The sequence below is a fragment of the Paenibacillus sp. MDMC362 genome (assembly GCF_003269305.1).
In the GTDB taxonomy this organism is placed as follows: domain Bacteria; phylum Bacillota; class Bacilli; order Paenibacillales; family Paenibacillaceae; genus Paenibacillus_AQ.
The window spans coordinates 173,015-230,685 of record NZ_QLYT01000014.1 but is presented as its reverse complement, the minus strand read 5'-3'; the positions used below and the strand labels follow the sequence as shown (position 1 = coordinate 230,685).

Genomic DNA, 57,671 nt, shown 5'->3' with positions numbered 1-57,671 from the left:
AGCAGGATGTCATTGAGAAAGAGATCGCCGCGGAGGCCGCGGTGCTTGAGGAACGACGCCGGATGGCAAGGGATTTGCATGATACGGTCAGTCAGCAGTTGTTCGCGATTCATATGTCGGCTTCTTCGCTTCCGGCGGTTCTGAAGAGAAATCCGGAGCACGGCGATAAAGTGCTCTGTCAGTTGATTGAGATGTCTCATGTGGCACAGAAGCAGATGCGGGCGCTGATTGCACAGCTTCGGCCTGTTGAACTGGAAGGAAGAACCCTGGAGGAGGCACTCGAACGGTGGTTTCCGGATTACTGTCGCCAAAATGGCCTGAAGGGCATGAAGGATGTGGAGCTCTACGGCGGGGTATCCGATGCGATTGAGCACCAGCTGTTCCTGATTATCCAGGAGGCCGTAGCCAACATTGTGAAACATGCCGGAGCAAGCCTTGTCAGCATGTCGCTTCGTGAGGATCAGAAACGCGTTATTTTAAGCATCAGCGACGACGGGATTGGGTTTGACGAGGTGGCAGGCAAGCAGGGCTCATATGGGCTGTCCACGATGCGTGAACGGGCCGAAAAGCTTGGAGGACAGGTCGATATCATAAGCAAAAAGGGTGCAGGAACGACAGTTCGCGTAAATATTCCGCTATTTGAGGCAGAGGGCAATCAGGGACCGGATGCGGAAGAGAGCAAGGAACAGGAAGAGCTGGCTGAGCCAGTGGAGTAGAGAGGGGACAACATCATTATGGGTACGATTCGGATATTGCTGGCGGATGATCATGATATGGTTCGTATGGGATTGAAAACGTATTTGTCGCTGGATCCGGGATTTGAAGTGATCGGAGAGGCAGCTAACGGCCAAGAGGTCGTTGATATGTTAAGAAATGGAGATGAGGCAGACCGGCCCGATCTCATTCTTATGGATCTGATGATGCCGGTCATGAACGGGGCAGAGACCACGCGTGCGGTCATGTCCGAATTCCCGGATCAGAAGATTGTGATTCTGACCAGCTTCCTTGAGGATGAGCTTGTGGTTGAGTGCATTGAGGCGGGGGCCGTCAGTTATGTACTGAAAACCGTTTCGGCTGACGAACTCATCTACGCTCTTCAGGGAGCGTTCAGGGGCATGCCGGTCATGACCAAAGACGTGTCGGAAGCACTCACCCGCGGGATCCGCCGACATATGGTGAACGGCGATGATTCCGGGCTTACCGAGCGCGAGAAAGAAGTGCTGCTGCTCATTGCCGAGGGCAAGAGCAACAAAGAAATCGGCGAAGAGCTGCATATCAGCATTAAAACGGTTAAAACTCACGTCAGCAATCTGCTGATGAAGTGTGAGCTGGAAGACCGCACGCAATTGGCGATTTATGCCCATCGTAAGGGATGGGTCAAAATATAGCGACTCCATACGGATCAGATTCCCATGACGCCGTACGGCTTTCTTTTTATCTGCCTTTTAATTGTTTTTAAGGTACTATTAAGGTTTATAGTACACAATAAGAACAGTTAATTAATTAAACCACTTGGAAGCAAGTGATTTTAAATAGGAGGTAGACCTATGGACGACCAAAGAAAGCGCTACGGGTATCCGGATGATGAGGGAATGAACAATGAGTCGAATAACAATGAAGAACCGAGACGTGAGGAAGCATCCACGAAGAATTCGTCTTATTACTACTCTTACGGACCGTTTCAGTCCATACCCAATGAACGCGATGATCAGCAGACAGAGCGACCATATCCGAGCCGGGAATCGCAGGAAGTGGAGGTTACCGCTCCGCAGCCGGTTAAACCGATTCCATCCTCCGGTTTCTCGCAGTCACATTCCTCCGGAAGCCAAGGGGGCGGCGGGTCTATGGATTCGATGAAAAGAAACAAAGAATGGAATTACAGCCAGAAGCCGAAAAATTCCGTGAAGACGGTGCTGTTGTCCTTTTTGGCTGGTGTCCTTGTCATTTCGAGCCTGATGTTTGCCGCGGACCGCACGAACCTGTTTACGCCGGATGCGGCGTATTCATCGGAGCCAGCCCAAGAAACTTCGGCTAACGTCGAGGATAACGTTGGAGATAACGGCGGAGCTACTACCGCATCAGCAATGATTCCATCAGGTCAAGGGGATGTATCGGCAGTGGTGGACCAAGCAAGTCCAGCCGTCGTGCTGATCGAGACGCTTGTAAACAGCAGCAATCGTCAAAACACGAATCCGAACATGAATGATCCGTTCTGGTACTTCTTTGGCGGCGGACAATCGAGCCAAGGAGGAAATGGCGGAAACGGTGGAAGCAGCAACAACGGAGGTCAGGAATCCCAGCTTCAGCCTTCAGGCATCGGCTCAGGTTTCATCTTTGAGAAGTCGGGATACATTTTGACGAATGAGCATGTGATCCATGGCGCAGATGTGATCCAAGTGACGGTTCAGGGTACCAAAAAGCCTTATGAAGCGAAGCTGCTCGGTTCCAGCTATGAGCTCGATTTAGCCGTTCTGAAAATCGAAGGGGCCGATTTTCCATCGGTGCAGCTAGGCGACTCCAACTCGCTGAAGGTCGGTGAATGGCTTGTTGCCATCGGTAACCCGCATGGTTTTGAGCATACGGTAACCGCAGGCGTACTTAGCTCGAAGGAACGCGAGATCGATATTCAAGGAACCAATGGTGAGGATGATCGTAATTATGAGCATCTTCTGCAAACCGATGCTTCGATTAATCCGGGTAACTCCGGCGGACCGCTTCTCAATCTGAAGGGTGAGGTTATCGGGATGAACGTTGCCGTCAGCGCGGAAGCGCAAGGGATCGGATTTGCGATTCCGTCCAGCACGATCAAGGAAGTTGTGGAATACCTGAAGAACAATGAGGAAGTTCCGAAAGAGCCGGTTCCGTTTATCGGGGCGAATCTGGGAACGGTCACTCCGCAAATTGCTCAATCCCTGGGCACCGACGTAACGGAAGGCTCTTATGTTGACAGCGTCGTATTCCGTTCGCCGGCTTATGAAGCGGACCTGCGTCAATATGACATCATTGTAGGCGTGGATGGAACGAAATATCCGACCTCGAAGGATCTGAGTGAATTCATACAATCGAAGAAGGTTGGAGAAAAAATTACGCTGAATGTGGTTCGTAACGGCAAGAAGATTGACCTGCCGCTGACGATCGGCGATAAGAACCAATTCGATTTAACCCAACAGCAGCAACAACCGTAACCCTGGATATGTGTGACAACAAGCGGAAGGGACCGTTCCCTTCCGCTTGTCTTGTCCTTGAGACGACCGATATAATGGGATTGTAACGTCGTACTAAATTTAACGCTAGAAGATAGAGGAGATGCCGCTATGCGATCCCGGATATTAATTGTAGATGATGATGAGAAGATTATTTCGATGCTGCGCAGGGGACTTGCGTTTGAGGGCTATGACGTCCTGACCGCATCCAACGGAGCGGAAGGTTTGAAAGTAATTTTGAGTGAGGACCCGGACGTTGTCGTTCTGGATGTCATGATGCCTCAGGTCGATGGATTTGAAGCGCTGCGCAGACTCCGGGAAGGCGGAAGCACGACACCGGTGCTGATGCTGACGGCGAAGGATGAGGTGGAGAATCGGGTCAAGGGACTCGATACCGGAGCGGATGATTACTTAGTCAAACCCTTCGCGCTGGAGGAGCTGCTTGCCCGCGTACGGGCCTTGCTGCGCCGCAAAACCGGGGATGATAGCTCTAACCACCGACTGACCTTCGAGGATCTTGTGATGGATACGGATGCAAGGGAAGTCATTCGCAGCGGGCAAAGACTGGAGCTCACCGCCAAGGAATTTGAGCTGCTGCATCTGTTTATGCAAAATCCGAAGCGGGTGCTGTCCCGCGATTTGATCATGGATAAAATATGGGGCTATGACTACAGCGGGGAGTCCAACGTGCTGGAGGTTTACATCGCCATGCTCCGGCAAAAGACCGAGGAACATGGAGGTAAACGGCTGATCCAGACGATCCGCGGAGCCGGCTATATTTTAAGAGGAGATAACTAGCATGTCCATTCGGTTAAGACTGACAGCATGGTATACCGGCATTTTATTCGTGACACTGCTGATTTTCAGCTCGGCGGTGTATGGCTTTGTCCATTTGTATACGTATGAGGAGTTAAAACAGCGGATTGTTCAGGAAGTCAACAAAATTGGTGTGACGTCTGATGCAGTATCGTTACTGCCTGACCGTTCTTCCACTATTAATATGGAAGCAGCTGACTTATACGTACAGCTATATACGTTCTATAATGGAGCTGTTTGGAGATCGGGAAATATGGAATTTAGCGGCTTGAGGTTTGAGAACCCAACTGTAGAAAGAGCCTTAAAAACTAGGAAAAACGAGTTTAAGCGGTTTACGGTTAAGGGTAATTCATTCCTTATATTCGAGGCACCCGTATTTGAAGAAAGGACGGGTAAACTTTACGGATGGCTCCAAGTCGGAGCAAACACGCGAACCATTGAACAAACCTTGGACCGACTCCAATCCATCCTCATCATGGGATCCGCAGCAACCCTAGTCATTGCTTCAACTTTAGGTTTGTTCCTCGCCCGGAAATCCATGAAACCGATCGGTAAGGTCACGGAGGCGGCGGAGCAGATCCAGAAGGGAACGGACCTCAGCGTACGAATCGAATACGATGGGCCAGAGGACGAGATCGGTCAGTTAATCGGTACGTTTAACGGGATGCTTGAGAGGACGGAGGGTTTTTACAAAGAGCTTGAAGATGCCTATGCGGCACAGCGCCGGTTTGTATCGGATGCTTCCCATGAACTCCGAACGCCGCTGACCACCATCCGGGGGAATGTGGATCTCCTCCAGAAGATGTGGACGGAAGCTCCCGGCGAGAGAGCGAATATAGACGAAGAAACCATCAAGCAAATTTCGGTCGAAGCGGTAGGAGATATATCCGATGAAGCGAAGCGGATGAGCCGGCTGGTGAACGATATGTTATCTCTGGCGCGAGCCGATACCGGCCAGACCTTTGAACTGAATCCGGTTCCTCTGCAGCCTTTGGTTGAAGAGGTCGCACGGCGCGCTCATTTCCTTGATAAAACCGCTGAGTGGCATGTCGGAGAGCTGTCTGTCCTGAACGGCGTTTATGTCGAAGGAAATAAGGACTACTTGCAGCAGATGCTGTTCATCTTTATCGAGAATGCGTTCAAGTATACGCCGGAGGGTGAAGTCAGCCTGGATGTCGTCCTGTACAAGGGTCAGGTCGGGCTGCGAATTTCGGATACGGGGATCGGCATGGATAAGGATGAGGTTCCGTTTATATTCGAGCGTTTCTATCGCGCGGATCAGTCCAGAGGCATCACGAGCGGGACCGGTCTTGGCTTATCCATCGCCAAATGGATTATTGATGAGCACAAGGGCTCTGTCGAGGTTGTTACCCGAAGAGGGGAAGGCAGCACCTTTATCGTCTGGCTGCCCGTCGTCTTTGCTCCTCCGCTGGAATAGGTTATAATAGACTGGATACTTTATGTATGACAACGGAAAGCAGGTGAGGATCATCGAAGTCTTGAAAATATCACCGAGAGGTTACTGTTACGGTGTCGTTGACGCTATGGTCTTGGCACGTCAGGCGGCCCAGAATCTGGATCTTCCTCGGCCTATTTATATATTGGGCATGATTGTGCATAACAGTCATGTCACGCAATCCTTTGAGGATGAAGGCATCATTACCCTGGACGGTCCGAACCGGATGGAAATCCTGAGCCAGGTGGAGAGCGGCACCGTCATATTTACCGCACACGGGGTCTCTCCCGAAGTACGCAAGCTTGCGCGAGATAAAGGTTTAACCACGCTCGACGCAACATGTCCGGATGTTACGAAAACCCATGATTTGATCCGGGAGAAGGCAGCGGACGGGTATGAGATCATTTATATCGGGAAGAAGGGACATCCCGAACCGGAAGGCGCGATCGGGATTGCACCGGATCACGTGCATCTGATCGAGAAGGAAGAAGAGATCGAACAGCTTCAGGTCAAATCGTCCCGAATCATCATTACGAACCAGACGACGATGAGTCAATGGGACATCAAGCATATCATGAAGAGTCTGCTCGATAAATTTCCGGGGGCGGAGATTCATAATGAAATCTGCCTTGCAACACAAGTTCGGCAGGAGGCTGTAGCCGAGCAAGCGGGCCAGGCGGATTTGGTCATCGTGGTCGGCGATCCGCGCAGCAATAACTCAAACCGTCTTGCACAGGTATCCGAAGAGATAGCCGGCGTACCGGCTCACCGCATTGGCGATGTGACGGAGCTTAAACGCGAATGGCTTGAAGGCGTAGGCAAAGTGGCTGTGACATCAGGGGCATCAACACCGACTCCGATTACCAAGGAAGTCATCGCCTATTTGGAACAGTATGAACATGATCAGCCGGAAACCTGGGAGATCAAGCGTACGGTGAATATGAATAAATTGCTTCCGCCTGTACGGGTGAAAAGCAAGTCATAAGAATTTTAATACAACGGTTGCGATCAATCGCACCGTTGTATTTTTGTTGATATAGGTGTGTCCTTATAATATTTATACATAGATTGATAGGCTCCCCTTGCGGTGAATGGTGGAACAACAGTTCATGTGAAATGAACTTGACACTATGGACCTGAGGGGATTTTCTATGTCCCAGATCAGAGATCGGAAAGGTGATAGTTAGACATCTGGCCGGTTAAGGATCATTTTTTAAACTATCATAATCCCGAAAATATCCCATAAGGTGTAAGCGTTTTAATTTTCAATTGAATAATATCATTTTTCGTTGAATAGGCAAATGTTTATATGAGATCATTTATTCTACAATGTTAGACATCAGGTAAACTTCATGGCATAGAACACACGGGGGGTTGAAGATGGCACAAATATCCGTAGAACAGGAACCTGTTCCAAAACGGAAAAAGGACAGCTTATTCATTCGCTTTGCTAAACAATGGGATATTCAATTAATGGTGCTTCCTGCACTGGCTCTTGTATTTGTGTTTAGCTACATACCGATGTACGGTATTTTAATGGCTTTCCAGGATTTCAACATTTTTAAGGGGATGGGCGAGAGCCCCTGGGCGGGATTCAAGCATTTCGAAATGTTTTTTGAATCACCGGAATTTATGACGGTCATGAGAAACACGATTATCATCAGTTTGCTCAAGTTTCTAATCGGTTTCCCAGCGCCGATTCTGCTGGCGCTCATGCTGAATGAGGTTCGGCATATGTTCTTCAAGAGACTGGTGCAAACCGTCAGTTATCTGCCGCACTTTCTGTCTTGGGTTATCGTTTCGGGTTTTGCGATTTCGCTCTTGTCAACGGATAACGGCAGTGTGAACATTTTGCTTCAGAAGCTCAATTTAATCGAAGAGCCGATTAACTTCCTGTCGCTGCCGGAATATTTCTGGGGGATTCTCGTCACGACAGGGGTATGGAAAGAGATCGGATTCTCCTCCATCGTTTACTTGGCAGCCGTTGCCGGGGTTGACCCGCACATGTATGAAGCGGCTGACATGGATGGCGCAAGTAAATTCAGGCAGATCTTTACGATCACGCTTCCATCGATTATGCCGGTCGTCGTTATTTTCATGATTCTTGCCATTGGTAACTTGCTGACGGCAGGCTTCGAAGATATCTTGCTCTTGGCTAAGAACCCGGTATTGCGAGAGGTATCCGATGTTATCGACACATATGTCTATCGAATAGGTATCGAAAACTCCCGATTCTCATATGCAACGGCCGTAGGCTTGTTTAAAGCGGTGATCAGCGTCATGCTTCTGACGATTGCCAACTTGATTGCACGCAAATCAGGGAACAGCTTATGGTAAGAGATCATGTTGAGGAAGGGAGCGGGTAACTGTGGTACGTCTAGCATTTGGTGACAAAGTGATGATGGTCATCATTTATATCTTCTTGGCATTCTTGGCCTTTGTAACGTTTTATCCGTTTTGGAACGGACTTGTCATTTCATTTAACTCTGGTTCAGATACGGCAATGGGAGGCGTTACCTTCTGGCCACGTGATTTTACGCTGGAGAATTACGGAATCGTGTTTCAGGATAACCGGCTGCTGAATGGATTCAAGATTTCGGTGCTTCGTACCGTGATTGGAACCATTTCCTCCATACTAGTAACCTCCATCTTCGCTTACGGGATGACCAAGAGGGAACTCATTGGCCGTAAATATTACATGATTATGTGTATCGTTACGATGTATTTCGGCGGCGGCTTGATTCCGACTTTCATGCTCGTTCGCGGTTTGGGCTTGATGGATTCTTTCTGGGTGTTCATTATTCCCGGTTTGGTAAGTGTATGGAATATGATCATCTTCCGGACGTTCTTCAACGGGCTTCCGAGCGGTCTTGAAGAATCCGCCAAAATCGACGGCTGCGGCAACTGGGGCATTTTCTTTAAGATCATCCTTCCGCTGTCCGGTCCGGTCATCGCAACATTATCGTTGTTTACAGCGGTCTCCCACTGGAATGAATGGTTCTTGCCGAGTATTTACATCAATAACGAGAATTTGCTCCCCATTCAGACCATGCTTCGCCAAATATTGAACTCCAATATTATGTCTGAACAGATGAGCAACCTTGATTCGGCTTCGCAGGCGGTTCTCTCCCGGATGCAGAGCGTAACATCCAAGTCGTTGTCCATGGCAACCATGATGGTGGCAACGCTTCCGATTATTATGGTGTATCCATTCGTACAGAAACACTTCGTTAAAGGTGTTCTGGTAGGCTCCCTGAAAGAGTAGGGGAAACAATAGGTGTTGTTTGAAGCGATAAGCTTTAGACATAAATATCAAGTGTAAAAGCGAAAGGGGAAATTAGAGAATGAGGTTGAGAAAGAAATCGCTGACCACGTCCATGACGGCTTTGCTTGCGGCAGCGCTGATGCTTTCTGCATGCGGCGGTGGCGGCGGAACCAAGACTGCTAACCCTGAACCTGCAGGCGAAGGCGGAACCAGCACGCCTCCAACGGAGGCATCCGACAAGTTTGTGCTTGGCGAAACGCCGCTTGAGTTCAGTTTCTACGGCCATTATAACGAGTACACGATGCCGCCATGGGGACAAGACGAATCTTCGAAATGGATTAAAGAGAATAAGAAAGTAACCGTAAACGCGATCCATTCGCAAGGTAACGCACAGCAAAAATTCAATACCATGATCGCATCGACGGAGCTTCCGGATGTGATGTGGATGGACCGTGGTCCGGACGTAGAGAAGTTGCGTCAAGCCGATATGCTTGTACCTTTCGATGAGTATCTTGATAAATATCCTAACCTGAAAAAGTGGATGGGCGACGAAGGTCTGAACATGCTCCGCTCTCCGGACGGCAAGCTGTATCAGTTCCCGAACTGGTACACGAACCAACCGAACGGCAATGCAGGTTATGTTGTGAACAAGAAGATCTACAAAGAGCTTGGCGAGCCTAAACTGGAAACGACCGATGATTTGTATGAATACTTAAAAGCAGTTAAAGCGAAATACGGCGATCAAGTGGTTCCTTATGAGCCGCACGTACAAGGTCAAGGTATTGAAGTGCTGTACTCTGCATTTGCAGAAAATGCGCTGACACGTTGGATCAGCATCCGCGGCGTACCTAACGGCGATAAGCTGACTTCGATCTTCACGGATCCGATCTTCCGCGAATCGATGCAATATTCTGCAAAACTGTTCCGCGAGAAATTAATTTCTCAGGATGCCATGACGCAAACGGCTGACCAAGTAAAAGAAAAAGTGAACACCGGACGCGTTGCGGTATACGCAGCTTCAAGCCCGACGGAAAATGCGATGAACGCGCATGCTGAATTGGCAGCAAAAGATCCGGATGGCGGCTACTTCATGATCTGGCCGATTCACAAGGAAGGTCTGGACAAGAACAAGATCTTCCCTGGTACTTATACGCAATTGGGTTGGAACGTCAGCGTAATTACGAAATCCGCAAAAGATCCTGAAGCGATCTTCGCATTCTTGGATTGGTACACAGGTCCTGAAGGTCAAAGCGTTCTCATGTGGGGGCCTCCAGGAGGATATTGGGACGGATTTGAAGAGGATGGCGTGACACCGAAGTTTACCGAGAAGTATGTAACGGATGCTGCCGGTCTTGGCAAGCTGCAAGCGATCACAACGAATCTTCACTGGAACGGTAATACCGTGTTTGTTGATACAGCAAAAGCGAAATACGAAAGCACATTACCAGAAGAGCAGCGTAACTGGTCCACTCGCTGGCAGTATGAAGTAACTTGGAAAACGCAAGCCAATGCTACGGAATACATTAACCTCGATCCGGCTCCGGACAGCGAGGAAGGAATTATCCGTCAACGTGTAGAAGATATCTTTACGGAATCGAGAGCGAAAGCCCTGTATGCGAAGGATGATGCCGAAGTATTGGCAATCCTCGATAAGGCTGAAGCCGATGCCCAATCTGCAGGATACGATAAACTTCTTGCATTCAAAACAACGAAATGGCAAGAAAACGTTGCAAAAATGAAAGGCCAATAAGATAAGAATCTTTGCTTAAACCAAGAAGGGTATGCTGCTCATGCAGTATACCCTTATCGGAATTTGTGGGGGAGATGATACCCGTGTATAAAGTGCTGCTGGCAGACGACGAAATACTGGACCTAGAGGGCATGAAGAGCTTTATTCCATGGGAAGGTCTCGGAATGAAAGTGATCGATTCGGTCAATAATGGCTTTTCTGCCTGTGAGGTGCTCGAAAGGGAGAAGATCGACATCCTTGTTACCGATGTTCGCATGCCGAATATGACCGGGCTTGAGCTTGCTCAGCGGGCACTGGAATTGCAGGAGGAGCTCCGGATTATCTTCGTAAGCGGTTACCAGGACTTTGGTTACGTGAAGCAGGCGATTGCTTTGAACGCATGCAGTTACGTATTGAAACCGATGGAGGATCAGGAACTGATCGATGCATTAACGAAGGTGAGGCTTGAACTGGATCGCCTTCATGAACGCAAGGAGACGGAGGAAGCTTATCAGCAGATGATCCCCATCCTCAAAAATCAGTACCTCTTGCAAATCCTTCAGAGGCCCTATGACGGAGCCATCTTGGATATTATTAAGCGGGAGTACCGGCTGACGGAGCTTCATTGGCCGGTCTGCGTCATTTTATTGGAGCTTGATAATGTAAGCACCTGGCGAAGCAGCTCGCTCGATACCGAGGAAAAGCTCAGTGCCATGGAGGAGTATTTCTCGAAACTTCATAAACTGCTCGAACAGAACGGCTTTGAATATATATGCAAGGTAACGGATCAGCGGACGGCCGTACTGCTTAACGGGGGCAGGGGCAAAGAGGAGATTCAAGCCTTGCTAGAGGAATTAAAGCGGGAATATAACTATTCCATGACGGTCGGGGAAGGCAGGGCTGTCCACCAGCTGGAGGAGCTTCACACATCGTACACGGAGGCTTTGGCCGCGCTGGACTATAAGATGTTCCGGGGCAAGGGCAAATGGATTTTGTACAGCGAGGTCCCCACCGAGGACCGGGAAGACGTAAAAAGCCTCGATATCCGTCTGGATGCCTTATTTACGGCCATGACGGATTATGATATCGTTCGTATCTATGACGAACTGGAAGCGATTCAACTGCTTGCATCCAGCATCAGATCCAAGTTCACCATACGCAATTTGGCGGTATATATCATGGTGAAGCTGGAAGGACATCTGCAGACGATGAACGAGGAGTTATACCGTATGGCAGGGCTGGAGCTCAAAAATCTGGACATTCTGCTTCATTTCGAAACGATGGATGATATTTTCTCATGGCTTCGCATGAAGGCAATGGAGATTTCGGAAATGCTCAAGAACCGCAAATCAACCAAAAATGGCAGGCTGGTCGAAGAGATTATAGAGAACATTCAGGCGCGCATGCACGAGAATATTACGCTGCGGGATATGGCGAACCGGTTTTCTTTTTCACCGAATTATCTCGGGGTGCTCTTCAAGGAAGAAACCGGGCACAACTTTAGTGATTATGTGATCAAGCTTCGCATGGAGCGCGCCAGGGATCTGCTCAAGACGACCAAGCTCAAAATATACGAAATTGCGTCACAGACAGGGTATCAGTACCTGCCTTATTTCAGCAGGCAGTTTAAGGAAATGTATGGAATGACACCTCTGGAATACCGGCGAAAGCACTCATAATTGGCAAAAATCAGATTAGATGTGGGGTCATACGGGTTATGGCGGGGAAATTCGAGCGAATACGGGTTAAGATACCTTTCGGATACAAATTAATGATTTCGTACTGCGTGTTTATCATTATACCGGTGCTGCTTGTCGGCCAGATTGCGAATCAGGTCTTCGTGAAGTCCACTCGCGAGCAGACGTATAACAATATTCAAGGCACGCTGCATCAGATGAGCGAGAACATATCGTATAAGATGGAAGACATGATCCGGATATCGGACATGCTTTATTTTGATACGACCTTTAACAGCCGCCTGCGTTTTACTGAAAGCGCTTGGATAAGCTACGACACCACGATTAACGTACTGATTCCGAAGCTGGAGACTGCCGTAAGCACGGCGAATCGAAGGATCTGGTTATCGATCTACCTGCGCAATGACGACCTTAGGGAGATTTATGACAGTTATACGTATTCAGATCCGCTGGACTCCAACAAACGTCTGTTTGATATTTATCAATATGACAGGCTAGAGGAACGGTCTTGGTATAAATTGTATCCAAAGGAAGAGAATTATGGCGTAACTCTGCAGTGGAAACAGATTGAGGACGATGTGAGGAACGGACGCATTTCTTTGCTGCGGCGGTTGGTGGATATCAGTTCGACCATTAAACCGCATGAGATCGGATTCATGCGGATTAACGTCAGTATGACAGACCTGTTCGAAAGCATGGATTACAACAAGATCGGTGACGGAACGGCTTTATACTTAGCGGATTCTCAAGGGCGGGTGGTGCTGTCTTCGGGCGGTAAACAGACAACCGTCTTCAAAGAGAAAGAGCTTCGCAAGAACGGGGATCTGCTTATTCGGAAGCCAATTCCCCAGCTGGGTTGGGATTTGATTGCGGTTGTCCCTGCTCAAATCGTGGAGAAAGATACGGTAAAGATTCGTAATTTAACTTATCTGATCTGTCTGATATGTATCGCTATTTTCTTTGTGGTCAGCATTGTGGTCTCCAGATATTTCAGCCGCCGGGTATCCAAAATCGTATCGGTGCTGGACTCATTCCAGGAAGGAGAATTCCACAAGCGGGTGTCCTTTAAGGGAAATGATGAATTTACGCATATTTCTTCTGCTCTGAATGATATGGGCAGCAATATCGGAAAGCTGATTAATGAGGTGTATTTGGCCGACTTACAGAAAAAAGAAGCGGAACTGGAATCGCTGCATGCGCAGATTAATCCGCATTTCCTATATAACACCCTATCCTCCATCAGCCGTCTGGCGCGGTTTGGGATGCTGGATAAACTGCAGCGCATGGTGATGGACTTAGCGAAGTTTTATCGCCTGTCTCTTAATGATGGCCGGAATATCATATCCGTGAAGAATGAATTGGAACAGGCCCAGGCATATGTCGATATTCAAAAGATTAAATACGACCAACGAATGCAGGTTACTTATGATTTTGAGCCGGAAGTGGTCCGGTATGAAACCGTGAAATTGATCTTGCAGCCGTTTATCGAGAATGTGCTGGAGCATGCCTGGACCGGGGATTATGTACATGTTCGAATTACGGCCAGAGTGCTGGAAGATGTTCTGGAATTTAAAATTATCGATAATGGCGTCGGGTTCCCGCCCGGCAGAGTTCTGGACAATACAGGCGGGCAGGATCTAACCAATGCCGGATACGGCATTCGGAATGTGGATCAACGAATCAAACTTCACTATGGCAGCGAATACGGGGTTACGTTATTCAGCCGTGCCGGTATTGGGACAACGGCAAGAATTGTGATACCCCTCGTAAAGCGAACGGTAGCGGAAGGACGCAGCAAAACATGGATGTAACAGGTGGTCTTTATCTCCCGATCGTCCGGGCTGGAATAATGGGCTTGACGAGGGGAGATATTTTCTGTATATTTACTTTATCGATTAAAAGCATAAAAGCTTAAAAGCGAACAAGCACGAAAGCGACTATCAAACAATAAAATGGAATATATTCAGAAAGAAGGTTTTATTATGATCGTTATTACGTCCAATCAAATATCAGAGGAACAAGTTCAGCATATTGTAAGCGAGATTGAGAAGGAAGGACTCCAGGCTCATGTATCCAAGGGGGCGGATCGTACCGTAATCGGGCTGATCGGCAGCGTAAACCCGAAGCTTGCGGAGCATCTTCGCCAAATGAAGGGCGTAGAGAATGTCGTTAAAATCTCCAAGTCCTACAAGCTTGCGAGTCGTGATTTCCATCCGGATGAAACCGTTATCGATATTAAAGGCACCAAGATTGGCGGCGGCAATCTGGTCGTTATGGGTGGTCCATGCGCCGTGGAATCGGCGCAGCAGATTGACGAGATTGCACAGCTGGTTAAGGCGGCAGGCGGACAAGTGCTTAGAGGTGGCGCGTTTAAGCCTCGAACGGGTCCGTACAGCTTCCAGGGCGTTGGCGTCGAGGGTTTGATCATGATGGCGGAAGCCGGGCAAAAACACGGCCTGTTGACGATTACGGAGGTTATGACGCCAGAATACGTAGATATTTGTGCGGAGTACGCCGATATCCTGCAAGTGGGCACCCGCAATATGCAAAATTTCGATCTGCTTCGGAAACTGGGCACCTGTGGCAAGCCGATTCTGCTGAAAAGAGGTTTCAGTGCAACCTATGATGAATTCCTGAATGCAGCGGAATACATTCTTGCCGGCGGCAATCCGAATGTCATGCTCTGTGAGCGCGGAATCCGAACATTCGAAACTTACACCCGCAATACGCTGGATTTATCTGCCATTCCTGTTTTACAAGGGTTGAGTCATCTTCCGGTCATCTCTGATCCGAGTCATGGAACGGGAAGACGCGAGCTTGTGGAACCGATGTCCAAGGCATCCGTGGCGGCGGGGGCAGACGGCCTTATTATTGAGATGCATACAGATCCGGATAATTCCATGACAGGTGACGGGGTTCAGTCCCTGTTCCCGGATCAATTCGCTGCACTGCTAAAAGACTTGGAACAGCTGGCCCCATTGGTAGGCAAAAGCTTTGCGACTGCCAAAGCGCCTGCTTCTGAATTTGCGCGCGTATAGCATTTGATTAGGGATGTTGCAATCACGGGGATCGCGTTAAGAACCTAGTCAAGGTTCACCATTTCCTTAAATTTAATTGAGAAGACACCTGCATTAGGCTAGCAGGTGTCTTTTTTCTGAGTTTACATTAACTGGTTTATCATGTCATATAAGTTAACATTGTTTTCAAAAATACCTTACATAGGTATTGACGTCAGGTTATCTCCCGGCATATAATGACGAAAAGAAATCGAAAGATTATGAACATTGTTAAGCTGTTTAAGTCTTAATGTTCGGAAATTGGGAGGAAGAGACATGTCGGTAGAGAAAGTATTGCAAACCATTAAAGAGAATAATATTGAGTGGGTCGATTTTCGTTTTGTAGACTTGTCGGGACGGGTTCATCATATTAGCTTGCCGGCTTCAGAAGTAGACGAAGAAACATTCGTGAACGGGGTAGCGTTTGATGGATCTTCTATTCCAGGATTCCGCGGCATTGAAGAATCGGATATGGTTATGATGCCTGATCCTGAGTCTTGCTATATCGATCCATTTACAGCACATCCTACGCTTAACATTATGAGCAACATCTACACTCCGGAAGGGGATGCTTACGAGCGTGACCCGCGCGGTATCGCAGCTCGTGCCGAGCAATACCTTCAAGAGGCCGGTATCGGAACAGCGGCATTCTTTGCACCGGAATCCGAGTTCTTCCTGTTTGATGAAGTTCGCTATGAAAGCTCCATGAACAGCTCCAGCTATTTCGTAGACTCCGAGGAAGCGCATTGGAATACGAACCGTAAGGAAGAAGGCGGCAACCTTGGCTTCAAAGTTGGCGTTAAGGGCGGATATGTTCCTGTAGCGCCAGTGGATACGCAGCAAGATATCCGCAGCGAAATGTGTCGATTGCTTGATGAAGCAGGACTTCGCGTTGAGCGTCACCACCATGAAGTAGCAACTGCCGGCCAAGCGGAAATCAACTTCCGTTTCGATACATTGAAGAAAACAGCTGACAATTTGTTGATCTATAAATATATCGTGCATAACACAGCGCGCCAATATGGCAAAACCGCTACGTTCATGCCGAAGCCATTGTTCGGGGATAACGGAAGCGGCATGCACGTTCACCAATCCATTTTCGATGGCGACACCCCGTTGTTCTACGAGAAAGGCGCTTATGCGAACCTGAGCGAAACAGCCATCCACTATATCGGCGGTATTTTGTACCATGCGCCTGCATTGATCGCTCTGACGAATCCGAGCACCAACTCCTTCAAACGTCTGGTACCAGGCTATGAAGCACCGGTTAACCTCGTATTCTCGAAGGGCAACCGTTCTGCCGCAGTGCGGATTCCGGTTGCGGCCGTAACGCCTAAAGGCTGCCGCATCGAGTTCCGTACACCGGATTCCACGGCGAACCCTTACCTTGCATTCTCCGCTATGCTGATGGCTGGCTTGGACGGTATCAAGCGCAAAATCGATCCAACCGCACTCGGATATGGACCATTCGATAAAAACATCTATGAATTGTCTGACGCCGAGAAGAAAGAAATTCGCAGCGTACCGGGTTCCCTGGATGAAGCTTTGGATGCACTTCAAGCAGACTATGAATTCTTGACAGAAGGCGGCGTATTTACGCAAGAATTCCTCGAGAACTTCATCGAGTTCAAGCGTGCCGAAGCCAAGGCGGTTAATATCCGCGTTCATCCGCACGAGTACTCCCTGTACTACGATCTGTAATAAACAACGTTGAAAAGCCCGGGGCATGATGCCCTGGGCTTTTTTTGTACATATAAGTCTGGCTAGGTTTAGGTTTTTTGACTCTCAAAAATACCCGTAGTTACGCGTATTGCTTCCGCAAGATTCACGGACGATGAGCTCAGGCTCGACGACGAAGGAGCTCACGGGCGATTGCTTATGGATAAGGTCGTAGAGCATGAGCGCTGCCAGGCGGCCGATTTTTTCTTTATTTTGCCGAATCGTCGTTAGTTTGGGAGTTGTATATTTGCACGCTTCAATATCGTCGCAACCGATGATCGATACATCGTCAGGGACATTCAGGCCGTGTTCCTGAAGCGCTTGGATGGCTCCAATCGCAATCTGGTCGGAGGCTGCAAAGATCGCGCGGGGGAGAGAACCCGCTTGAATCAGCCGTGTCATGGCTTTATATCCGCTTGCCTCATGAAAATCTTCACCGTTCAGGAACCATTCCGCACGGGCCGGAAGCCCGAAGCTTTCCATGGCGTTACGATAACCGGCCTCACGCATGTTGGAGATTTCAGACTCCTTGCTGCCTCCGATGAACGCCAAGTCTCTGAGGCCTTGAAGATAGAAATGCTCCACGACCTTCGAGGACATTTTGTAATTATCGGACATGATATGCCCCGACATTTCGCCGAACAGTTCTATATCGACCCCGATACACGGAATGTCGCTCTCATCAAGCTCCTTAATGGAGGGCTCGATTTCCTCGCCGGATATAATGACACAGCCATCCACCTGATAATGACGGCATCGTCCGAGGTAGTCGGCGTCATCCCCCTGGAATTTCTCATTCGAAAAAAACAGCAGATCGTAACCGAGCACCCCCATTTGCTTCTTGAAGGAATTGAGAACTTCAACAAAAAAAGGATGGGTAAAATCGACATTCAGCTTTCCCGCAAATATGATGCCGATTAAATTGGATTTTTTGGTTGCTAATGTTTTCGCGGAGTTCGAAGGGGTGTATCCCGTCTCTTTCATAATTTCCAACACCCGTGCTTTGGTTTCCTCGGACACATCACTGTAGTTGTTGATAATCTTGGAGACGGTGGATACGGATACCCCGGCCATTTTAGCGATTGTTTTAATGTTTAACGCCATGCGAAACGCTCCTTATTCTGTTTATGATGTCACTTCATAATTTTCGTAAGTTTTCGTTAATCATGATTGCCAATGATCTGTATGTGTAAGGTTAAGGAGAGAAAAAGCCGTTCTATACGTGCTTTCTGCTCGAAACCTGTGGTATAAGAACAAGATTTTATATGATCCGATGGAGTGATAACGGAAAATATATCGATAGAGCCTACCATCGTGATAAGTATTTACCAATTCGGTTGCAACGTATACAGCAGCATATCCGAAACTGTTTCGTAAATTAGTGTATCTGCTTTAACTAGGTAAGTCAATGAAGAGAATAGCCGTAATGCGTGTTATAGAAAGGAATTATGCTGACATAGGTTCAATAATGAAATATTGCTACAAAGAGAAAAAAAGCTTTGACAAACAAAAAATTATGAGTAATAATAGGCCTTGCGAAACCGCTTTCGGTATATTTCGCTAAATTACGAAAATTTATGATTATTGTTTCGTAGCATCAAGATTGTACTGGGCGAGAATAAGCGAAAATGATGAATCCGGTTTCATAATGAATTGCACTTTAATTTCAGGGGGTAAAGAAATGATTAAGAAATTATCAGCAATACTTTTGGCGGGTGCTCTGACTTTCTCGCTAGCGGCTTGCGGAAGCAGCGATTCGGCCGATAAAGGTACATCTGCGAAAGGTGATAAAAAGGTCATCAAAATTTTACACTGGAAACAAGATAACATCAATAAAGCGGTTGAAGAGATCAATAAGAAATTTGAAGAGAAATATCCCGAGTATAAGATCGAGTATACCACTACGGGTCCTGATGACGAATACAAACAGGCGCAGAGAGCGAGAATTACCGCTAATGACGTCGACGTTTTGGCTGATTTATCGGGTATGAGACTCTCCCCGCAAGAATGGACACCGGGTGCGAAAGTGCCTGATTGGCAGCAGTGGATCGATACAGGCTTGATCGCCGATTTGTCCGACCAAGCCTTCATTAAGAATTATAACGCTAACGATATCGAAAAAGCCGGAACTTATAACGATAAAGTGTATGCTATCCCAACGGGCAAGGTTGCGATGTCCGGCCTGTTCTACAATAAGGAAATCTTCGAGCAGAATGGATTGAGCGTACCGAAAACATGGTCGGAGTTCATCAAGCTGAACGATGATCTGAAAGCCAAAGGCATTACCCCGATTGTTGTTGCAGGTAAAGACGTATGGCCATTGAAACTTCCTGTTTTCGCCCTGCAAGCTAAAATTCTGGGCGGCGGAGATCAGCAGAAATGGATTGAAGGCGTTTGGAAAGGCGAAACGGCTTACAACGATGAAGAGGCAATCGAAGTATTGGAAAAAATGAAGACGCTTCAAGACAATTACATGATTGACGGATTCATGGGGATTGATTACGCAACGGCGCCTTCCTATTTTGCCACAGGAAAAGCAGCGATGCTGGCTGATGGCTCTTGGGATGCTCCAACCGTCGCAGCAGCAAATCCGGAGCTGAAATTCGGTTACTTCCCGCTTCCGGCTACGGAAGATGCAGCCAAGAATTCCTCCTTTGTCGGCAAGTATGACGTAACCTGGTATGCAGCGGAGAAAGGACCGAACAAAGAAGGAGCTCTAAAATGGCTTGAGTTCTTCTCCGAGCCGGAAAATTACACCACCTTCGTGAAAGCTGCCGGCTTCATTCCGACACAGGATAACATTCAGACGGAGAGCGACTTTATTGACAATGAACTGACTCCATATCTCGGAGAGTTCGAATTGGCATACGAAATCATGATGATTAACCGTCAAAATATCGGCGAGCATCTGGCTGCGGAAGGCGTTCATACGGAATTCCTGGCACCGGGCGGCCCATACAAAACAGCAAAAGAGCTGGCTGACATTCAACAAAAAGAATGGGAAGCTGCCGCTCCAAAATAAAGCTTCTTCTATTATAAAGAGACCTATATAGAATGAACCATACTGTAGTCGGGGTCTGTGCAGCAGGCCCCGATATGTATTGAAATGGGATTTGCGAGGTGAGAGAGATGTATCCATTTGGAAAAGGATTTAACCGATTCATACCCTTATTGCTGCTGCTGATACCGATGGCGCTTTACATCGTGTTTTATTTTGGACCATCGATCCTGACGGTCATCTATTCCTTTACCGATGTCAAGAACCTCCCGGGCAGCACGTACCAATTTGTCGGGCTGGATAATTATAAGGAATTATTTTTCTCAGGGAACTCAGGAGAGCGGTGGCGTTCCATCGTAAACACCCTGATCTTTATGTTCGTTGTTACGATCGTGCAGAACGGGGTCGCTCTGTTTATCGCCGTCATTATTAACCAGCGCCTGAAAGGCGATTACTTCTATCGTGCCGTGTTCTTCCTGCCGGTGGTTCTTGGCGTAGCTGTCGTTGCCCTGATCTGGGGGATGATGTTCGATCCGTTAAACGGACCGGTCAATCGTCTCTACGACGCGCTCTTCGGCTATCAGGACATGTTCTTCGGTAGCTTTACTCATGCGTTCGGCTATATTATCTTCGTCCAGATTTGGATGTACATGGGCTATTCCATGCTGATCTTTCTGGCCGGTCTCCAATCGGTCCCGAAAGATTTATACGAGGCGGGGCATATTGACGGCACCAACAAGTGGCAGTCCTTCCGTCATATTACCTTCCCCTTGATCGCACCGTCCTTCACGGTGAACATGCTCTTATCCATCATTGGCGCCATGTCGACCTTTGATATCATTTTGGCGACAACAGACGGCCGCTTCAATACAAGGACGATGGCGTATGACGTGTACAAAGAAACGTTCAGGGGAAGTTTGGAAATGGGCCTTCCTTCAGCGTTATCCGTTGTTCAGTTCCTGATTATTCTCCTCTTTGTTGTGGTGGCGGTCAGACAGACGCGTAAGAGAGAGGTGGAGTATTGATGCGAAATTCCAAAGCCACGCAAATTCTTTCTTACGCCGTCGTAGGTGTGCTGCTGATTCTGTATGTCGTTCCGCTGCTGCTCGTATTCAATGTATCGCTCAAATCCTTTAACGAGTATCTGCTAAACCCGATCGGGATCGTTCAGAACATGGAATGGAGCAATTATACGCAAGCATGGTCTGAAGGCAATTTCGCCGGTTATTTCGCGAACAGCTTGATATATACGGTAGCGGCGACGCTGCTGACCATCATCGTGTCGTTGTTTGCGGCGTTTCCGGTAGCGCGCGGATATGTGATGTGGAGCGGATTCATTTATATGTTCTTTTTACTGTCCCAGTTTCTTCCGAATCCGATGGTGGCCCAGTATAAACTCATGCTGTCCTTCAAGGAGAGCGTATCGTTCTTCGGGTATGATACCAAGCTCGGTTATATCCTGCTGAAAACGACGGGAACGGGCGTTGTGTTCATGATGTTTGTCGGCTACATCAAGTCGATTAGCCGCGATTTGGATGAGGCGGCAGGCATGGATGGTTCCGGTTATATCCGTTACCTGTTCCAGATCATTCTGCCGCTGATGAAGCCGGTTATCGCAACGGGCGTCATTCTGACCGCGATCGGAATCTGGAATGATTTTGTCGGCCCGATCATGTATCTCCCGAGTCCGTCCAATTATCCCATTACGTTCGGCCTGAAGGAATTCAGGGGGCAATACGGGAATAACTGGCCGCTGCTGGCATGCGGAATTACGATCGTAGCCGCGCCGTTGATCATTCTGTACACGTTCATACAGAAATATCTGGTGGACGGGGCGCTGGCGGGAGCCGTCAAATCCTAAGGTATAGAGGGGAAAAAATCGCGATATGAAATCAACAGGATGGAAGTTTGAGGGGAACGAGGGTGTCTTTAAGTTAAGTCATCCCGAACGTCATAACTATTTATATTTTCCTTTAGTGAATGAGGCCGGCATGATGTCGGCCGTCACGCCGAATCTTCACGGTGAAATAACCAGCAGTCATAATACGTTTTTCATGTCGCCCGTTTCGGTGGAGGATCTGCACAATTCCAAGTCCGCGCGTAACTTTTGGGTGCATGTTGACGGGCATGGCGCGTGGTCCGTAACCGGCAATTCAGCCAAGCAGAATGCAAGCCGGTTCATGAACGATGAAGAAGAAAGCCAGTTGGAAGCCGGCTTTTTATGGCATAAGCTGACGCGGATTAATGGAGAGGCCGGACTGCAAGCGGAAGTAACGAGTTTCGTTCCGGTAACGGATGACCAGGTCGAATTAATGAAAGTGAAGGTGACCAACGTAGGCGAGCAGACGCTTAAACTAACCCCTACTGCGGCAATCCCGCTGTATGGCCGTTCGGCAGACGACCTGCGGGACCATCGCCACGTGACATCCCTTCTTCACCGGATCTTTGTCCATCGTAAAGGGATTGAAGTGCAGCCTGCCCTCTCATTTGACGAGCGGGGTCACCGTATCAATCACGTATCCTACAGTGTGCTGGGTGCGGAAGCGGACGGTGCGGAACCGATCGGTTATTTTCCGGTGCTTGAAGAATTTATTGGGGAAGGCGGCGCGCTCGATTGGCCTGAGGCGGTCATTGCCAACAAGCAAGGGGCCGCGCAAGCAGGAGACTCCTTAGAGGGGTACGAGGCCATTGGAGGCCTGCGGTTTGCGGGGGTTCAACTGCAGCCTGGTGAATCGAAGGCTTATGTAATGGCGATGGCCATTTCGGAAGGCCGCGCCGAGATTGGAAGACTTGCCGAAGCGTATTTATCGGAGAGATGTTTTGATGAGCTGCTTGCGCAGAACGAAGCCTATTGGAATGATAAACTGAATACCGTATCCTTCCAGACCGGTGATCAGCAGCAGGACCTGTGGATGAAATGGGTAACCTTGCAGCCGATATTGAGGCGTCTATATGGAAATTCATTCCTTCCTTATCATGACTATGGCCGTGGGGGACGTGGATGGCGTGACCTATGGCAGGACTGCCTGGCATTGATGATCATGGAACCGTCCGAGGTACGGTATCTGCTGCTTAATAATTACGCGGGCGTACGGATTGACGGAAGCAATGCAACGATTATCGGAACGAAGCCCGGTGAGTTCATCGCTGACCGGAACAACATACCGCGCGTGTGGATGGATCACGGCGCTTGGCCATTCATGACGACGCTGCTTTATATGGATCAGAGCGGGGATTTGAATTTCCTGAAGCAGCCGCAGACCTATTTCCGCGATGTATTCGTGAAACGCTGCCAGGAGAAGGACATCGGATGGCTGCCTGAGCACAGGGATCAACTCTTAACCGTGGACGGTAAGGTATATGAAGGTACGATACTGGAGCATATGCTGCTGCAGAATCTGGTTCCGTTCTTTAATGTAGGGGAGCACAATAACATCAAGCTTGAGGGGGCAGATTGGAATGATGGTCTTGACCTTGCCCCGGATCGAGGCGAGAGTGTAGCCTTTACTGCGTTCTATGCAAGCAATTTGATGCAGCTTGGCGATCTGCTGCTGGCATGGCGGGACAGCGAAGGCGTGGAGTTCATTGAAATAGCAGAGGAAATGGCCGTGCTGCTCGATTCGCTAACGGCTCCCGTCTCATACGACGATGTGCAGGAGAAGCTGGGGCTGCTTGATCAGTATTATGAGTCTGTTAAAGTCTCCGTGACCGGAAACAAACGAAAGTTTAGCGTGGCGGATGTTGTGCAGGACTTGAAACGGAAAGCCGACTGGATCATCCAGCATTTGCGCAGCAAAGAATGGATGACGAGCCAAGAAGGATATTCGTGGTTTAACGGTTACTACAATAATGATGGGGAGCGCGTGGAAGGCGATCATCCCCTTGGCGTCCGGATGACGCTCACTGGTCAGGTCTTTGCTATTATGGGCGGAATTGCGGACGATGAACAGGTAGGGCAAATTACGAAGGCGGTTGATCGGTATTTAAAAGATCCGAGCATCGGCTATCGCCTGAATTCGAACTTTGGCGAGATTCAGCAAAATCTCGGGAGGGCTTTCGGGTTCGCTTTCGGCCATAAAGAGAATGGAGCTATGTTCAGCCATATGAGCGTCATGTACGCTAACGCTCTCTATCAGAGAGGTTTTGTCCGAGAGGGATACGAGGTATTGCAATCGATTTACGATTTAAGCAATGACTTTGAACGCAGCCGCATGTATCCGGGTATTCCTGAGTACATCAACGAGAAGGGGAGAGGGATGTATCCCTATCTTACCGGGTCGGCAAGCTGGCTTTTGCTGACCATGCTGACCGAGGTTTTTGGAGTAAAAGGAAATTGGGGACATCTTCTCCTAGAGCCGAAGCTCAGGCCTTCGCAGTTCGGAGCCGACGGAACTGCCGTTGTACATACGCGGTTTGCGGGTAAGGTGCTTCAGATTGTATACAGCAATCCGAAGTGTCTGGATTACGGAAGCTATACGATTCAATCGGTTACGCTGAACGGCGAGAAGATTCAGCTGCGCAGTCAGAAGCAGGAGTCTGCCGAATTGGATCGCAGCTTGCTGTCCGCGTTATCCGATGACGAGTGTCAACGGATTCTTGTCGAGCTTGCCTGACACGCGAGCATACAATATTTCGGAAGCCCTGGCAGGCAATTCGGCCGGGGCTTCTTCATCATGAATGGGGCGATTGTTTTGGGACATCAATTAGCAAATGGACAATTGGAAGTTGATATTGCGGAAATCGGCCGTTATCAAGGCACGCGTTTTGACCGGACCGGTTTCATTACTCAGGTCAAATTAACCAAGAGCGGCCACACATTCTGTGTACACGAGTTTGCGGAGGGTTATAACGCTCAGGGCGGGTCCGGATTGTGCAACGAGTTTGGACTGCATGAGGGGATGGGGTATGCAGAGGCCGAAGTAGGAGGGTGGTTTCCTAAATTAGGGGTGGGGCTTCTTAAACGGGTCAGCGAGGACCCGTATCACTTTCAGTATACGTATCCGGTGGAACCGTTCGATGTGGATTTCACTTCGGATGATATGAGCATTTCCTATACGATTCTTCCTAAGAACGTCAAGGGGTATGCGGCAAAACTCGTTAAGAAAATCTCGATTCAGGACACGGCCTTAACGATAGATTATGAGCTCTGCAATGAAGGAAGCCAGAGGATCGATACGGAAGAGTACATTCATAATTTCATAGGGATTAACGAGGAGCTGGTAGGACCAGAGTATAAGCTGAAGCTGCCGGTCCCTGTCCGTTTTACGGAGGTCGAATCGGATTATACCTCCGGCCTGCTGGCCGTTCAGGATTGCGGGATAGGCTGGAACGCCAGACCGATCAAGCCTTTTTACGGAAGAATACAAGGCTTTAACGGCAGCGATTATTCCTATTCATGGGAGCTAACGCACACTGCCAGCAGGGCGGGGGTAAGGGAGATCAGTGATTTTCCGGTTGCGTACATGGCTCTGTGGGGGATGGGCCATGTCATCTCGCCGGAAGTGTTTATTCAACTGAGCCTGGCTCCCGGAGAAAAGAGAACCTGGAGCAGAAAGTATCAATTCTTCTGTTGGTAGCCGGACAATTTAATGTGAATAATTACACTTGAAGGTCTATGGGATTGTTGCTATGATTAGCGTTAATTAGCATTCATAGTAAAGAAAGGGTGGAGAGTCTTTTGAGCAAGAGAGCATACAATTTTAACGCAGGACCTGCTGCATTGCCGCTTGAAGTGTTGGAGCGCGCCCAGGCCGAATTCGTCAATTACGGGGATACCGGCATGTCGATTATGGAAATGTCGCATCGCGGTGCTGTGTATGAAGCCGTTCATAACGAAGCGCAGGAGCGCCTGCTGTCCCTGCTGGGGAACCCATCCGGTTATAAGGTGTTGTTCATCCAGGGCGGTGCAAGCACGCAATTTGCGATGATTCCGATGAACTTCCTGGGACAAGGTCAGGTTGCGAACTATGTCATGACGGGAAGCTGGTCTGACAAGGCGATTAAAGAAGCCAAGCTGATCGGCGAAACTCATGTGGCGGCCTCTTCCGAGGAGAGCAAGTATATGGCTCTACCTAGCCTTGAGAGCATCCAGCTGTCGGAACGTGCAGCTTATCTCCATCTTACGTCCAATGAAACGATTGAAGGCACGCAGTTTAAGGATTTCCCGGATACCGGCTCGGTGCCGCTTATCTGTGATATGTCGAGCGATATTCTCAGCCGTCCGTTCGATTTGAACCAATTCGCCATGGTTTATGCGGGTGCCCAGAAGAACTTGGGGCCGTCCGGCGTTGCGGTTGTGATCGTTAGAGAGGATATGATTACAGATTCTCCTAAACATCTGCCGACTATGCTCCGTTACAATACGTATTTGAAAAATAACTCGCTGTACAATACGCCGCCGTCATTCGGCATCTATATGATCAACGAAGTGTTGAAGTGGATTGAGGAGAAGGGCGGCCTGCAAGGCGTTCAAGAGATGAACCGCAAGAAAGCCGCACTCATCTACGATGCCATCGATCACAGCGACGGCTTCTATCGCGGCTGCGTGAATGCAGAGGCGCGTTCCGATATGAACATTACCTTCCGTCTTGCCTCCGAGGAGCTGGAGAAGGAATTCGTGAAGGCTTCGGAGCAAGCAGGCTTTGTCGGCCTGAAGGGTCATCGCAGCGTCGGCGGTTTACGGGCTTCGGTCTATAACGCCGTTCCGCACGAGAGCGTTCAGGCGCTCGTAGAATTCATGCATCAGTTTAAGAACAGTCATAGCTGATATCATATAAGATAACACCATGATAACCTTCCGCCGTTCGGCGGGAGGTTATTTCTGGATATCCCGGGAAATCGGAAAGGAATCGGTTATAATAAAAATAAAACAGAAGAAAAGGTGGACTTATCAACATGGCATTACACATCGTACTAGTCGAACCGGAAATTCCAGCCAATACGGGCAATATCGCCAGAACATGCGCCGCAACCGGCACGCATCTGCACCTGGTCCGTCCGCTCGGCTTTAATACAGATGACAAAACCTTGAAACGGGCCGGGCTGGATTATTGGTATGCCGTACATATCGAATATCATGATTCGTTTGAGGAACTGCAGGCACTCTATCCGGAAGGACGCTATTTCTACGCCACGACGAAGGCAACCAAGCGTTATATGGACATTGATTATCAAGACGGGGATTTTTTGGTGTTTGGCAAAGAAACCAAGGGATTGCCGCCGGAGCTGCTAGCCGCGAATAGCGAGCATTGTATTCGCATGCCGATGACCGATAAGGTGCGTTCTTTGAATTTATCCAACTCTGCAGCGATTATGGTATATGAAGCACTGCGTCAATTGGATTTCCCGGGTATGGAATAAGTTTTGCAAAACTTTGAGTTTATTGTGGAATATCATCCAGTATACCTAGTTGATATTGAAAAAAACTAAGAAATTCTTAATTTCCAGCAGGATTCGACAACTTTTTATCGAACTATTATACTAGGCCCTTGTTATCAGTTCTGAACTGTGGTGTCAGAAATCACTTGTTGAAAATGAAAGAGGTGTACAATCGTTATGAAACCTGCTGGTGTTGTTCGTAAAGTGGATCAGCTGGGAAGAATCGTTCTGCCTAAGTCTCTACGCAAGAGATATCAAATGAACGAGGGGGATCCCGTAGAAATTCTTGTACAGGGGGACCATATCATATTGGAGCGCTATCGTCCGAAATGCGTCTTCTGTGGTTCTATGGACGGAGTAAGCGAGTTTAAAGAGCGCTATATCTGTTCACAATGCATGTCCGAAATGCAACAGCTTCCGAAACATGCCTAGGACCCTAAATGAATCACCTTTTGCGCATCGCTAATGAGCGGTGCCTTTTTTGTCCTCCAAAAAAATAAAACTCCCCCGGTATACGAGGGAGACGCCTTACAGGCCTTTGGTTTTATCATCATTGTATGCCGCGGTCCAAATGCCAACCATGTAAAGGGCGAATACGAGCATGACGATCCAAAATGTTAATGAGAACGACATTCTTGCCACCTCCTGCTAAGCTAACCTTATTATAACCACCTTGAGCCAAAAAATAAACGAGAATATGAGGGCCGATTCTATCATTTGAAAAATAAGAAGTGCGTAGGTACCGGACGCAGACTTCCGTCCGATGGTTTGTTCACGACGCGGCCGTTTAGGATTAGGGATGCGGACCCGCCGCCATCCAGATTATACGCATCGATCACGCCCAGCTTTTTAAGTTTGTTTTGCAGCTCTTGCAGCGTGGCGCCCGATTTGCCCTTCTCATCATATCCTTCGGTAACCAGGATGAGCAGCTGATCGTCCTTGTAGTTGCCGATGACGGTACGCGGTGCCCGGCCGGGGGTCGTTCTCCATTTCTCGGGAATTGTCGTTTTGCTGCCGTTTTGGAGCAGCACGGGGACAAAGGTAGCGCCGAACATGGGATCGAGCCGGTCAAGCTCGCTCTGGCTGTAGAACTTGCCACCGATCAGTTTGCCGGATTTGCTCATGCCGACAAAGGCAAGATCCTTAAAGCTCGGTTGAAACCCCGAGACGTATTTGCCATCATAATAGGTCGTGCTCAGTGGATGTCTGCCCCCGTTCCCGTCAGCGTATCCACCGGCATTAATTCCCGCGACCGCACCATGCCGGCTTACGGCGCGCATGGTGGTTTCGACGGACCCGGGTCTGCCGCTTTCGCTGCCAAGCGACATCTTCATCGCGGAAGGATCCTTCAGTTTGACCTTCATCGCATAGCCGTGATAGGTGCCCGGATTGATCTTGTACAACTCGATTCGAATCCGGTCACTGTTGACCGTTTCAATAGGGACACCCAATTTGGTGGTGATCCGTCGATTATAGATTTGCTCCGGGCGCGCGGCTTGCGATTCCGCTGTTTGCAGAATGGTTCCCACTGTGGCGGTCGTCTGCCGATAGAGCTTGGCCGTTTTTTCAATGGAGGAGATCGTCTGTTCCGCAGAGACGGCGGCTTGGTCCAATTCCTGTTTGATCACGGCTGATTGTGCCGATATGCTGCCGGGTGGTATGTACTCGGCGGTGTCGTGCGACAGACGCGGCGGTTCCGTGATTAACCACATACACAGCAGCATTCCGATAAAAGGTGCAATGGCCAGCATAAACGTACGGTTTAACTGCTTGGGACGGATATACTTCAGTTTTCTCACTTCAGCAGCTCCATCTTGCGTTCCAGCTCTTTCAGCTGCTTCTCAACTTGGCTTAGTTGACTGTACAGCTTGTTGCTGTTGTCCGTTTTGCCGCTAGCCTGATCCTTGGTAAAGGTCAGCAGCTCATTAAACGACTGAACCTTGCTCTGCATTTCGTCCATTTCCTGAACCAGCTCGTTAAACCTTTGGTCGTACTCTGCTTTGAATGACGCCATTTCCTGGCGCGTATCCTGCTGCAGCTGCACCACAACTTGCTCCTTCAAGTGATTGCTATATAGGTAGGCTGCGGTGGTACCCAGCCCGATGAGAACAATCCAAAATACCCAGAACCATTTGGTGGATGGCCCCTTTTGCTGCACTTCCTCACGGGATTTATAGGGGGTATTGTGTTCCTGCTCCAACATTGGCATTTCATCACCCCTCAAAAACTATCATTTTTTCCAAATTTCATTCTAACATGTCAGAATTACTTTCGCAAAGACGAACCAATAGCACTTGTTTTTATGAAAAATAGATTGCCTAGAAAGATAGAGTGGGATACAATCTGTATAGATTTGATTATCAAATAGGATACATATAAGACATTCGCCATGCATACCGTCAAAGGCCCTGCGCCTATAGGATTAATTAACCTAATTTCTATACGTATAATTGCTCTAATTGCGTCTATCCATATCTGCAAACAACGAAGATTCGAAATACCGGATACGTAAGGAATTGACGGCGCTTACTTAATAGAGATACTAGAGATTCAAGTTTGTTGATACAGGAGGTCTATTAGAAAATGAATCAGGTTTGGCGGGTAGTTATCGTTGGCAGTCAACCTACAAGCATGCTGGGAACAAAATTGATTTTGGAAGAGCAGCAGGATCTGCTCGTTGAGGGAATGACATCCTCGGATTCAGAAGGGCTTCGAATGGTCGGGGATTTGCTTCCTGACTTGGTACTATTGGATTATCATTTGTCGGAACATACCTCGGAAGCCGTATTGGAGCAGATGAAGCAGCTGTCCCCGAAGACCCATGTCGTCATTATGACCGACAATGATGGCCTGCCTTTGCTGCAATCCTTGATCAGCCGCGGGGCAAGCGGCCTATTGTCCAAGCAGGCATCCACATTTCAGCTCATACATATGATTACCGGACTCCGGGAAGGCGTTGCCTCGCTGCCGCTCGACTGGGTAAGGCAAGGCATCTGGCCGTTAACGGCCTCTGCAATGAACGAGGGCGGACTCCAGCTCTCCGAGACGGAGGCTTTTATAATGGAACGGATTGTCCAGGGCATTACATACGACAAAATCGCCATGGAAATTCAGGTGAGCCGCCGCTCGATTGACAATTACCTTCGTAAAATCTATGTGAAACTCGGGGTATCCACCCGTGCACAGGCGATCGAGAAGTATGCGCTGTATACCCGTCAAGGCAGGCAAATATATGCCTAAGGCAGGATTAAGGTATAATATATACATATCAGGAATACCTTTTAGAGGTTGTTAAGAGGCTCCTGAATACAAAACCGAGGTTTTGATAACGGTTAGAGGAGGGACTTCCATGCAGTATTCCTTTGCTTCCCGTGCACAGACCCTTTTGTCATCCCCGCTGCGCGATATCAGGGAACTTGCGAAGCGGGATTCTTTTATTTCCTTGGCAGAAGAGCTGCCGGCCGAAGAGTTATTTCCTTTGCATTCACTGGCAGAAGCGGCGACCTCGGTGCTCTCCGAGGACCCGCTCGCCTTGCAGTACGGTGAGGCCGAAGGCTATGGACCGCTGCGCGAGTGGCTGAGCGAGGACTTTTCCCGCCGTAAAGGCTTGAGCGTCCAGCCGCAGCATATTCTGCTGACCACGGGCACGCAGCAGGCCATCGATTTGCTGGTCAGGGTGTATGTGGACCCGGGCGATCCGGTGCTGGTGGAGAACCCAACCTCACCGGGACTGCTTCAGGTGCTGCGTCTCCAAGGTGCCGTCATCGTGCCTGTGGAGGGAGATCAAGACGGGATGCTGCCGGAGCACCTGGAGGCCATGATCCGGCAGCATAAGCCGAAGCTGCTTATGGCTGCGCCCAATTTTACCAATCCGACAGGCGTGATGTGGAGCTTGGAGCGGCGTCAGCAGGTGCTGGAGCTGTGTGTCTCGCATGGCCTTCTTATCGTGGAGGATGATTCTTACGGCGATCTTTATTTTGCGGATGCCAAGAATCCGAAGCCTCGAATTCCTTCCATCTTCTCACTTGAAGAACCGCAGGGAGGACATGTTCTGTATGTGGGCTCCTTCAGTAAGACGGTAGCGCCGGCGCTGCGTACGGGATGGGCTGCCGGGAACCGCCGCTTGATTGAGATGATGACGGCCGTGAAGCAGATGGCCGACTGGCAATCCAGCATGCTGAACCAGCGGATGCTGCACCATCTGCTGGAATCGAAGCATTTCAAGCTGGAGGACCATATCGGCATGCTTAATCGGGAATACGCAACGAGGCTTAAGCTGATGGTGGAGCTGCTGAAACGCAGCGCGTGGAAGGATTCGAAGTATGCGGTGCCTCCCGGGGGGATGTTTCTCTGGGTACAGCTGCCTCCGGGCTTGAATGGGGATGCGCTCTTAAGAGCCGCTCTATTAAAAGGGGCCGCTTTCCTGCCAGGCTCGATGTGCTCGGCGGCAGATCGTACCCGTGAGTGTATCCGGCTGAATTTTACGCATCCGGGGCGGGATGAGCTGCTGCTCGGCATGAATCTCATCAGCGAAGCCGTGATGGATTTTACAGCCCGGAATTAGACATGGAAGGTTTCTTTATGCGAATCGTGTATAACATAGCAAAGCTGCTGATTGAGCCTGATTTCAGGTTCGGAATAGAATCAGCAGCTTTTTTTCATGGACGAATATATACTTGTTCAAGGGTCTGCATCCGGAGTTTATGATTTCAATACGGGAGCATAATCTGCCAGAGCCTGTAGACCGGCCGGTGTCAGCACGTAGCGTCCGCGGCTTACCCGACGGAACCAGCCGTAGTAATTGCGCTGCAGAATGTCAGCCGCCGATCCTACGCCGCTCCGATCCCGCACGGCCGCGGGAGAAATACCGGGCAGCACCGCCGGGGCACGTCCTTTTTGAAGCTCATGCTCCTCCTGCAGTTCGCGCGAGCTTCGCTGCTCTACTTCCGCCGCATTCATGGCAGCAGCAACGCGCAGCGTCTTCTCGCGGTAAGCGGTAACCAGCTTCGCTCTCGTCACTCCGCCGGTGTTGTAATCGCCGCTGCGCTCCCGAAATTCATACAATAGGCGCTCTTTGCGCCTGATGGCGGTCCGTCCCTTCTGTACGGCTATCTCCGGCTCACAGAGCACCTCGACGAAGGGCGCTTTGGTTTTGTAGAAGGTGACCGTAATGAGTCCTAGTCCCAAACGTCCGCAGAGCCCCGTCAGCTCCGCCCAGCGCTGATTGACGGCTCCTTTCTTCGCCCGGCTCTTCTCGACGGCAAGGTAAACGTACGGAGTCAGCTTTAACCGCTCGATGCCCTGAAGCAGAAGGGCCAGATTGAAGGTTTTTTTCAGCTCCACGATCAGCGGTTCATCGGCGCCCTCTTTCATGCCGACAAGGTCGCAATTGCGTACTTCGCCCTTCACTTCATAACCGTTTAGTTCAAAAAAGGCCTTCAGGGGAGCGTACAGCTCGGCTTCATGCTTTATCGCCATGATGACTCTCCTTTATTCGAAAGATGCTTTAATGTCAAGTTAATGTAATTTCAGTATAGCATGGGCACGGCTCGCATGGCGTACCCGAGTGTAGAATGGACCGGTGGTTAGATAAAATTGCATGCGCATGACTTCGAAAATAAGGTCAACTATTCCAAGCAAGTCGCATAGGTATGTAATACACTTTTTCGAAAATGGAATGTTTTCTAATGACGCTGTGGAATGGAAGCCAATCCCCATAAACAGACTCATAGGAGGTAGCGAAATGGATATTTTCGAACGCATAGCATCGTATCGGGCAGAAGGCGACCGTTTGGCGTGGAGCGGCACATTCAGGGAATACATTGAAATACTTAAGAAGGATCCCTCTCCAGCCATGACGGCACATGCCCGTGTATATGACATGATCGAATCCTACGGTTACGAAGAGAGCGGGGGCCAGAAAAAATATAAGTTTTTTGAACAGGAAATCTTCGGTCTCGACCGAGCTGTTGAGAAACTCGTTGAGGAATATTTCCATTCCGCGGCCCGCAGGCTGGATGTGCGCAAACGCATACTGCTGCTTATGGGGCCTGTCAGCGGCGGGAAATCCACGCTGGTCACGCTGCTGAAGCGTGGCCTGGAGAAGCATTCCCGTACCGATCGGGGAGCCGTATATGCGATCGCCGGCTGCCCGATGCAGGAAGAGCCCCTGCATCTGATTCCGCTGGAGCTCAGACCGGAAATCGAGAAGGAGCTTGGCGTCCGAATCGAGGGCAACTTGTGCCCGGCCTGCCAGCTTCGCCTCAAGACCGAATACGGCGGAGATATCGAACAGGTGGAAGTCGAGCGGGTATTAATCTCCGAGGAGAACCGCGTCGGCATCGGTACATTCAGTCCGTCCGATCCCAAGTCGCAGGACATTGCCGATTTAACCGGCAGCATCGATTTCTCCACGATCACGGAATACGGCTCGGAATCGGATCCGCGGGCCTATCGTTTTGACGGCGAGTTAAACAAGGCGAACCGCGGTTTGATGGAATTCCAGGAGATGCTGAAATGCGACGAAAAATTTCTGTGGAATTTGCTCTCCCTGACCCAGGAGGGGAACTTTAAAGCCGGCCGGTTTGCGCTGATTAGCGCGGATGAGCTGATCGTGGCTCACACTAACGAATCCGAGTACAAAGCATTTATCGCCAATAAGAAAAACGAGGCGCTGCAATCCCGGATGATTGTTATGCCGATTCCGTATAACCTACGAGTCAGCGACGAGGAGAAAATCTACTCGAAGCTGATCGGCCAAAGCGATATGAAGCATATCCACATTGCGCCGCACGCGCTTCGTTCTGCCGCGATATTCTCCGTCTTGACGCGTTTGAAGGAAACGAAGAAGCAGGGCATGGATCTGATCAAGAAGATGCGCATGTACGACGGGGTGGAAGTCGAAGGGTATAAAGAAGCGGACCTGAAAGAGATGCAGAATGAATATCTGGAAGAAGGCATGTCCGGGATTGATCCGCGGTATGTCATTAACCGGATATCCAGTGCTTTGATTAAGCAGGATCTTCAGTGCATTAACGCGCTGGATATGCTGCGGGCGATTAAGGATGGGCTGGATCAGCATGCCTCGATTGCCAAGGAGGAGCGGGAGCGCTATCTGAATTTTATTGCCGCCGCACGCAAGGAGTATGATGATCTGGCGAAGAAGGAAGTCCAGAAGGCTTTTGTGTATTCCTTCGAGGAGTCTGCCAAGACGCTGTTTGAGAACTATTTGGATAATATCGAAGCTTTCTGCAACTGGACCAAAATCCGCGATCCGTTAACCGATGAGGAGATGGATCCGGACGAAAGACTGATGCGTTCGATCGAGGAGCAGATCGGCGTATCGGAAAACGCAAAGAAGGCTTTCCGGGAAGAGATCATGATTCGCATCTCGGCTTATTCCCGAAAGGGCAAAAAGTTCGAATATCACAATCATGAGCGCCTGCGCGAGGCGATTGAGAAGAAGCTGTTCACCGACCTGAAGGATATCGTCAAGATTACAACCTCGACGAAAACGCCGGATGCCGTGCAGTTAAAACGGATCAACGAGGTTAGCTCCAGACTGATCGACGAGCATGGGTATTGCCCGGTATGCGCGAACGAGCTGCTGCGTTATGTGGGCAGTCTGTTGAACCGGTAATATCGGATAGAAAAATGGGATGCCATGAGAAGCCACCTGTGAAGTTAGGGTGGTTTCTCATGCTTTTGGGATGAATTGGCCCGGTTGTGCAGTGCAAATATACATACAATTGGGACTTTAGCATTATGTTTGTATGGTAAATATAGTCTATAATGGACCCTAAGTACTTGAACCTGTGATATGGATCACGCTATTTAGGAGTGGAGTTATCGAAATGATTGATGTTTCCCCGAAAAGACGCCAACAGTTGGAGTATATCGGATTGGATGAACAAGGGCTGGATCTGCTGGCCAATCATCGCGACGTGTTTGCGAAGGTGGTTGAGGAGGTCGTTAACCGATTTTACGCGCAGATCGGGACGCAGCCGCACTTGATGCAGATTATCGAGCGTACCTCGACCGTGGAACGGCTTAAGGAGACCCAGCGGGTATATTGGATGTCCCTTGCGGCAGGAAGAGTGGATGATGCCTATATTTCCGAACGGATTAAGATCGGACAAGTTCACTCCAGAATCGGCCTGAAAACCGATTATTACCTTGGAAGTTACATGGTTTACCTGGATATCGCCACTGATTTACTGAAGCAAATCGTACCGGATCAGTGGATCCAAGTGGTGCATGCGCTGAGCAAGATGTTTAATTTGGACTCTCAGCTCGTTCTGGAAGCTTACGAAATGAAAGAGAAAGAGAAAATCAACAATTTGGTCTCGGATCAACAAAGAATGTTGGAAGCGATTACAAATGCGATTCAAGAATTGACGGCCATGATCGTGGAGCTGGATCAAAGCGCGGCGTTAATGGCAGACAATGCCATCAAAACAGCGGAAGCACAGGATAAAGCGCATACGCTGACTTCCGAGCTGGGCGAAGAAATTCTGCATATTGAGCAGATGGGAAGTTTGATCAGGGAAATCTCGGACCAGAGCCACTTGCTCGGTCTGAATGCGGCGATTGAGGCTGCTCATGCCGGAGAGTTAGGCAGAGGCTTCGAGGTGGTTGCCGGGGAAGTCCGAAAGCTGGCCACCCATTCCAAGAAGGCGATGGATGAGATTCAGGACAAGGTCAGCGGCATTATCCGCAAGCTGGGGCTTGTGGAAAAGGAATCAGAAAAAACATCCTTGAACGCACGGAATCAAGCTGCAAGCTCGCAGGAATTGGCCGCTTTTGTAAAAATGATGGAAAAGCTTGCCGATGATCTGGAATCGCTTCAGCATGATTATGATGTTCAGAAGCACGATGTCCAAGAGGGAGCCGTATCCGAGAAGGTAAGCGTATAACCGGGATCACGGCAGCGAACGGATTACTAAACGATCTATTAAATAGCAGCACCCGCGCATGGAGAATCCTCCAGCGCGGGTGCTGCTGCTCTATGGCGCCATCATGTCCTTCAAGCGCTTGCGTTGTTAAATAAATCGCCGATGGAGCTTCTTGCCGTCGTAGGAGAACAGGATCGGTTTGCCCTCGATCATGCTGTGCAGATGCACGGGTTTGCCCCAGAGCCGGTAAACATAGGGGATGGTGCGTTCCATATACTTCAAGTCAAGCTCAATACCCTCGTACAGATGCTTGATCATCAGCTCACCGGAGCGAAGATGATCGCCATCGGTTACCACGAGAAACGGCGAGCCGCCGTTTACGCGGGAGACGACCAGCTGGTCGCGGATATTTTCCCACGCCTTGTCGGTGATTTTCCACTCCGGCCCTTTTTTCTCGAAGACATAGAGGTCCAGATCCTCCACGAGTTCCTTCGTTAAATAATTGCGCAGGAAGGAAATATCGGAGTCGTATTCGCGTACATCAAACATCTTCTCCCGGTCCCAGCGGCGTTCTATATCCTCGAAGATTTTCAGACCCAGGTAGTAGGGGTTCAGGCTGTGGCGCGACGGCTGCACGACCGAGGCGTTGAGCTTGGCGAATTCCACCGTTTCCTCGCTGGTCAGGTCCATCTCCCGCAGAATGCGCTGATGCCAGTACGAAGCCCAGCCCTCGTTCATGATTTTGGTTTCCATCTGCGGCCAGAAGTACAGCATCTCCTCGCGCAGCATACTCATAATGTCCCGCTGCCAATCCTCCAGAATGTCGGAGTGCTCCTGAATGAACCACATGATGTCTTTCTCCGGCTCGGGCGGGAAGCGTTTGGGTGCTGCCGGTGATTTATGGGCTTTGTCTTCGCCGTCTTCATCCATATCCCACAGATCATCGTACCGGCCGGGAGGCTTCTGCCGCTTGGCTTCCTCCTTACGCTCCAGCACCCGCCGTGCATTGTACCGCTGCTTATCGAGTTTATCCGGCCTTACGATATGCGGGTCGACATGCTCTTGAATCGCCAGTACAGCGTCGATAAACTGCTCCACTGCCTCCGTGCCGTGCTCAATCTCATAACGGGAGATGCGTTCGGCAGTAGCCGACATGCTCTCAACCATATTACGGTTGGAGACGGAGAAACGGGCGTTGTTTTTAAAGAAATCGCAGTGTGCAAGGACATGGGCCACAATGAGTTTATTTTGAATCAGGGAGTTGCCGTCCAGAAGAAACGCATAACATGGATTGGAGTTGATCACGAGCTCGTAGATTTTGCTAAGGCCGAAGTCGTACTGCATTTTCATTTTATTGAAGGTTTTTCCGAAGCTCCAGTGGCTGAACCGGGTAGGCATGCCGTATGCGCCGAAGGTATATATGATGTCTGCCGGGCAGATCTCATATCGCATAGGGTAAAAATCAAGGCCAAAGCCTGTAGCGATCTCGGTAATCTCCGCAATGGAACGTTCCAGTTCCGCGATCTCGTCTTGGTGCACGAGAATCCCCCCTTCGTCATTAAAAACATGGTTCTTATCATTTATATGGAATCTTGCTGCAGATATGCGGGCTGACGAGGGGATGCCGGGAATATGTACGGGCTTCTGCGAAAAAAGAGTCCCGTCTCGTTCCACAGACGTAGCGAGCTGCCAGACCATGTAACGATGCCCCTCGGAAAGCTTTGCGTTATAATGGGATTAATCCAGCGGTTTGGAAGGCTTCTCCATTTATTAACCGATGGATAATAAGATTGAGGTCAGGGAGGCAAATGAATGATCGAATTTCCTAAACCCGATGTGGAGCAATTTTTTCAAACTTATGGCATTCGTACCTTTGGAATCAGCGCAGACGAGTCACGGCTCGTGTTCAGCAGCAGCCTGAACGGAAAGTTCAATTTATGGGCCATGGAGTTAAAAGGGGAGACGTCCTACCCTTATCCGCTTACATACAATGACCAGATCGCAAGCTTTATCAAGCTGGACCCGGAAGGGCGACATATCTTAACAGCATTTGACCGTGACGGGAATGAGAACTATCAGTTTCATGCGCTGCGCTGGAACGGCGGCGAGCCGATGCCTTTGTTCGAAGGGGCCGATGCGGATGACAAACATTATTTCGTGCATCTGTCGGAGGATGGCAAGCGATTGTATTACGTCACATCGAAGGGGAATCCGTCCTTCCTGAATTCGCGCGTATATCATCTGGACACCAAGGAGGATCATTTGCTGCATGAAGGCGAGGTGACGTCGACCGAAATGTGTGCCGTGAGCCCCGACGAGAAAACCATCGCGTATACGAAAATGTATGCCAACACCTACTATGTCAGTTACGTGAAGCGTGAAGGCGGCGAGCCGCTCTGCTTGACGCCTTCCCCTGATCAGGTTCACATCTCAGGCGATGTGCTGTTTGCCAGCAATGACCAGGTCATTTTCGCAACGGATTACGAATCGGAATTTTCATATGTAGCCACTTACGACATTCCTCAGCAGAAGTTTGAACCGCTGTGCCGCATCGACAGGGAGAGCATCCAGCTCTTACGCTACCATAAGGATTCGCGGACTCTCTATATCGTCACGGAAAAAGGGGTGGAGGATCGACTGTATGCCTATTCGCTCGACAGCGGTGCGTTAACCGCCATTCCTCTTCCATCGGATATCGTGGAGCAGTTGAACGTGACAAAGTCCGGCAATCTGTACCTGCTTGCCCGCGGCGCCGTGAAGCCGCTTAACATTTACCGTTACGCCGGCGGCGCATGGAGTTTGATCACGAAGAACGTTCTGACAGGATTAACCGACGAGGACATGGTGACGCCGGAGGTTGTGACGTATCCCTCTTTTGACGGCACGGAGATCGAAGCGCTCCTGTTCCGAGCCAAAGACCGTGTGGCGAACGGTTATACGGTTTTTTGGCCGCATGGCGGCCCGCAAGCCTCGGAACGCAAGCAGTTCCGTTCCATGTTCCAGTATATTCTGGCCAAAGGGTATCACATCTTCTGTCCGAACTTCCGGGGAAGCACGGGTTACGGCAGCTCCTTCGTGAAATTGGTGGAGCAGGATTGGGGCGAGGGACCGCGCAAGGACTGCTTGGCAGGCATGGATTGGCTGTTTGAGCAAGGCATTTCGAGCCGTGAGAAGCTCTTCGTGATGGGCGGAAGCTACGGCGGTTATATGACTCTGCTGCTGGCAGGACGTAATCCGGAGTATTTCAAAGCGGCCATTGATATCGTCGGGGTCAGCAACCTGTTTACTTTCTACAACTCGGTACCCGAGCACTGGAAGCCGATTATGGAGCGCTGGATAGGCGATCCGGAACGGGATAAAGAACGCTTTATCAAAGATTCGCCGATTACGTACCTGGATGATATGGTGAACCCGATGCTGATCATCCAAGGGGCTAACGATCCGCGTGTCGTCAAAGAGGAATCTGACCAAATCGTCGAAGCCTTGAGGGCGAAAGGCCGTGACGTGGAGTATCTCGTGTTCGATGACGAGGGGCATGGCATTACGAAGAAGGCCAACGAAAAAATCGCTTATGCGCGGATGGTCGAATTCCTGAAGCGCAATCAGTAAGAGGCCGTTTGAAAAAAGAGGCGTACCCGAGGTCCATTCGGACTCTGAGGTGCGCCTCTTCCCTTTTAGTTATCTATAGTCTCGCTCGGATTCCAGAGCTTGATTCCATCGTCCTCCAGGATGCCCAAGGTCACATCCGAAATGTTCGGATCCTGGGTCAGCAGGGCGTTGATTCTCATTTTGGAATGGCCGGCCTCGGCCAGGGTCATCCCTTTCTTCAGTTCAATGTAGGCCTCCACATGATAGTTGCGGCCTTCCTGCAGGATGCGAAGACGATTGATGTCGCGGACATCCGGATCGCCGAGAATGATCTGGGAGATCTTCTCTTCCACTTCATTCGGAGCGGCGACCCCGATTAAGCCGACCATATTGTCATATCCGACCTTAAAGGCAACGCCCACCATCAGACAGCCGATCAGGATCGTGGCGATTCCGTCCAGGATGAGGAAATTGAAGAAATGCGCGAACACAATGGCGATCAGCGCGAAGAGGGCGCCAAGCGTAGCCACGATGTCTTCATAGAACACAAGCCGTGTAGGCGGGGCAGCGCGGCCGGCATTTTTGAATGCGGCGGGCAGCAGGGCAAATCCGGATGCTTGAACACGGGTTTCCTTCATAATCTCTTTCATGGCTTTCATCAGGATGGAGCCATCAATGATAACGGCAATGACCAGCACAATGAAATTAAGCCAGAAATTCGTGGCTTCTTCCGGATGCTTTAACAGCTTGAAGCCTTTCAGTATCGTTTCGTAGGCCATGATGGTGACCACGATCACTGCGACCATGCAGACCAGATTAATGACCCTGCCGAATCCGGTGGGGAACTTCTTGGTCGGCTTCCGCTCGGCCAGCACGCTGCCTACGAATACAAACCCTTGGTTTACGGCATCGGCCACCGAGTGCATGGCGGATGCAAACATCGTACCGCTGCCGCTAACGGACGCCGCAATGCCCTTGATTATGGCCAATCCCGTGTTGCCCAGCGCCGCAATGGCGGATGAGGTGTTTCCTTTCTTAATAAGCTGCCATGTGTTCTTCAATCCAAACCCTCCGTCTATTTTGTCGATTTCGATTTAAATCCGAAGTATATATTATCATATCATGCCAAATTAAGGGTATCCCCTATCCTCACGTGAAACATGATGTCATACATATTACTTAACATGTTTTTTGTTACATTAATCATTATTTACTCATATCTTCATTTCTTACCCAATACATTAAGAATATAGTGGAAAATAAAGGGATGTATGTAGTGAACACAGTTGGTAAGTGGTCTTTAGCAGGATGTGGAGAATCGAGTTACCGCTTGATGACAAAGCGTAAACTGCCTTGCAGCAAAGTGAAAAAACATAAGGAGGAAATGTTATGAAAGCGTTAACAAGTCCAGAGGCAGCGAAAAGCAAGGCGAATGAGGATTGGGGCCTGATTATATGCTCCAGGTGTGATGAAATGGTGGACACGATTCCAACCGACGGAGTGAAGATCATTTATGGATATTGCGGAAAAGGGGAATGCAAAGGCACAGACCCTCAAAATTAATCGATGATCGTTAGAGGAATGTAAACAAAGCATGCTTTTTTGGGAGGAAACTTCCAGAAAGCATGCTTTTTTAATGGATTTATAAGCTTTTTTAATGGGTATTAAAAAAATGATTGATACCTAATTATGCATTTTTTAGACGAAAATATGTTGCATATATATTATATATGACGTATTATATCGGCAAGTAGAGGAAATGCACGCAGGAGGGATCACTATCGAACTGACGACAAGGCAGCAGGATATCGTCGATATCGTAAAAAAACATGCACCCATTACAGGAGATCAGATTGCGGAGATGCTGAATGTCAGCCGAGCCACCCTTCGTACCGATTTATCCAAACTGGTGGTTCTGGATTATATTGATGCCAAGCCAAAGGTGGGGTACTTTCTGGGAAAGCGGGGAACGCGCGACCGGGAGGAGAAGTTCCGCCTTCTCAAAATGAAGGTAGGCGATCTGCACGGTGTTCCGGTTATAGTGCGTGAGACCACGACGATTCATGAAGCCGTTGTATCCTTGTTTCTGGAGAACGTGGGGAATCTGATCGTTACCGATGCCGATGGTCATCTGGCCGGGATTGTCTCCCGCAAGGATCTGCTAAAGGTAACGCTTGGCAACCCGACGGCATCCTCCATGCCGGTAAGCCTGATCATGACCCGCCGGGCTAACGTGACAACCGTGCAGCCGGAAGATACGGTGCTGGATGCCGCCCGGAAAATCATCAACCATCAAATTGATAGCCTGCCGGTTGTCGTTCCGTCCACTACGGGGAATCCGGGGGAACACTGGAAGGTTGTCGGTCGGATCACAAAAACGAATATTATCAAAATGCTGCTCGACATGGTAGCCGAGGAATAATGGGAGGAATCGGATGAATCAGGCATTAACTCATTTCATAGCAATCTGTTCGGACTCCATCGGGGAGACGGCTGAAGCGGTCGTGCAAGCTACCCTGCGTCAATTCGAGCTTCCGAATACAGAGATTAAACGTTATATGAACGTTCGCGACGAGGATGAATTGACCGAATTGATGGAGGAGGTGGCGCGGCGCGGAGGCTTTGTTGCCTACACGCTTGTGCAGCCGGAGCTTCGCGAGGTCATACGGGAGGAAGCCGTGCGGCTCAATATTCGTACGGTGGATATTATGGGGCCGATGATGCAGGCCTTTGCCGATACGTTCAACGACTATCCCAAACGGCTGCCGGGGCTGCTCCATCGCCTGGACGACAGCTATTTCCGGAGGGTCGACGCGATGGAATTCGCTGTCCAATATGACGATGGCAAGGACGTCAGCGCTATTTTGAAGGCAGACATCATATTGCTGGGCGTATCTCGAATCTCCAAGACGCCGCTATCGATGTTCCTCGCTCATAAAGGCTACAAAACGGTCAATTTCCCGATCGTTCCGGAGATGTCGCCGCCGTCGCAGCTCCAAGAAGTCTCGAACGGGACGATTATCGGGCTTACGATCGAGCCGGAGCATCTTCTCAAAATCCGCAGCGAGCGCTTAAAGGTCATGGGATTGCCGCATCAGGTGCAGTATGCAGCCCTTGAGCGGATACAAGAGGAACTGGATTATGCCCTGTCGCTGTATGCGGAGCTTGGATGCCCCGTCATTGATGTTACCGATAAGGCGATAGAGGAATCCGCAGGACTGATTATGAATTATCTGAAATAAGGTGCGTCGGTAAGGAAAAAGCTGAAGGAGGGATTCATTCATGGAGAGTTCATTAGCATTGGAGCTTGTAAGAGTGACGGAGGAAGCGGCGCTGCAATCCGCCCGGTGGACAGGAAGAGGGGACAAGAACAGTGCTGATGAAGCCGCGACGGTTGCCATGCGCAAGCATTTTGATTCCGCAGCGATGGATGGTGTCGTTGTCATAGGGGAAGGCGAGATGGATGAAGCGCCCATGCTGTATATTGGAGAGCGCGTAGGGAACCGCAAAGGTCCGAAGATGGACGTGGCGGTGGATCCGCTCGAAGGAACGGAAACGGTGGCCAGCGGGCTGAACAACGCGTTATCCGTTATCGCGGCAGCTCCCCGAGGTACCCTTCTGCATGCGCCCGATATCTATATGCATAAGCTCGCGGTTGGACCCGAGCTTGCGGGCAAGCTGAGTTTGAATGATCCGATTGAGGTCACCCTTCGAAAAGCATCGGAGATCTTATCCAAGCCGTTGTCGGAGATGACGGTCTCCATTCTCGATCGCGAGCGACACAGCGCGATGATCAAGGCTTTGCGAGAGTCCGGGGTAAGAATCAAGCTGCTGAGCCATGGGGATGTCATGGGAGCGATCGAGACCTGCACGGACAGTGAGGTCGATCTCTATGTGGGCTCAGGAGGAGCTCCGGAAGGCGTTCTCGCTGCCGCTGCTTTGAAATGCCTGGGCGGAGAAATCCAGGGACGGCTCATACCCGAGACACCGGAGGATTTCATCAGATGCCAGGACATGGGGTTGAAGCATCCCGAGCAGCTGCTGACAATGGAGGATATGGTAGGCCGCGAAGGCGTATTATTCGTGGCTACGGGCGTGACGGCTGGCGATTTCCTGCGCGGCGTGAAGTTTATGCCGGGTCAGCGGGCCGAAACGCATTCCGTCATGATGTACTCCGGCACTAGAACCGTCCGTTATATCCGAAGCGTTCATCATCTGTTTCAAAGCAGTGAGACTTTAGCTGCGGCTGCATCGTCTTAATGCATACGCAGGGTATCCATAATATAAAGGCACTCCAAAGGTTAGCGAACCTTCGGAGTGCCTTTATGCGTTGTTAACGGTTTGGCGCTGTCGGATGCTTAACCGTGTCTCTTCCGTCCGAGCATCAGCCAAGCTCCGCCAAGCACAAGCAGCACGGCGATGACCGGCTGCACGACAGACAGGTAATTCAGTACGGGTCCGATTGAGAATACCACGAAGAACAGCAGCGATAATACGGTCAGAATGTTAATCGGGATGAGCAGCCACTTGTTACGCGATCCGAACCAGTAGAACTCGAACAGTCCTGCCGCAACGGCCAGGATAAAGCCGGGCCACATGGAACCCCACGAGTCAAACAAGGAAGCGATTTGGCTGACAATTCCGGCTGTGAGCAGAATGCCGCCGGGTATCAACAGCCCAATACCCTGTCGCCCAACCAGCGAGAAGTACATCCAGTGGAAAAACAGGCCTAACGGGATCACGAACAGGGTAGGCCAGAATGTGGCGAAGATGGAACCGGCGCCTACTGTCCCGCCTTGGTTTAAGAGCAAGTATGCGCCGAGCAGGATGAGCAGCGGTGCCAAGATTGTACGTTTCGTCATACAAACTTCGTTCCTTTCCTTTTGTAGATTGATTAATCCAAGAATACCATGCAATGGATGGGGATGTCCTCGGTCCTACGGGGAATGTTTCACCTAGACTTTAGTCTAGGATGGCGTGTTTTGCCAATAAGAAGCCCGTTTTATAAGGTCACAAGCGCCCGGCTGGCAAGCCAGAATAAAGAAAAGACAGTCTGCAGCATAGCGTTTCATAGCAGGACTGTCTTTTCCGATTGAAGGATATTATGAAGGCTTCTTGGTATACATGAGTCCGACGGTTTGAGGACCGCAGTGGCTGCATATAACGCAGCCCGCCGTAGAAATGCTAACCTGCCGTGCGCCTGTTTTCTCCTGCAGTTGCTTCTGTAGGAAGCGGGCTTCCTCCTCGGCCATGGTATGTACAACAACGATCAGATCATTGTCCATCCTATCCACTTGAGCCAGCGCATTCTGGATCATCTGATCCAGAGCCTTCTCTTTTTTGCCGCGTACCTTGTAAGCGGGGATCATGCCGCCGTCCACGACTTTGATAACCGGGCGGATTTTCAGCAGGCTGCCGATGATGTTTTGCATGCCGGAACAGCGTCCGCCTTTATGCAAGTAATCCAGCGTATCGACAACGAATTCGCACTCCACTTCATTTACGGTGCGGCTTAACAGCTCCACAATTTGCGGTATGGTTGATCCTTCATTGGCTGCGTGAACAGCCTTCATGACAAGCAGGCCGATACCGGAGGATAGATTGCGCGAATCAAACACGGTAACCCGGCCCTCGGGCAGCTCACCTGCAGCGATCAACGCATTTTGATAGGTGGAAGAAAGCTCTGATGAAATGCTAAGGAACAGGATATCCTCGCCTTGCTCAATGGATGGCGTGAAGGCCGCGATAAAGTCGGACGGAGAGGGTGCCGCTGTTTTGGGCAGGCTGCCGATCTGATCGACTTTGGCGTATAACTGTTCCGGCGTGATGTCGACTCCGTCGCGCAAGGATTGTTCTCCAAAAACGACGTAGAGCGGAACGATGCCGATATTATATTCTTCTATCCATGAAGGTGGTAAGTCGCAAGTACTGTCAGCAAAAATTCTAATTTTACCAGACATGAACATCTCCCTTTATCAACTAATTGAATCTTGTACTACTAGAATACCTTGTTTGATTAGAAAAGGGAATGCTCTTGTCGTTTTGGGTCGAGAGCTGTGAGCATACTCCAAAAAAGGCGGTGATAGTGCAACATATTCCATAAGTTTTCCGTTAATTCTAATGGAGGTGGTTTTATGGCTAAGCGTAAGCATTTGAGCAAAATGATCGCATTAACGACCGCTGCCATGCTGCTGATGGCAATCACGGCATGCGGAGGTGAAAACCCAACTTCTCAGCCGCCGGCTAATCCGAATCCCATAGTGGATGATGTGAAGGAACCGGCTGAACCCGTCGAAGAGCCGAAGATCGAGATCAAGCAGGGAACCGGTACCTATGTAGGTCAAATCGATAACAATTCCATTGAAATTGAAACAGCAGACGGTCCTACCGCGTTCCGGCTGGACGAAGGTATGGACCAAGTCATATCCAAACTACAGGGAGACGAGTCCGTCTCGTATGAGTATTGGGAGCAGCCCATTGAGGGTGGAGAAGAATTGAAACAGCTGATCCTCACCAAGCTGACGGTGGAAGAGGAAGGCGGAGGCAAAGGTTCGGAGAACGCGCAGCTGCCTGCAACCAAAGATTTTGAGCTTGAGCTGGAGGGCATGAAAGAGACCAAAACAGCTAAACTGGCCGAGGGCGACGGCTACGCGCTGTATATTTTTGATATCTTTTCCTTTGATGCAAAGACAAACATGCTAACCATGAATGTGGATCAAGATTATTATGTCGAGATTACGAAGCTGCCTTCGGATTATAACGGGGATGAACTCAGGCTGGAAGCGAAGAAAGAGCTTGCCGAGGCCGGTAAGGTTCGCGAAGCTGGCGACAATGAGAAGCAGAAGGGCATGGAGGATGCATCCGTATATATGATAAGCGAAGGTGAGAGCCTGACCAAGATGTACATTGTGGATGAGATTGACGGACAGGGTTATATCTTCCGCGTCAATAACCCCCACCGCGAACCCTCCGAAGGATTTGCTACGCATGCTTTTACGTCTTTGAACTCGATTATGAATCGATGATCCTCGCAAAAACAGCCTCTGCTGATTGGCCATAAGGCTAAGCAGCGAGGCTGTTTTGTTATTCATATCGGATGAATGCATTCATTGTTGCTTGGACGTCTCCAAATATTGCTTAATAAAGCGCAGTGCATTAGCGTCACGTTCCGTGCCTTCACGAATGCCCGCAAACATTTCCTTCTTAAGGACAGGCAGTTGTTCGCCAAGCGGGCTGCCCATAATATCCACGGCATACACATGCTCCGAACCGTCTTCCTCATTTTTTCCCTTTACCAGCATCTCCGGCGTGAGCAGTTCCTTCAGCTCGCCTTCAACCTCCGCTTCGAGGGGGCGCACCATCCCTTGATTGCCAACCCAATCAAAGGCGGTCTGATCCATAATGTACAGGTCCGGGCGCTCTGTGGACAGTACAAGCAGTGCCTTTTGCAGCATGGCTGCATCCTGCGGATTGTTGGAATCCAGAGGCGGTACATAGTTAATGTTAACGGTTACGCGTTTCCAATCGGGGAATTGCGCCAGAATCGCATCCTCGATTGGTTTGAGGTCCTGTCCACCATCCTGATTCATATAAGATCCGAGGAACATGACTTCCAGATCAACCGGGGGCAGATTGGCCAACCGTTCTTTCTCGGCCTGATGGTTGAAAATACTGATCACGATATAAATGAGGACGCCGACTAGAGCGATACCGCCGAGCACATGGAATTTATAATAACGGAAGAAATGATCGGTTTTCTCCGCTGTCCCGGCAAACCTTTTAAATTTGCCGTACCGTTTCCGATTCATCTCTTCCAAAGCTTTACGGTTCTCTTCTTCAAGGATGAATTTATAGGCTTTGGTGATGTCGGCAAACTCGGCTTCGATCTCCTCCGCCCGGTCCGGCTCCCGCCTTTGATGTGAGCGGGTTTGGCGCATGAGCAGCGTGTACCGGTCGTCTAGCTGTTCCTTGGTTGCATCCTCCGGCAGACCCATTCGCTCATAGGCTTCTTTCAATTGGTCCATTCATGTCACCTCTTCTATACTGTGAGAGTTTCCTATTTACCAGTATATAGCGTAGAGGCGGCAGGTTACAAACGTTTATGTGATGTTTCGACGCTTGCCGGCTTGATAAAGGGTAAACTGTCATGAACAAGCAAGGAGGGGCGAATGGTAATTAAGCAATATGGTAAATGATGTATAGTTTTCCTGAATGGTTATGAACGATTTTGAAAGTTTTAGATTGTTTTTTAGACCGGTTATGGTATAGTATAGGCTTTGAGGGGGAATTCACATTATGCTGACGGAAGAAAGATACCGAATCATATTAGAGCGCTTGCAAGAACGTGGCGTCGTGAAGCTGCAGGAATTGGTTGAACTCCTTGAAGCTTCGGAATCAACGGTACGGCGTGATTTGATCGACCTTGAAGAACGTCAATTATTAAAGCGCATTCATGGCGGAGCTGCGTTGCCAAGCCCTAAGATACAGGAACCCGGAATTGAGGAAAAAACGTTCAAAAACATTCAACAGAAAAAGGTTGTCGCCCGTTTAGCAGCAGAACAGGTGGAGGATGGAGAAAGCATTTACCTCGATGCGGGAACCACCACGCTGGCGATGATACCGTTCATCGAAGCGAAGGACGTCACGGTCGTAACGAACGGTTTATCCCATATCGAAGCGCTGGTAAGCAAACGAATCAAGAGCTATCTACTGGGCGGCATGATGAAAATTCATACTAAAGCCGTCATCGGAAGCATTGCGCTTCAAAATATGGACAACTTCCGCTTTGACCGCTGCTTTCTCGGCACGAACGGTGTGGATGTAGAGATGGGCTATACCACGCCCGATCCGGAAGAAGCCTTGATTAAGCGGCGAGCCCACCAGCTCTCCGCCTCCAGTTATGTTCTTGCGGATTCAAGCAAAATAGGTGAGGTTTCTTTCGCCAAATTGCTGGATCTGAACGAAGCGACGCTGATTACGGAGACCTTGCCGGAATCCTGGAAGAAAGCCATTTCACAGAAAACCAAAATAATTGAGGGATCATGATGATATATACGGTAACACTGAACCCTTCTATCGATTACATCGTGGAAGTTGAGCATATCGAGCTTGGCGGTTTGAACAGAATGACCCGGGACATGAAGTTTCCGGGCGGAAAAGGAATTAATGTATCACGGGTGTTGAACCAGCTTGGAGCTGATAATACGGCCATCGGTTTCCTGGGCGGATTCACCGGTCGTTATATAGACGAGATGCTGGGCAAGGAAGGAATCCGCACCGATTTCGTGAATATCGCGGACGATACCCGCATCAACGTCAAACTTAAGCATGGCGACGAGACCGAGATTAACGGCCTGGGTCCTGACATCCGCGAGGAAGAAACGAAAGAACTGCTTCATAAGCTGTCACAGCTTCAAGCAGGGGACATCGTTGTGTTGTCCGGCAGCGTTCCGCCTTCGCTGGGGCCTGACTTTTATGGCCTTCTTATCGAAGCGTGCCGGAAGTGCGGCGCCGAATTCGTGATGGACACCACCGGAGAGGCGCTGATGAAGGCTTTGGCCTGGAAGCCGCTCCTCGTAAAGCCGAATCATCACGAACTGGCCGAACTATTCGGCGTTGTTATCGATTCAAGCGAAAAGCTTGTGGAGTACGGCCGAAGGCTGCTCGAGGAAGGAGCGCAGCATGTTCTTATCTCCATGGCCGGCGAAGGGGCGCTGTTCATCACGCCCGATCGGGTATATCACGCGAGCGTACCGTCAGGTACAGTTCGTAATTCCGTCGGGGCCGGCGATTCGATGATTGCCGGATTCGTCGGTACGCTTGCGATGGGCAAGGATCCGATCGAGGCATTCCGGACAGGGGTCGCCTCGGGTAGCGCGACGGCGTTCTCGGACGATTTGGCTGTGCGGGAAACGATTGATCGGCTTCTTCCGCAGGTTAGGATCACGGAGCGGTAAGCCGCTCTACATCGAATCACGCGGTTATGATGTGGCCGGCTATGGCGTAGCAGTCACCACGAGGATATCAAGGGAGTGTGAACCAGCATGAAAATTACGGATTTAATGATACAAGAAACGATGATCATGGACCTGAAGGCGGTCACGAAGGAGGCCGCCATTGATGAACTGATTGCAAGCCTGGCTGCAAGCGGGCGGATCAACGATCCGGTCTTGTTCAAAGAGATGATTCTGAAGCGTGAAGCCGAATCCAGTACGGGGATCGGGGGCGGCATCGCGATGCCGCACGCGAAGACGAAAGCGGTTAATGAACCGACCGTCGTGTTTGCCAAGAGCCGCGAGGGCGTGGATTTCGAAGCGCTGGACGGAGAGGCGGCGTATGTATTTTTTATGATCGCAGCTCCGGAAGGAGCCGGAAATACCCATCTCCGCACGCTTGCCGCGCTATCGCGGCTGTTGATCGATGCCGAATTTATCGGGCAATTGATGAATACGAAGACGCCCGGGGAAGTAACGGCGTTATTTGATTCGAAACAGGCGGTAGAAGAAGCTGCCAAGGCGGAGAAGGAAGCGGCCAAGAGAAGGGAGGCGGCAAAAAAGGAATCGGGGAAGGCGCAGGAATCCGATGTCACTTCCGAATCTGCCCCCATGAAGGTCCCTGACGGAACCTCGGATGCTTTTGTTGTTGCCGTAACGGCGTGCCCGACCGGTATTGCTCATACGTTTATGGCTGAAGATGCCTTGAAGAAGAAAGCTCAGGAAATGGGCGTCGAGATCCGGGTAGAGACCAATGGCTCGGAGGGTGCGCAGAACGTGTTGACGGAAGAGGAAATCCGCAGGGCGGCAGGCGTCATCATTGCCGCCGACAAAAACGTGGAAATGGCCCGCTTTAACGGGAAGCCCGTGCTCCAGCGACCGGTCAGCGACGGTATCCGCAAATCGGAGGAGCTGATTCGCAAAGCGATGAGCGGCGATGCGCCGATCTACCGGAACGAAGGCGGCGGTGAGTCGCAGGCGAAGGACGCGGAGAAGGGCAGCATAGGCACGAAAGTGTATAAGGACCTGATGAATGGTATTTCGCATATGCTGCCATTCGTCGTGGGGGGCGGTATTCTTCTGGCTATCTCCTTCCTGATCGAGCAGCTTGCAGGTGACAAACATCCCCTCTTCCAGCTGCTGCAGACGATTGGGGGGGGAGACGGCGCCTTCCACTTCCTCATTCCGGTTCTGGCGGGATTCATTGCGCTCAGCATCGGTGATCGTCCGGCATTGATGCCCGGTATGGTCGGAGGGCTAATGGCCCTGAATTCTAATTCGGGATTTCTTGGCGGGCTAGCGGCAGGTTTCTTGGCGGGTTATGTGGTGATCCTGCTGCGCAAAGTCTTTGCCGGTCTGCCCAAAGCGCTTGACGGCTTAAAGCCGATTCTGCTGTACCCGGTTGTCGGCCTCCTTGTCACCGGAACGATCATGTTCTACCTGTTTGATCCGTTCTTCAGCTGGATCAATCTCGGCCTGATTGATATTCTGAACAATCTGGGTACTGGAAACGCGGTGATTCTTGGTCTGATTCTGGGCGGAATGATGTCGATCGACATGGGCGGACCCTTCAATAAAGCGGCTTATGCATTTGCGATCGGCGTCTTTACATCCAGCGGCAATACGAACGGAGCCATGATGGCCGCGGTTATGGCTGGCGGTATGGTTCCTCCGCTTGCCATTGCGCTGGCGACGACGTTTTTCAAGCATAAGTTTACGGAGCAGGAACGAAAGTCCGGCGTGACCAACTACGTGATGGGTCTTTCCTTCATAACGGAGGGCGCGATCCCGTTCGCCGCTGCCGATCCGCTGCGCGTGCTGACATCTTGTATCCTTGGATCGGCGGTTGCCGGCGGGTTGACGCAGCTGTGGAGCATCAACGTCCCTGCTCCTCACGGGGGGATTTTTGTTGCCGCTCTGGCCAACCATGCGCTTCTGTTCTTGCTGGCCGTTCTGATTGGCGCGGTGATATCAGGTCTGCTGCTTGGTCTGTGGAAGAAGCCGCTTGAGCGTAAATAGATTCATACAGATGATACAATACGAGTTTGGGGTGGGCGTTTCTGCTTGCTTCGGACTCGTTTTTTTCATAGTCGGTTGGATCATATCTGCAGATGACCGCATGTTATAATCTAGTCATGATTGAAAATGGAAGGAGAGAATAGAGATGATGGAACAGAACAGCAAGGGTCGAGGCCCCGAGGAGCTTATCGAAGAAATGAACAGGACGTCCACAGCCGAAGGAATGGCTGCGGTATGGTTTCTGGGACAGGAGAGCGTTGTCCTTAAGGGCGGGGAGGTTGTCATCTATATCGATCCTTATATGTCCGATGATCTGGAACGCAAAGCGGGATTCAAGCGCGCATTTCCTGCACCGTTGACCCCGGAGCATATTACGAATGCGAACATGGTACTGATCACTCATGAGCATGACGATCATATGGATCTGGGAACGATTGCGGTCATAGCCAAACAGAATCCGGAGACAGTCTTTGTCGCACCGGCTTGCTGCCATGAAGCAATGAGAGAGGCTGGTGTCGCTCCGGAGCGCTTGTACGCGGCGATGTGCGATGAATGGCAGCAGTTCGAGGGCTTCCGACTGATGGCGATTCCGGCTGCTCATGAAACTTTGGATGAGCATGAACAGTTTGGGCACCGATATGTCGGATATTTGGTGGATATCCAGGGCGTGTTGATTTATCATGCGGGTGATACTGTCGTTTATCCTGGTTTGGTTGAAAGGTTACAAGCGCATGCGATTGATATCGGGATGGTGCCGATTAACGGGGGAGATGCCTTCCGCCGGAAAGACGGAATCGTTGGAAATATGGGCTTTCGGGAGGCGGCGGAGCTTGCCGCAGCATCGGGATTCGACCTGACCATTCCCATGCACTATGATATTTTCCCTTGGAATGGAGAGAAGCCGGGGTATTTTGTGGATTATTGTTATGAGAACTATCCATATATGAAGACCAAGGTGATGGCACGGACCGAGCGTTTGATTTATGTAAAAGATTAATAGCGAAAGGCATACCAAGCGAGTCCGGTGGAATTTTTTTCAAATGCAGGACAGCAAGTCCGCAATTTTTCGAAATGGCAGCATATAAATGAGACATGCCCTTATAAACTGGAGATGGGGAAATGGTGTCATTTCGAAAACATGTCATTATCGTGATCGGCAGTTTTCTGATTGCGATGGGGACCAATTTTTTTCTTGTCCCGCATAAGGTTTTGGATGGTGGAGTTATCGGCATCGCTTTGATAGCTAACTATGTGTTTGATCTACATATCGGATTCGTCATCATTTTGTGCAGCATTCCCATGTTTATCGCAGCCTGGATATTAAATCGCGAAATTTTTTACAATAGCCTGTCAGGCATGCTGATATCTTCATTTATCATCGATTTGCTTTCACCGCTGCAGCCGGGTTTTTTGCGGTTTTTTGCCCCGAATGTCATCCTGAGCGCGCTCCTGGGCGGGGCTTTGATCGGAGCCGGACTTGGATTTATGCTAAGACACAATGCAAGCACGGGCGGAACGGATCTGTTGGCGCACTTCCTGGCTAAATATTTGCCGTTAAATGTAGGCGTCATTATTTTGTTGATGGATGCCGTGATCATTGGTTTCGGAGGTTTCCTGTTGTCGGAAAGCACCTTCATGTATTCTGTTCTGACGATTGTAGCGGGCGGCTTTACGACAGGAATGTTCACTCAGAAGCGTTGGTTCAAAAAGAGACGGATTAAATAAACAGACAAGCCTATCAAGTCGACTCTTGATAGGCTTGTCTGCTTTATGAAAGTACGATATTTGGAGAAATCCTATGCGAAAACCGGATAGCATTTATTATCTTTGCGATTGAGCTTCCTTAAAGGCGTTGATATAAGCGCGTGCCTTTTCTGTAATCAGTTTGAAGTCACCGCTCTTCAATGCGTCCTTGGTCAGATCCGATCCGATCCCGACCGCAAACGCGCCGGCCTTAATCCATTCATGCAGATTGTCCAGATTTACGCCGCCGGTTGGCATGATGTTGGCCTGCGGGAGCGGACCCTTCAGAGATGGGATGACGGATGGAGAGTACAAATTGCCCGGGAAGAGCTTGATGACATCGACGCCAAGCTCAAGCGCGGCAACGATATCATGAACGGTTACGGCGCCCGGCATAACCGGGATACGGTAACGATTGCTGAGCATAATGGTATCGCGGTCAAAGCCCGGCGAGACGACAAACTCGGCACCGGCAAGAATGGTGATTCGAGCTGTTTCAGCATCGAGAACCGTGCCTGCGCCAATGATGGCATAGTTATCCGCTTGCGGATCTTTAGAGGAGTACATTTTGGCCAGCGTCGTAATGGCTTCGGTAGCGAACCGTACGGTCATGGTTACTTCGATAACCTTGATACCGCCTTCAATCGCACGTTTGGCAATCTCGACAACCTCTTCGGGGGAATCTCCGCGAAGGACAGCGACGACACCCGCATGATGAATTTGTTCGATCAGTTTTAGCTTTTTCATGTTACACACTCCTTCTCGTCTATGAATGGATTAGAAAGATGGCTCGTTTAAAAAACAGGAGTTAACGCTCGATATGAGCAGCATTTCCGCGCCGCTGTTGTACCTCTTCCCAGGTCGGAAGTGCTTCCCAATCACCGGGCGCTTGGATCACCAGCGAACCGGTTAAGCCGCCCAGCGAGAGAGCCTCTTCGGGTGTCCAGCCCTTGGCGATACCGGCAAGGAAACCGGCACAGAAGCCGTCGCCTGCTCCCACGGTGTCCACCACTTGATCCACCTGTTCAAAGGGAAGGGAGTAGGTGTGGCTCTTGTGGACAATGACATTGCTCCCGTTGAAACTTTTGATAACGGACATTCCGGGAAGCTGTCGCAGACGATCCAGGATCGCCTGCTCGTCCTCTGTTTCGAACAGCAGCTTGCATTCATCATAGCCCGGAAGAAAATAATCACAGGCTTCCGCAAGCTCCAGCAATACAGGACGAGCTTCCTCGATATTCCATAGCTTGAGCCTGAGATTAGGGTCAAAGCTGATCAGGACGTCATGCGATTTGCATACGGAAATGACATGCCGTATCGTCTCCAGGCAGCTGCTGCTTAGAGCTGCGGTGATGCCTGTAAAATGAAAGATGCGGGCCTTGGCTATGTATTCGGAGTTTACATGGTCCGGCGTCATGTGGCTGGCGGCGGACCCTTTGCGGTAGTAATAGACGGAGGATTGACCGCGAACGTTCTGACGCAGCATAAGACCGGTCGGTGCAGCATCCGTTTGTCTGGCGGCGGAAATGTCGACACCTTCTCCTCGAAGCGTTTTCAAAATTCCGGTTCCGATCGGATCGTTACCGAGCTGACCGAACCATCCGCTGCTGCAGCCAAGCCTGGCCAAGCCGATGGCTAGATTGCTTTCGGCACCGCCGAAGGATTGTGCCATGCTTCCTCCTTGTCCTATACCCCGTGCGCCTTCCGGATATAATAATCCCATTGATTCACCAAACGTGATGACATCGATAGGACGCGTTTCATTTTTCATCGAATCTACCCCCTTGAATTCAGTCGCCGTTATTAACACTTTACCCTGATGGGGAGGATAACTCAATAATAAATAACATTATATAAAGCACCTCCTATCAGGGGAGGATAGGAGGTTTGCATGGGCGTACAAGTGATGGAGCAAACTAAAAACGAAAGTTTAGAAACCTTTATACTGAGGCTCTTCCTGTTCAAGCTGCTGAACTCGCTCGGCCACTTGGTTCACGACTTGTTGTGTTTGTTGTGCTGCCGCCGTGAACAAATCCTTGGCATTTTGATCCTGCGTGGACAGTGCAAATTGCTCAAGGCTGGCCTGAGCGCTTTTTAAGGAGGAGAGACATGTTTTAACATCGGAAGCTACGGTCATTGCTTTTTATCACTCCTTTCATGCGTAATAATGTACGCATTTTGTAGAAGAACATGCACGGAGTTCCCTTTGGGAAATAATGGCGTGATTTCTAAAGGGATATTTGACAATAATCTAAAGTGTGATTATCAAGTCAAGGCATGAAATGAGGAGGCTTTATTGTGGCCGAGTGGTTGGAAATTGTACTTAGAACCTTATGTGCTGTGGTCGTGTTGTTTCTGATGACGAAACTGCTGGGCAAGCGGCAGGTTACACAGCTATCTTTTTTTGAATATTTAACGGGGATTACGATTGGCAGCTTGGCCGCCTACATCTCCTTGGATCTTGATGCGAACTGGTATTTGGGATTAGTGGCGCTGGGCGTATGGGTAGCCTGTTCATTACTTATTGAATTCCTGACAATCAAGAGCAAGAAGGCCAGGGATTTTATCGATTTTAAGTCGACCGTGCTCATCAAAGACGGCAAGATATTAGAAGATAATTTAAAGAAAGAAAAACTGTCTGCCGATGAGTTAATGCAGCAGCTGCGGAAAAAAGACGTGTTTCAGGTCGCTGACGTGGAATTTGCCATTATGGAGTCTAGCGGGGAAATTAATGTTCTGCTGACGCGTGAGAATCTGCCTTTAACTCCTAAAGACCTTGGTGTCCAGGTAGCGCCGGAAAAGCCCGGACAGGTTGTCGTCATGGATGGTGAGGTCATGGATGAACCGCTGCGCGTCGCAGGCTTCAATCAGGGATGGCTGGTGGAAGAACTGGACAAGCAGGGTGCTAAGATCAAGGATGTATTTCTCGCCCAGGTAGACAATTATGGACAACTAATCGTCGATTTGTATGATGATCAGATTCAGGTTCCCCAAAATGAGGAGCGGAAACTGCTCTATGCGAATTTGAAAAAATGTCAGGCGGATTTGGAGTTATTCAGCCTCAGTACAAAGAGTAAGAAGGCGAAAAAAATGTATGAAGAATGCTCCAAACAGATCGAGAAAATTATAGCCGAAGTAAAGCCAATCCTAAATACTTAATTCGGGAGCCCCCGAGTCATAATTCCGTGAAAATCGGAATAGGATATTTTTGTGTATTATAAAAGGAGCCGGTTGCCGCCGACTCCCGCACAGCAGATCATCACCTGCAAGGTGGATATTTGCTTGCAACCAGACGTAAGAAATAGATTCATCTGTACAAGGGACGGGTCTATTTCTTATTATGGAAGGCAAGGATCGAGACGACCAGAGTGGCGAACGATATCATTAAAGCCAAAGCTTCATTCACGCCCATGCCTATCACCTCCTGCTGCCACCCTTGTCAGCTGGTCTACTGTACTATATAATATGCCAATTGCTTACAATAAAAGAACCTTTTTGTAGGAAGCGCTTTCATAAAATGTTGATTTTTTGACGAGTTAAATAAGTATAAACTTCAATTAGGTTGATCAAAGAGGCTAAGAGAGCGGCAAATGCAGCTCTCTTATTTCGTTTTCATCAGGATATCGATACAGTTTTAAGATTCAGCGGGTTTATGATTGGCTTTAGGTTTTTGTTTGCGCTTGGGTCTGCGTTTACGGAACAGGGAGGCGATCCAGTAGAAAATAGGGATAAACTCCATAAGAATAAAGAACATCGCCATCCCGAAAGAATTGAAGTCCTGAAGAAAGAGGATCGGATTTTGCGAATACTGAAATGCAATTACGATAGCCGTTCCTCCAATGATGGCAATCAACGGTCCATCCATTTGCTTCAGATGAAGCAGTTTGGCAAGACATCTTACACTTACATGGATGAGAAAGGCGCTATGGAAAAACATCGAACTGCTCCATAATCCGATGATAAGCGGATCAGAATTGCCGAGAAACCCACTGGCTGCACGCATTAATTCAACAAGCGGATATTGCATCTCCCGCCCTAAATAAGGACCGAAATTCAGTAAAGCTGAGGCCCATTGGAGCAATATGCCTATCGTTACCAATATCCCTGATGCGGCGAGGT

51 protein-coding genes (2 of these 51 running past the window's edge) are annotated in these 57,671 nt (G+C 49.7%); 37 read left to right on the top strand and 14 right to left on the bottom strand.

Annotated elements, in window-relative coordinates:
• The 13 genes from DP091_RS06785 to glnA form a co-directional block, all read left to right on the top strand.
• Positions 1-716, top strand: partial view of a sensor histidine kinase gene (locus tag DP091_RS06785; RefSeq protein WP_113057615.1) — the 3' portion only. Its footprint begins 367 nt before the window's first position; only the last 716 of its 1,083 coding nucleotides appear in the window; its start codon lies off the left edge, out of view; it ends in the stop codon at positions 714-716.
• 18 nt (positions 717-734) lie between these two features.
• Positions 735-1,388 carry a response regulator gene (locus DP091_RS06780; protein ID WP_071217857.1) on the top strand — a complete coding sequence of 218 codons (654 nt, stop codon included), beginning with the start codon at positions 735-737 and terminating at the stop codon, positions 1,386-1,388.
• Positions 1,389-1,547: 159 nt separating this feature from the next.
• A complete protein-coding gene (locus tag DP091_RS06775) occupies positions 1,548-3,185 on the top strand; it encodes a S1C family serine protease (protein WP_113057614.1) in 1,638 nt (545 codons plus the stop codon).
• A gap of 129 nt (positions 3,186-3,314) precedes the next feature.
• Positions 3,315-4,001 carry a response regulator transcription factor gene (locus DP091_RS06770; protein WP_113057613.1) on the top strand — a complete coding sequence of 229 codons (687 nt, stop codon included), beginning with the start codon at positions 3,315-3,317 and terminating at the stop codon, positions 3,999-4,001.
• Position 4,002: 1 nt separating this feature from the next.
• Positions 4,003-5,457 carry a sensor histidine kinase gene (locus DP091_RS06765; protein WP_113057612.1) on the top strand — a complete coding sequence of 485 codons (1,455 nt, stop codon included), beginning with the start codon at positions 4,003-4,005 and terminating at the stop codon, positions 5,455-5,457.
• Positions 5,458-5,509: 52 nt separating this feature from the next.
• Complete coding sequence (locus DP091_RS06760; RefSeq protein ID WP_071218136.1) at positions 5,510-6,460, top strand: 4-hydroxy-3-methylbut-2-enyl diphosphate reductase; 951 nt, start codon at positions 5,510-5,512, stop codon at positions 6,458-6,460.
• 395 nt (positions 6,461-6,855) lie between these two features.
• Positions 6,856-7,812, top strand: coding sequence for an ABC transporter permease (locus tag DP091_RS06755; RefSeq protein WP_113057611.1), 957 nt, complete (start codon positions 6,856-6,858; stop codon positions 7,810-7,812).
• 31 nt (positions 7,813-7,843) lie between these two features.
• Entirely contained in the window at positions 7,844-8,740 is an 897-nt protein-coding gene (locus DP091_RS06750; RefSeq protein WP_090909086.1) for a carbohydrate ABC transporter permease, read from the top strand.
• Positions 8,741-8,819: 79 nt separating this feature from the next.
• On the top strand, positions 8,820-10,490 hold the full coding sequence (locus tag DP091_RS06745; RefSeq protein ID WP_113057610.1) for an extracellular solute-binding protein: 1,671 nt from the start codon (positions 8,820-8,822) through the stop codon (positions 10,488-10,490).
• 83 nt (positions 10,491-10,573) lie between these two features.
• Positions 10,574-12,148 (top strand): helix-turn-helix domain-containing protein, encoded by a 1,575-nt coding sequence (locus tag DP091_RS06740; RefSeq protein ID WP_113057609.1) that lies wholly within the window; start codon positions 10,574-10,576, stop codon positions 12,146-12,148.
• A 38-nt stretch (positions 12,149-12,186) separates the two neighbouring features.
• Positions 12,187-13,977 (top strand): sensor histidine kinase, encoded by a 1,791-nt coding sequence (locus tag DP091_RS06735; RefSeq protein ID WP_113057608.1) that lies wholly within the window; start codon positions 12,187-12,189, stop codon positions 13,975-13,977.
• Positions 13,978-14,148: 171 nt separating this feature from the next.
• Positions 14,149-15,204 (top strand): 3-deoxy-7-phosphoheptulonate synthase, encoded by a 1,056-nt coding sequence (aroF, locus tag DP091_RS06730; RefSeq protein ID WP_113057607.1) that lies wholly within the window; start codon positions 14,149-14,151, stop codon positions 15,202-15,204.
• 294 nt (positions 15,205-15,498) lie between these two features.
• Complete coding sequence (gene glnA / locus DP091_RS06725) at positions 15,499-16,923, top strand: type I glutamate--ammonia ligase (RefSeq protein WP_113057606.1); 1,425 nt, start codon at positions 15,499-15,501, stop codon at positions 16,921-16,923.
• Between the two features lie 84 nt (positions 16,924-17,007).
• Here glnA and DP091_RS06720 read toward each other — a convergent pair whose 3' ends face one another.
• Complete coding sequence (locus tag DP091_RS06720; protein WP_113057605.1) at positions 17,008-18,045, bottom strand: LacI family DNA-binding transcriptional regulator; 1,038 nt, start codon at positions 18,043-18,045, stop codon at positions 17,008-17,010.
• 577 nt (positions 18,046-18,622) lie between these two features.
• Here DP091_RS06720 and DP091_RS06715 point away from each other — a divergent pair.
• The 8 genes from DP091_RS06715 to DP091_RS06680 all read left to right on the top strand — a co-directional run bounded on the left by DP091_RS06715 (position 18,623) and on the right by DP091_RS06680 (position 27,748).
• Entirely contained in the window at positions 18,623-19,963 is a 1,341-nt protein-coding gene (locus DP091_RS06715) for an ABC transporter substrate-binding protein (protein ID WP_113057604.1), read from the top strand.
• Between the two features lie 107 nt (positions 19,964-20,070).
• On the top strand, positions 20,071-20,964 hold the full coding sequence (locus DP091_RS06710; protein ID WP_071217869.1) for a carbohydrate ABC transporter permease: 894 nt from the start codon (positions 20,071-20,073) through the stop codon (positions 20,962-20,964).
• On the top strand, positions 20,964-21,800 hold the full coding sequence (locus DP091_RS06705) for a carbohydrate ABC transporter permease (protein WP_113057603.1): 837 nt from the start codon (positions 20,964-20,966) through the stop codon (positions 21,798-21,800). The genes DP091_RS06710 and DP091_RS06705 overlap by 1 nt, the downstream gene beginning before the upstream one ends.
• 25 nt (positions 21,801-21,825) lie before the next feature.
• Positions 21,826-24,552, top strand: coding sequence for a GH36-type glycosyl hydrolase domain-containing protein (locus tag DP091_RS06700; RefSeq protein WP_113057602.1), 2,727 nt, complete (start codon positions 21,826-21,828; stop codon positions 24,550-24,552).
• A 78-nt stretch (positions 24,553-24,630) separates the two neighbouring features.
• On the top strand, positions 24,631-25,515 hold the full coding sequence (locus DP091_RS06695) for a hypothetical protein (RefSeq protein WP_113057646.1): 885 nt from the start codon (positions 24,631-24,633) through the stop codon (positions 25,513-25,515).
• Between the two features lie 101 nt (positions 25,516-25,616).
• A complete protein-coding gene (serC, locus tag DP091_RS06690) occupies positions 25,617-26,705 on the top strand; it encodes a 3-phosphoserine/phosphohydroxythreonine transaminase (RefSeq protein ID WP_113057601.1) in 1,089 nt (362 codons plus the stop codon).
• A 128-nt stretch (positions 26,706-26,833) separates the two neighbouring features.
• Complete coding sequence (trmL, locus tag DP091_RS06685) at positions 26,834-27,298, top strand: tRNA (uridine(34)/cytosine(34)/5-carboxymethylaminomethyluridine(34)-2'-O)-methyltransferase TrmL (RefSeq protein WP_113057600.1); 465 nt, start codon at positions 26,834-26,836, stop codon at positions 27,296-27,298.
• Between the two features lie 195 nt (positions 27,299-27,493).
• Positions 27,494-27,748 carry an AbrB/MazE/SpoVT family DNA-binding domain-containing protein gene (locus DP091_RS06680; protein WP_009595823.1) on the top strand — a complete coding sequence of 85 codons (255 nt, stop codon included), beginning with the start codon at positions 27,494-27,496 and terminating at the stop codon, positions 27,746-27,748.
• A 281-nt stretch (positions 27,749-28,029) separates the two neighbouring features.
• On the opposite strand, the gene DP091_RS06675 is transcribed toward DP091_RS06680, so the two are convergent.
• Positions 28,030-29,115: a phosphodiester glycosidase family protein gene (locus DP091_RS06675; RefSeq protein WP_113057599.1), complete on the bottom strand. Its 1,086-nt coding sequence runs from the start codon at positions 29,113-29,115 to the stop codon at positions 28,030-28,032.
• Positions 29,112-29,519 (bottom strand): hypothetical protein, encoded by a 408-nt coding sequence (locus tag DP091_RS06670; RefSeq protein ID WP_071218139.1) that lies wholly within the window; start codon positions 29,517-29,519, stop codon positions 29,112-29,114. The genes DP091_RS06675 and DP091_RS06670 overlap by 4 nt, the downstream gene beginning before the upstream one ends.
• 380 nt (positions 29,520-29,899) lie before the next feature.
• Between DP091_RS06670 and DP091_RS06665 the strand changes: the two genes are divergently transcribed.
• Positions 29,900-30,556, top strand: coding sequence for a DNA-binding response regulator (locus DP091_RS06665; protein ID WP_076324451.1), 657 nt, complete (start codon positions 29,900-29,902; stop codon positions 30,554-30,556).
• A 109-nt stretch (positions 30,557-30,665) separates the two neighbouring features.
• Positions 30,666-31,880: an aminotransferase-like domain-containing protein gene (locus DP091_RS06660; protein ID WP_113057598.1), complete on the top strand. Its 1,215-nt coding sequence runs from the start codon at positions 30,666-30,668 to the stop codon at positions 31,878-31,880.
• 137 nt (positions 31,881-32,017) lie between these two features.
• Here DP091_RS06660 and DP091_RS06655 read toward each other — a convergent pair whose 3' ends face one another.
• Positions 32,018-32,794, bottom strand: coding sequence for a DUF2161 family putative PD-(D/E)XK-type phosphodiesterase (locus DP091_RS06655; protein WP_113057597.1), 777 nt, complete (start codon positions 32,792-32,794; stop codon positions 32,018-32,020).
• Between the two features lie 265 nt (positions 32,795-33,059).
• Here DP091_RS06655 and DP091_RS06650 point away from each other — a divergent pair, with 265 nt between their 5' ends.
• Both DP091_RS06650 and DP091_RS06645 read left to right on the top strand, forming a co-directional pair.
• A complete protein-coding gene (locus DP091_RS06650) occupies positions 33,060-34,955 on the top strand; it encodes a PrkA family serine protein kinase (protein ID WP_113057596.1) in 1,896 nt (631 codons plus the stop codon).
• Positions 34,956-35,169: 214 nt separating this feature from the next.
• Complete coding sequence (locus DP091_RS06645; RefSeq protein ID WP_113057595.1) at positions 35,170-36,231, top strand: globin-coupled sensor protein; 1,062 nt, start codon at positions 35,170-35,172, stop codon at positions 36,229-36,231.
• Between the two features lie 126 nt (positions 36,232-36,357).
• Here the strand turns inward: DP091_RS06645 and DP091_RS06640 are convergent, their stop codons facing one another.
• The gene (locus DP091_RS06640) at positions 36,358-37,749 is read right to left on the bottom strand and encodes a SpoVR family protein (RefSeq protein WP_113057594.1); all 1,392 of its coding nucleotides are present in this window, start codon (positions 37,747-37,749) and stop codon (positions 36,358-36,360) included.
• A gap of 273 nt (positions 37,750-38,022) precedes the next feature.
• Here DP091_RS06640 and DP091_RS06635 point away from each other — a divergent pair, with 273 nt between their 5' ends.
• On the top strand, positions 38,023-39,819 hold the full coding sequence (locus DP091_RS06635) for a S9 family peptidase (protein WP_113057593.1): 1,797 nt from the start codon (positions 38,023-38,025) through the stop codon (positions 39,817-39,819).
• Positions 39,820-39,884: 65 nt separating this feature from the next.
• Here the strand turns inward: DP091_RS06635 and DP091_RS06630 are convergent, their stop codons facing one another.
• Positions 39,885-40,859, bottom strand: a complete 975-nt coding sequence (locus DP091_RS06630; protein WP_113057592.1) for a cation diffusion facilitator family transporter — start codon at positions 40,857-40,859, stop codon at positions 39,885-39,887.
• A 328-nt stretch (positions 40,860-41,187) separates the two neighbouring features.
• Here DP091_RS06630 and DP091_RS06625 point away from each other — a divergent pair, with 328 nt between their 5' ends.
• The 4 genes from DP091_RS06625 (at position 41,188) to glpX (ending at position 44,058) form a co-directional block, all read left to right on the top strand.
• Complete coding sequence (locus DP091_RS06625; RefSeq protein WP_113057591.1) at positions 41,188-41,361, top strand: GapA-binding peptide SR1P; 174 nt, start codon at positions 41,188-41,190, stop codon at positions 41,359-41,361.
• A gap of 196 nt (positions 41,362-41,557) precedes the next feature.
• Complete coding sequence (locus DP091_RS06620; protein WP_009595798.1) at positions 41,558-42,220, top strand: helix-turn-helix transcriptional regulator; 663 nt, start codon at positions 41,558-41,560, stop codon at positions 42,218-42,220.
• A gap of 13 nt (positions 42,221-42,233) precedes the next feature.
• Positions 42,234-43,040, top strand: a complete 807-nt coding sequence (locus DP091_RS06615) for a pyruvate, water dikinase regulatory protein (protein WP_113057590.1) — start codon at positions 42,234-42,236, stop codon at positions 43,038-43,040.
• A gap of 40 nt (positions 43,041-43,080) precedes the next feature.
• Positions 43,081-44,058 carry a class II fructose-bisphosphatase gene (gene glpX / locus DP091_RS06610; protein WP_113057589.1) on the top strand — a complete coding sequence of 326 codons (978 nt, stop codon included), beginning with the start codon at positions 43,081-43,083 and terminating at the stop codon, positions 44,056-44,058.
• Positions 44,059-44,156: 98 nt separating this feature from the next.
• Here glpX and DP091_RS06605 read toward each other — a convergent pair whose 3' ends face one another.
• Both DP091_RS06605 and DP091_RS06600 read right to left on the bottom strand, forming a co-directional pair.
• The gene (locus tag DP091_RS06605) at positions 44,157-44,660 is read right to left on the bottom strand and encodes a hypothetical protein (RefSeq protein WP_009595848.1); all 504 of its coding nucleotides are present in this window, start codon (positions 44,658-44,660) and stop codon (positions 44,157-44,159) included.
• 240 nt (positions 44,661-44,900) lie between these two features.
• Positions 44,901-45,758 carry a DegV family protein gene (locus DP091_RS06600; RefSeq protein ID WP_113057588.1) on the bottom strand — a complete coding sequence of 286 codons (858 nt, stop codon included), beginning with the start codon at positions 45,756-45,758 and terminating at the stop codon, positions 44,901-44,903.
• A gap of 174 nt (positions 45,759-45,932) precedes the next feature.
• On the opposite strand from DP091_RS06600, the gene DP091_RS06595 reads away from it, so the two are divergent.
• Positions 45,933-46,823, top strand: coding sequence for a hypothetical protein (locus tag DP091_RS06595; protein WP_113057587.1), 891 nt, complete (start codon positions 45,933-45,935; stop codon positions 46,821-46,823).
• Positions 46,824-46,904: 81 nt separating this feature from the next.
• Here the strand turns inward: DP091_RS06595 and DP091_RS06590 are convergent, their stop codons facing one another.
• A complete protein-coding gene (locus DP091_RS06590; RefSeq protein WP_113057586.1) occupies positions 46,905-47,822 on the bottom strand; it encodes a molecular chaperone DnaJ in 918 nt (305 codons plus the stop codon).
• 271 nt (positions 47,823-48,093) lie between these two features.
• Between DP091_RS06590 and DP091_RS06585 the strand changes: the two genes are divergently transcribed.
• The 5 genes from DP091_RS06585 to DP091_RS06565 all read left to right on the top strand — a co-directional run bounded on the left by DP091_RS06585 (position 48,094) and on the right by DP091_RS06565 (position 53,534).
• On the top strand, positions 48,094-48,843 hold the full coding sequence (locus tag DP091_RS06585; RefSeq protein WP_113057585.1) for a DeoR/GlpR family DNA-binding transcription regulator: 750 nt from the start codon (positions 48,094-48,096) through the stop codon (positions 48,841-48,843).
• Positions 48,843-49,754, top strand: a complete 912-nt coding sequence (pfkB, locus tag DP091_RS06580; RefSeq protein WP_113057584.1) for a 1-phosphofructokinase — start codon at positions 48,843-48,845, stop codon at positions 49,752-49,754. Before DP091_RS06585 ends, pfkB begins: the two co-directional genes overlap by 1 nt.
• A gap of 87 nt (positions 49,755-49,841) precedes the next feature.
• Positions 49,842-51,809 (top strand): PTS fructose transporter subunit IIABC, encoded by a 1,968-nt coding sequence (locus DP091_RS06575; RefSeq protein WP_113057583.1) that lies wholly within the window; start codon positions 49,842-49,844, stop codon positions 51,807-51,809.
• Between the two features lie 145 nt (positions 51,810-51,954).
• A complete protein-coding gene (locus DP091_RS06570; RefSeq protein ID WP_113057582.1) occupies positions 51,955-52,806 on the top strand; it encodes an MBL fold metallo-hydrolase in 852 nt (283 codons plus the stop codon).
• A 122-nt stretch (positions 52,807-52,928) separates the two neighbouring features.
• Positions 52,929-53,534 (top strand): YitT family protein, encoded by a 606-nt coding sequence (locus DP091_RS06565; RefSeq protein ID WP_113057581.1) that lies wholly within the window; start codon positions 52,929-52,931, stop codon positions 53,532-53,534.
• 96 nt (positions 53,535-53,630) lie between these two features.
• On the opposite strand, the gene DP091_RS06560 is transcribed toward DP091_RS06565, so the two are convergent.
• The 3 genes from DP091_RS06560 to DP091_RS06550 form a co-directional block, all read right to left on the bottom strand.
• A complete protein-coding gene (locus tag DP091_RS06560) occupies positions 53,631-54,299 on the bottom strand; it encodes a bifunctional 2-keto-4-hydroxyglutarate aldolase/2-keto-3-deoxy-6-phosphogluconate aldolase (RefSeq protein ID WP_113057580.1) in 669 nt (222 codons plus the stop codon).
• 61 nt (positions 54,300-54,360) lie between these two features.
• A complete protein-coding gene (locus DP091_RS06555) occupies positions 54,361-55,323 on the bottom strand; it encodes a sugar kinase (protein ID WP_113057579.1) in 963 nt (320 codons plus the stop codon).
• Positions 55,324-55,482: 159 nt separating this feature from the next.
• The gene (locus DP091_RS06550; RefSeq protein WP_113057578.1) at positions 55,483-55,689 is read right to left on the bottom strand and encodes a DUF1657 domain-containing protein; all 207 of its coding nucleotides are present in this window, start codon (positions 55,687-55,689) and stop codon (positions 55,483-55,485) included.
• Between the two features lie 161 nt (positions 55,690-55,850).
• Here DP091_RS06550 and DP091_RS06545 point away from each other — a divergent pair, with 161 nt between their 5' ends.
• The gene (locus DP091_RS06545) at positions 55,851-56,711 is read left to right on the top strand and encodes a DUF421 domain-containing protein (RefSeq protein ID WP_113057577.1); all 861 of its coding nucleotides are present in this window, start codon (positions 55,851-55,853) and stop codon (positions 56,709-56,711) included.
• A gap of 169 nt (positions 56,712-56,880) precedes the next feature.
• Here the strand turns inward: DP091_RS06545 and DP091_RS32310 are convergent, their stop codons facing one another.
• Together DP091_RS32310 and DP091_RS06540 are read right to left on the bottom strand one after the other, a co-directional pair.
• Entirely contained in the window at positions 56,881-56,964 is an 84-nt protein-coding gene (locus DP091_RS32310; RefSeq protein ID WP_223260591.1) for a putative holin-like toxin, read from the bottom strand.
• Between the two features lie 222 nt (positions 56,965-57,186).
• Positions 57,187-57,671, bottom strand: partial view of a GerAB/ArcD/ProY family transporter gene (locus tag DP091_RS06540; RefSeq protein WP_113057576.1) — the 3' portion only. The gene runs 637 nt beyond the window's last position; 485 of the gene's 1,122 nt are visible here — the last part of the coding sequence; its start codon lies beyond the right edge, outside the window; it ends in the stop codon at positions 57,187-57,189.

Excerpts from the sequence above, each read along its gene's own strand:
- DP091_RS06655 (WP_113057597.1), bottom strand. The coding sequence starts at position 32,794 with ATGGCGATAAAGCATGAAGCCGAGCTGTACGCTCCCCTGAAGGCCTTT.
- DP091_RS06745 (WP_113057610.1), top strand. The coding sequence starts at position 8,820 with ATGAGGTTGAGAAAGAAATCGCTGACCACGTCCATGACGGCTTTGCTT.
- DP091_RS06605 (WP_009595848.1), bottom strand. The coding sequence starts at position 44,660 with ATGACGAAACGTACAATCTTGGCACCGCTGCTCATCCTGCTCGGCGCA.
- DP091_RS06595 (WP_113057587.1), top strand. The coding sequence starts at position 45,933 with ATGGCTAAGCGTAAGCATTTGAGCAAAATGATCGCATTAACGACCGCT.
- DP091_RS06670 (WP_071218139.1), bottom strand. The coding sequence starts at position 29,519 with ATGTTGGAGCAGGAACACAATACCCCCTATAAATCCCGTGAGGAAGTG.
- aroF (WP_113057607.1), top strand. The coding sequence starts at position 14,149 with ATGATCGTTATTACGTCCAATCAAATATCAGAGGAACAAGTTCAGCAT.
- DP091_RS06555 (WP_113057579.1), bottom strand. The coding sequence starts at position 55,323 with ATGAAAAATGAAACGCGTCCTATCGATGTCATCACGTTTGGTGAATCA.
- DP091_RS06635 (WP_113057593.1), top strand. The coding sequence starts at position 38,023 with ATGATCGAATTTCCTAAACCCGATGTGGAGCAATTTTTTCAAACTTAT.
- DP091_RS06755 (WP_113057611.1), top strand. The coding sequence starts at position 6,856 with ATGGCACAAATATCCGTAGAACAGGAACCTGTTCCAAAACGGAAAAAG.
- DP091_RS06735 (WP_113057608.1), top strand. The coding sequence starts at position 12,187 with ATGGCGGGGAAATTCGAGCGAATACGGGTTAAGATACCTTTCGGATAC.
- DP091_RS06550 (WP_113057578.1), bottom strand. The coding sequence starts at position 55,689 with ATGACCGTAGCTTCCGATGTTAAAACATGTCTCTCCTCCTTAAAAAGC.
- DP091_RS06600 (WP_113057588.1), bottom strand. The coding sequence starts at position 45,758 with ATGTCTGGTAAAATTAGAATTTTTGCTGACAGTACTTGCGACTTACCA.
- pfkB (WP_113057584.1), top strand. The coding sequence starts at position 48,843 with ATGATATATACGGTAACACTGAACCCTTCTATCGATTACATCGTGGAA.
- DP091_RS06575 (WP_113057583.1), top strand. The coding sequence starts at position 49,842 with ATGAAAATTACGGATTTAATGATACAAGAAACGATGATCATGGACCTG.
- glnA (WP_113057606.1), top strand. The coding sequence starts at position 15,499 with ATGTCGGTAGAGAAAGTATTGCAAACCATTAAAGAGAATAATATTGAG.
- DP091_RS06585 (WP_113057585.1), top strand. The coding sequence starts at position 48,094 with ATGCTGACGGAAGAAAGATACCGAATCATATTAGAGCGCTTGCAAGAA.
- DP091_RS06775 (WP_113057614.1), top strand. The coding sequence starts at position 1,548 with ATGGACGACCAAAGAAAGCGCTACGGGTATCCGGATGATGAGGGAATG.
- DP091_RS06705 (WP_113057603.1), top strand. The coding sequence starts at position 20,964 with ATGCGAAATTCCAAAGCCACGCAAATTCTTTCTTACGCCGTCGTAGGT.
- DP091_RS06680 (WP_009595823.1), top strand. The coding sequence starts at position 27,494 with ATGAAACCTGCTGGTGTTGTTCGTAAAGTGGATCAGCTGGGAAGAATC.
- DP091_RS06620 (WP_009595798.1), top strand. The coding sequence starts at position 41,558 with ATGCACGCAGGAGGGATCACTATCGAACTGACGACAAGGCAGCAGGAT.
- glpX (WP_113057589.1), top strand. The coding sequence starts at position 43,081 with ATGGAGAGTTCATTAGCATTGGAGCTTGTAAGAGTGACGGAGGAAGCG.
- DP091_RS06765 (WP_113057612.1), top strand. The coding sequence starts at position 4,003 with ATGTCCATTCGGTTAAGACTGACAGCATGGTATACCGGCATTTTATTC.
- DP091_RS06770 (WP_113057613.1), top strand. The coding sequence starts at position 3,315 with ATGCGATCCCGGATATTAATTGTAGATGATGATGAGAAGATTATTTCG.
- DP091_RS06625 (WP_113057591.1), top strand. The coding sequence starts at position 41,188 with ATGAAAGCGTTAACAAGTCCAGAGGCAGCGAAAAGCAAGGCGAATGAG.
- DP091_RS06560 (WP_113057580.1), bottom strand. The coding sequence starts at position 54,299 with ATGAAAAAGCTAAAACTGATCGAACAAATTCATCATGCGGGTGTCGTC.
- DP091_RS06710 (WP_071217869.1), top strand. The coding sequence starts at position 20,071 with ATGTATCCATTTGGAAAAGGATTTAACCGATTCATACCCTTATTGCTG.
- DP091_RS06780 (WP_071217857.1), top strand. The coding sequence starts at position 735 with ATGGGTACGATTCGGATATTGCTGGCGGATGATCATGATATGGTTCGT.
- DP091_RS06645 (WP_113057595.1), top strand. The coding sequence starts at position 35,170 with ATGATTGATGTTTCCCCGAAAAGACGCCAACAGTTGGAGTATATCGGA.
- DP091_RS06590 (WP_113057586.1), bottom strand. The coding sequence starts at position 47,822 with ATGGACCAATTGAAAGAAGCCTATGAGCGAATGGGTCTGCCGGAGGAT.
- DP091_RS32310 (WP_223260591.1), bottom strand. The coding sequence starts at position 56,964 with ATGGGCGTGAATGAAGCTTTGGCTTTAATGATATCGTTCGCCACTCTG.
- DP091_RS06615 (WP_113057590.1), top strand. The coding sequence starts at position 42,234 with ATGAATCAGGCATTAACTCATTTCATAGCAATCTGTTCGGACTCCATC.
- DP091_RS06565 (WP_113057581.1), top strand. The coding sequence starts at position 52,929 with ATGGTGTCATTTCGAAAACATGTCATTATCGTGATCGGCAGTTTTCTG.
- DP091_RS06660 (WP_113057598.1), top strand. The coding sequence starts at position 30,666 with ATGCAGTATTCCTTTGCTTCCCGTGCACAGACCCTTTTGTCATCCCCG.
- DP091_RS06715 (WP_113057604.1), top strand. The coding sequence starts at position 18,623 with ATGATTAAGAAATTATCAGCAATACTTTTGGCGGGTGCTCTGACTTTC.
- DP091_RS06720 (WP_113057605.1), bottom strand. The coding sequence starts at position 18,045 with ATGGCGTTAAACATTAAAACAATCGCTAAAATGGCCGGGGTATCCGTA.
- DP091_RS06650 (WP_113057596.1), top strand. The coding sequence starts at position 33,060 with ATGGATATTTTCGAACGCATAGCATCGTATCGGGCAGAAGGCGACCGT.
- DP091_RS06700 (WP_113057602.1), top strand. The coding sequence starts at position 21,826 with ATGAAATCAACAGGATGGAAGTTTGAGGGGAACGAGGGTGTCTTTAAG.
- trmL (WP_113057600.1), top strand. The coding sequence starts at position 26,834 with ATGGCATTACACATCGTACTAGTCGAACCGGAAATTCCAGCCAATACG.
- DP091_RS06570 (WP_113057582.1), top strand. The coding sequence starts at position 51,955 with ATGATGGAACAGAACAGCAAGGGTCGAGGCCCCGAGGAGCTTATCGAA.
- DP091_RS06665 (WP_076324451.1), top strand. The coding sequence starts at position 29,900 with ATGAATCAGGTTTGGCGGGTAGTTATCGTTGGCAGTCAACCTACAAGC.